This window comes from Pseudosulfitobacter koreensis (assembly GCF_024733015.1).
Lineage (GTDB): Bacteria > Pseudomonadota > Alphaproteobacteria > Rhodobacterales > Rhodobacteraceae > Pseudosulfitobacter > Pseudosulfitobacter koreensis.
The window spans coordinates 108,315-163,667 of the sequence record NZ_JANKJG010000003.1 but is presented as its reverse complement, the minus strand read 5'-3'; the positions used below and the strand labels follow the sequence as shown (position 1 = coordinate 163,667).

The 55,353-nt window shown below is 63.6% G+C and carries 57 protein-coding genes (2 of these 57 running past the window's edge); 20 read left to right on the top strand and 37 right to left on the bottom strand.

The annotated features are described in order from the left end of the window. A protein-coding gene (locus tag NTA49_RS06275) for a threonine aldolase family protein (protein ID WP_258293814.1) crosses the window boundary here: on the top strand, positions 1-514 show its 3' portion. The gene continues 524 nt to the left of window position 1, outside the view; the window shows 514 of its 1,038 coding nt (coding positions 525-1,038); its start codon lies beyond the left edge, outside the window; the stop codon is at positions 512-514. Between the two features lie 4 nt (positions 515-518). Here the strand turns inward: NTA49_RS06275 and NTA49_RS06270 are convergent, their stop codons facing one another. Both NTA49_RS06270 and NTA49_RS06265 read right to left on the bottom strand, forming a co-directional pair. Continuing rightward, positions 519-1,313, bottom strand: a complete 795-nt coding sequence (locus NTA49_RS06270; RefSeq protein WP_258293813.1) for an alpha/beta fold hydrolase — start codon at positions 1,311-1,313, stop codon at positions 519-521. Positions 1,314-1,315: 2 nt separating this feature from the next. Then, a complete protein-coding gene (locus tag NTA49_RS06265) occupies positions 1,316-1,915 on the bottom strand; it encodes a 2-hydroxychromene-2-carboxylate isomerase (RefSeq protein ID WP_258293812.1) in 600 nt (199 codons plus the stop codon). Positions 1,916-2,020: 105 nt separating this feature from the next. On the opposite strand from NTA49_RS06265, the gene NTA49_RS06260 reads away from it, so the two are divergent. After that, positions 2,021-3,040 (top strand): ribose-phosphate pyrophosphokinase, encoded by a 1,020-nt coding sequence (locus tag NTA49_RS06260; RefSeq protein ID WP_258293811.1) that lies wholly within the window; start codon positions 2,021-2,023, stop codon positions 3,038-3,040. 80 nt (positions 3,041-3,120) lie between these two features. Here the strand turns inward: NTA49_RS06260 and NTA49_RS06255 are convergent, their stop codons facing one another. The 8 genes from NTA49_RS06255 to NTA49_RS06220 all read right to left on the bottom strand — a co-directional run bounded on the left by NTA49_RS06255 (position 3,121) and on the right by NTA49_RS06220 (position 10,635). Continuing rightward, a complete protein-coding gene (locus NTA49_RS06255) occupies positions 3,121-3,471 on the bottom strand; it encodes an H-type lectin domain-containing protein (protein ID WP_258293810.1) in 351 nt (116 codons plus the stop codon). Positions 3,472-3,609: 138 nt separating this feature from the next. Continuing rightward, positions 3,610-4,044 carry a F0F1 ATP synthase subunit epsilon gene (locus NTA49_RS06250; RefSeq protein WP_258293809.1) on the bottom strand — a complete coding sequence of 145 codons (435 nt, stop codon included), beginning with the start codon at positions 4,042-4,044 and terminating at the stop codon, positions 3,610-3,612. Positions 4,045-4,113: 69 nt separating this feature from the next. Next, positions 4,114-5,538, bottom strand: a complete 1,425-nt coding sequence (atpD, locus tag NTA49_RS06245) for a F0F1 ATP synthase subunit beta (protein ID WP_258293808.1) — start codon at positions 5,536-5,538, stop codon at positions 4,114-4,116. 22 nt (positions 5,539-5,560) lie between these two features. After that, complete coding sequence (locus tag NTA49_RS06240; protein WP_258293807.1) at positions 5,561-6,442, bottom strand: F0F1 ATP synthase subunit gamma; 882 nt, start codon at positions 6,440-6,442, stop codon at positions 5,561-5,563. Between the two features lie 14 nt (positions 6,443-6,456). Next, the gene (atpA, locus tag NTA49_RS06235; protein ID WP_261368170.1) at positions 6,457-7,995 is read right to left on the bottom strand and encodes a F0F1 ATP synthase subunit alpha; all 1,539 of its coding nucleotides are present in this window, start codon (positions 7,993-7,995) and stop codon (positions 6,457-6,459) included. Beyond that, positions 7,996-8,556, bottom strand: coding sequence for a F0F1 ATP synthase subunit delta (locus tag NTA49_RS06230; RefSeq protein ID WP_258293806.1), 561 nt, complete (start codon positions 8,554-8,556; stop codon positions 7,996-7,998). A gap of 391 nt (positions 8,557-8,947) precedes the next feature. Further along, a complete protein-coding gene (locus NTA49_RS06225) occupies positions 8,948-9,778 on the bottom strand; it encodes a class II aldolase/adducin family protein (RefSeq protein WP_258293805.1) in 831 nt (276 codons plus the stop codon). A gap of 116 nt (positions 9,779-9,894) precedes the next feature. Next, positions 9,895-10,635: a class I SAM-dependent methyltransferase gene (locus NTA49_RS06220; protein ID WP_258293804.1), complete on the bottom strand. Its 741-nt coding sequence runs from the start codon at positions 10,633-10,635 to the stop codon at positions 9,895-9,897. 68 nt (positions 10,636-10,703) lie between these two features. Here NTA49_RS06220 and gloB point away from each other — a divergent pair, with 68 nt between their 5' ends. The 3 genes from gloB to NTA49_RS06205 all read left to right on the top strand — a co-directional run bounded on the left by gloB (position 10,704) and on the right by NTA49_RS06205 (position 14,940). Further along, a complete protein-coding gene (gene gloB / locus NTA49_RS06215) occupies positions 10,704-11,471 on the top strand; it encodes a hydroxyacylglutathione hydrolase (protein ID WP_258293803.1) in 768 nt (255 codons plus the stop codon). Between the two features lie 179 nt (positions 11,472-11,650). Beyond that, positions 11,651-13,972 (top strand): ATP-dependent Clp protease ATP-binding subunit ClpA, encoded by a 2,322-nt coding sequence (gene clpA / locus NTA49_RS06210; RefSeq protein ID WP_258293802.1) that lies wholly within the window; start codon positions 11,651-11,653, stop codon positions 13,970-13,972. Beyond that, entirely contained in the window at positions 13,969-14,940 is a 972-nt protein-coding gene (locus NTA49_RS06205; protein WP_258293801.1) for a M23 family metallopeptidase, read from the top strand. The genes clpA and NTA49_RS06205 overlap by 4 nt, the downstream gene beginning before the upstream one ends. 34 nt (positions 14,941-14,974) lie before the next feature. Here NTA49_RS06205 and NTA49_RS06200 read toward each other — a convergent pair whose 3' ends face one another. The 6 genes from NTA49_RS06200 to hisC form a co-directional block, all read right to left on the bottom strand. Next, positions 14,975-17,038 carry a peptidoglycan -binding protein gene (locus NTA49_RS06200; RefSeq protein ID WP_258293800.1) on the bottom strand — a complete coding sequence of 688 codons (2,064 nt, stop codon included), beginning with the start codon at positions 17,036-17,038 and terminating at the stop codon, positions 14,975-14,977. After that, on the bottom strand, positions 17,038-18,252 hold the full coding sequence (locus tag NTA49_RS06195) for a hypothetical protein (RefSeq protein ID WP_258293799.1): 1,215 nt from the start codon (positions 18,250-18,252) through the stop codon (positions 17,038-17,040). Before NTA49_RS06195 ends, NTA49_RS06200 begins: the two co-directional genes overlap by 1 nt. Before the next feature lie 72 nt (positions 18,253-18,324). Further along, entirely contained in the window at positions 18,325-18,855 is a 531-nt protein-coding gene (locus NTA49_RS06190; protein ID WP_258293798.1) for a gamma-glutamylcyclotransferase, read from the bottom strand. Positions 18,856-18,936: 81 nt separating this feature from the next. Continuing rightward, entirely contained in the window at positions 18,937-19,596 is a 660-nt protein-coding gene (locus tag NTA49_RS06185) for an extensin-like domain-containing protein (RefSeq protein ID WP_258293797.1), read from the bottom strand. A 131-nt stretch (positions 19,597-19,727) separates the two neighbouring features. Further along, entirely contained in the window at positions 19,728-20,663 is a 936-nt protein-coding gene (locus NTA49_RS06180) for a prephenate/arogenate dehydrogenase family protein (RefSeq protein WP_258293796.1), read from the bottom strand. Next, entirely contained in the window at positions 20,660-21,751 is a 1,092-nt protein-coding gene (gene hisC / locus NTA49_RS06175) for a histidinol-phosphate transaminase (protein WP_258293795.1), read from the bottom strand. Before hisC ends, NTA49_RS06180 begins: the two co-directional genes overlap by 4 nt. Positions 21,752-21,893: 142 nt before the next feature. On the opposite strand from hisC, the gene NTA49_RS06170 reads away from it, so the two are divergent. Then, on the top strand, positions 21,894-23,126 hold the full coding sequence (locus tag NTA49_RS06170; RefSeq protein WP_258293794.1) for a putative DNA modification/repair radical SAM protein: 1,233 nt from the start codon (positions 21,894-21,896) through the stop codon (positions 23,124-23,126). Continuing rightward, entirely contained in the window at positions 23,126-24,559 is a 1,434-nt protein-coding gene (locus NTA49_RS06165) for a UdgX family uracil-DNA binding protein (RefSeq protein ID WP_258293793.1), read from the top strand. The genes NTA49_RS06170 and NTA49_RS06165 overlap by 1 nt, the downstream gene beginning before the upstream one ends. 71 nt (positions 24,560-24,630) lie before the next feature. On the opposite strand, the gene rpsD is transcribed toward NTA49_RS06165, so the two are convergent. Then, a complete protein-coding gene (gene rpsD, locus NTA49_RS06160; RefSeq protein ID WP_258293792.1) occupies positions 24,631-25,251 on the bottom strand; it encodes a 30S ribosomal protein S4 in 621 nt (206 codons plus the stop codon). A 124-nt stretch (positions 25,252-25,375) separates the two neighbouring features. Next, positions 25,376-25,996 carry a DNA-3-methyladenine glycosylase I gene (locus NTA49_RS06155; protein ID WP_258293791.1) on the bottom strand — a complete coding sequence of 207 codons (621 nt, stop codon included), beginning with the start codon at positions 25,994-25,996 and terminating at the stop codon, positions 25,376-25,378. A 143-nt stretch (positions 25,997-26,139) separates the two neighbouring features. Here NTA49_RS06155 and NTA49_RS06150 point away from each other — a divergent pair, with 143 nt between their 5' ends. The 5 genes from NTA49_RS06150 (at position 26,140) to yddG (ending at position 31,479) form a co-directional block, all read left to right on the top strand. Further along, a complete protein-coding gene (locus tag NTA49_RS06150) occupies positions 26,140-26,937 on the top strand; it encodes an EAL domain-containing protein (protein WP_261368180.1) in 798 nt (265 codons plus the stop codon). 174 nt (positions 26,938-27,111) lie between these two features. Beyond that, a complete protein-coding gene (locus NTA49_RS06145; RefSeq protein WP_258293788.1) occupies positions 27,112-28,287 on the top strand; it encodes an acetyl-CoA C-acetyltransferase in 1,176 nt (391 codons plus the stop codon). A 330-nt stretch (positions 28,288-28,617) separates the two neighbouring features. Continuing rightward, on the top strand, positions 28,618-29,340 hold the full coding sequence (phbB, locus tag NTA49_RS06140; RefSeq protein WP_258293787.1) for an acetoacetyl-CoA reductase: 723 nt from the start codon (positions 28,618-28,620) through the stop codon (positions 29,338-29,340). A gap of 322 nt (positions 29,341-29,662) precedes the next feature. After that, positions 29,663-30,607: a transcriptional regulator GcvA gene (locus tag NTA49_RS06135; RefSeq protein ID WP_258293786.1), complete on the top strand. Its 945-nt coding sequence runs from the start codon at positions 29,663-29,665 to the stop codon at positions 30,605-30,607. Continuing rightward, the gene (gene yddG / locus NTA49_RS06130; RefSeq protein ID WP_258293785.1) at positions 30,604-31,479 is read left to right on the top strand and encodes an aromatic amino acid exporter YddG; all 876 of its coding nucleotides are present in this window, start codon (positions 30,604-30,606) and stop codon (positions 31,477-31,479) included. The genes NTA49_RS06135 and yddG overlap by 4 nt, the downstream gene beginning before the upstream one ends. On the opposite strand, the gene NTA49_RS06125 is transcribed toward yddG, so the two are convergent. The 3 genes from NTA49_RS06125 to NTA49_RS06115 form a co-directional block, all read right to left on the bottom strand. Continuing rightward, positions 31,471-31,635, bottom strand: coding sequence for a YdcH family protein (locus NTA49_RS06125; RefSeq protein WP_258293784.1), 165 nt, complete (start codon positions 31,633-31,635; stop codon positions 31,471-31,473). The two genes, yddG and NTA49_RS06125, sit on opposite strands and share 9 nt — an antisense overlap. Before the next feature lie 100 nt (positions 31,636-31,735). Beyond that, positions 31,736-32,422 (bottom strand): tRNA1(Val) (adenine(37)-N6)-methyltransferase, encoded by a 687-nt coding sequence (locus NTA49_RS06120; protein ID WP_261368179.1) that lies wholly within the window; start codon positions 32,420-32,422, stop codon positions 31,736-31,738. A gap of 47 nt (positions 32,423-32,469) precedes the next feature. Beyond that, positions 32,470-32,685, bottom strand: coding sequence for a putative signal transducing protein (locus NTA49_RS06115; RefSeq protein WP_258293782.1), 216 nt, complete (start codon positions 32,683-32,685; stop codon positions 32,470-32,472). Positions 32,686-32,742: 57 nt separating this feature from the next. On the opposite strand from NTA49_RS06115, the gene NTA49_RS06110 reads away from it, so the two are divergent. Continuing rightward, positions 32,743-33,744, top strand: a complete 1,002-nt coding sequence (locus NTA49_RS06110; protein WP_258293781.1) for a polyprenyl synthetase family protein — start codon at positions 32,743-32,745, stop codon at positions 33,742-33,744. On the opposite strand, the gene NTA49_RS06105 is transcribed toward NTA49_RS06110, so the two are convergent. The 4 genes from NTA49_RS06105 to soxR all read right to left on the bottom strand — a co-directional run bounded on the left by NTA49_RS06105 (position 33,741) and on the right by soxR (position 38,844). Beyond that, positions 33,741-34,607 (bottom strand): 4-(cytidine 5'-diphospho)-2-C-methyl-D-erythritol kinase, encoded by an 867-nt coding sequence (locus tag NTA49_RS06105; protein ID WP_258293780.1) that lies wholly within the window; start codon positions 34,605-34,607, stop codon positions 33,741-33,743. The two genes, NTA49_RS06110 and NTA49_RS06105, sit on opposite strands and share 4 nt — an antisense overlap. A gap of 37 nt (positions 34,608-34,644) precedes the next feature. Further along, positions 34,645-36,330, bottom strand: coding sequence for a tetratricopeptide repeat protein (locus NTA49_RS06100; protein WP_258293779.1), 1,686 nt, complete (start codon positions 36,328-36,330; stop codon positions 34,645-34,647). Between the two features lie 250 nt (positions 36,331-36,580). Beyond that, positions 36,581-38,230 carry an electron transfer flavoprotein-ubiquinone oxidoreductase gene (locus NTA49_RS06095; protein WP_258293778.1) on the bottom strand — a complete coding sequence of 550 codons (1,650 nt, stop codon included), beginning with the start codon at positions 38,228-38,230 and terminating at the stop codon, positions 36,581-36,583. Positions 38,231-38,391: 161 nt separating this feature from the next. Continuing rightward, complete coding sequence (gene soxR / locus NTA49_RS06090; RefSeq protein ID WP_258293777.1) at positions 38,392-38,844, bottom strand: redox-sensitive transcriptional activator SoxR; 453 nt, start codon at positions 38,842-38,844, stop codon at positions 38,392-38,394. Positions 38,845-38,923: 79 nt separating this feature from the next. Between soxR and NTA49_RS06085 the strand changes: the two genes are divergently transcribed. The 3 genes from NTA49_RS06085 to NTA49_RS06075 all read left to right on the top strand — a co-directional run bounded on the left by NTA49_RS06085 (position 38,924) and on the right by NTA49_RS06075 (position 41,058). Further along, positions 38,924-39,304, top strand: a complete 381-nt coding sequence (locus tag NTA49_RS06085; RefSeq protein ID WP_258293776.1) for a VOC family protein — start codon at positions 38,924-38,926, stop codon at positions 39,302-39,304. Positions 39,305-39,505: 201 nt separating this feature from the next. Next, complete coding sequence (gene greA, locus NTA49_RS06080) at positions 39,506-39,976, top strand: transcription elongation factor GreA (RefSeq protein ID WP_258293775.1); 471 nt, start codon at positions 39,506-39,508, stop codon at positions 39,974-39,976. 14 nt (positions 39,977-39,990) lie between these two features. Beyond that, entirely contained in the window at positions 39,991-41,058 is a 1,068-nt protein-coding gene (locus tag NTA49_RS06075; protein ID WP_258293774.1) for a hypothetical protein, read from the top strand. A gap of 26 nt (positions 41,059-41,084) precedes the next feature. Here NTA49_RS06075 and NTA49_RS06070 read toward each other — a convergent pair whose 3' ends face one another. From NTA49_RS06070 to NTA49_RS06055, 4 genes are read right to left on the bottom strand one after another with little or no spacing between them, the layout of a single operon-like run. Continuing rightward, the gene (locus NTA49_RS06070; RefSeq protein WP_258293773.1) at positions 41,085-43,190 is read right to left on the bottom strand and encodes a molybdopterin-binding protein; all 2,106 of its coding nucleotides are present in this window, start codon (positions 43,188-43,190) and stop codon (positions 41,085-41,087) included. After that, on the bottom strand, positions 43,190-43,681 hold the full coding sequence (gene mobB / locus NTA49_RS06065) for a molybdopterin-guanine dinucleotide biosynthesis protein B (RefSeq protein ID WP_258293772.1): 492 nt from the start codon (positions 43,679-43,681) through the stop codon (positions 43,190-43,192). The genes NTA49_RS06070 and mobB overlap by 1 nt, the downstream gene beginning before the upstream one ends. Then, the gene (mobA, locus tag NTA49_RS06060; RefSeq protein WP_258293771.1) at positions 43,678-44,304 is read right to left on the bottom strand and encodes a molybdenum cofactor guanylyltransferase MobA; all 627 of its coding nucleotides are present in this window, start codon (positions 44,302-44,304) and stop codon (positions 43,678-43,680) included. Before mobA ends, mobB begins: the two co-directional genes overlap by 4 nt. Then, positions 44,301-45,191, bottom strand: coding sequence for a formate dehydrogenase accessory sulfurtransferase FdhD (locus NTA49_RS06055; RefSeq protein ID WP_261368167.1), 891 nt, complete (start codon positions 45,189-45,191; stop codon positions 44,301-44,303). Before NTA49_RS06055 ends, mobA begins: the two co-directional genes overlap by 4 nt. A 47-nt stretch (positions 45,192-45,238) precedes the next feature. Here NTA49_RS06055 and NTA49_RS06050 point away from each other — a divergent pair, with 47 nt between their 5' ends. Together NTA49_RS06050 and NTA49_RS06045 are read left to right on the top strand one after the other, a co-directional pair. Then, positions 45,239-45,946, top strand: coding sequence for an AzlC family ABC transporter permease (locus tag NTA49_RS06050; RefSeq protein WP_258293769.1), 708 nt, complete (start codon positions 45,239-45,241; stop codon positions 45,944-45,946). After that, entirely contained in the window at positions 45,943-46,266 is a 324-nt protein-coding gene (locus tag NTA49_RS06045) for an AzlD domain-containing protein (protein WP_258293768.1), read from the top strand. The genes NTA49_RS06050 and NTA49_RS06045 overlap by 4 nt, the downstream gene beginning before the upstream one ends. Before the next feature lie 22 nt (positions 46,267-46,288). Here the strand turns inward: NTA49_RS06045 and NTA49_RS06040 are convergent, their stop codons facing one another. The 5 genes from NTA49_RS06040 to NTA49_RS06020 form a co-directional block, all read right to left on the bottom strand. Continuing rightward, positions 46,289-46,888, bottom strand: a complete 600-nt coding sequence (locus NTA49_RS06040; protein WP_258293767.1) for a hypothetical protein — start codon at positions 46,886-46,888, stop codon at positions 46,289-46,291. A 45-nt stretch (positions 46,889-46,933) separates the two neighbouring features. Next, complete coding sequence (locus NTA49_RS06035) at positions 46,934-47,068, bottom strand: aa3-type cytochrome c oxidase subunit IV (RefSeq protein WP_258293766.1); 135 nt, start codon at positions 47,066-47,068, stop codon at positions 46,934-46,936. Positions 47,069-47,171: 103 nt separating this feature from the next. After that, a complete protein-coding gene (locus tag NTA49_RS06030; protein ID WP_258293765.1) occupies positions 47,172-47,642 on the bottom strand; it encodes a DUF6173 family protein in 471 nt (156 codons plus the stop codon). Between the two features lie 9 nt (positions 47,643-47,651). Beyond that, the gene (locus NTA49_RS06025) at positions 47,652-48,695 is read right to left on the bottom strand and encodes an MBL fold metallo-hydrolase (RefSeq protein ID WP_258293764.1); all 1,044 of its coding nucleotides are present in this window, start codon (positions 48,693-48,695) and stop codon (positions 47,652-47,654) included. Further along, the gene (locus NTA49_RS06020; protein ID WP_258293763.1) at positions 48,695-50,407 is read right to left on the bottom strand and encodes an acyl-CoA dehydrogenase; all 1,713 of its coding nucleotides are present in this window, start codon (positions 50,405-50,407) and stop codon (positions 48,695-48,697) included. Before NTA49_RS06020 ends, NTA49_RS06025 begins: the two co-directional genes overlap by 1 nt. 141 nt (positions 50,408-50,548) lie before the next feature. Between NTA49_RS06020 and NTA49_RS06015 the strand changes: the two genes are divergently transcribed. Beyond that, complete coding sequence (locus NTA49_RS06015) at positions 50,549-51,490, top strand: L-threonylcarbamoyladenylate synthase (RefSeq protein ID WP_258293762.1); 942 nt, start codon at positions 50,549-50,551, stop codon at positions 51,488-51,490. A 5-nt stretch (positions 51,491-51,495) separates the two neighbouring features. Here the strand turns inward: NTA49_RS06015 and NTA49_RS06010 are convergent, their stop codons facing one another. After that, positions 51,496-52,464: a DUF3137 domain-containing protein gene (locus NTA49_RS06010; protein WP_258293761.1), complete on the bottom strand. Its 969-nt coding sequence runs from the start codon at positions 52,462-52,464 to the stop codon at positions 51,496-51,498. 88 nt (positions 52,465-52,552) lie between these two features. Continuing rightward, positions 52,553-53,119, bottom strand: coding sequence for a YqgE/AlgH family protein (locus NTA49_RS06005; protein ID WP_258293760.1), 567 nt, complete (start codon positions 53,117-53,119; stop codon positions 52,553-52,555). Positions 53,120-53,264: 145 nt separating this feature from the next. Here NTA49_RS06005 and NTA49_RS06000 point away from each other — a divergent pair, with 145 nt between their 5' ends. Continuing rightward, complete coding sequence (locus NTA49_RS06000; protein ID WP_258293759.1) at positions 53,265-54,074, top strand: protein-disulfide reductase DsbD domain-containing protein; 810 nt, start codon at positions 53,265-53,267, stop codon at positions 54,072-54,074. A 7-nt stretch (positions 54,075-54,081) separates the two neighbouring features. Here NTA49_RS06000 and NTA49_RS05995 read toward each other — a convergent pair whose 3' ends face one another. After that, on the bottom strand, positions 54,082-55,353 hold the end of the coding sequence (locus NTA49_RS05995; RefSeq protein WP_258293758.1) for an efflux RND transporter permease subunit. Its footprint extends 2,352 nt past the window's final position; the window shows 1,272 of its 3,624 coding nt (coding positions 2,353-3,624); its start codon lies beyond the right edge, outside the window; the stop codon is at positions 54,082-54,084.

The following is a 55,353-nucleotide window of genomic DNA, read 5'->3' as shown; positions in this document are numbered from 1 at the left end:
TGCCAACGCCGTCGCGGCGCTGGACTGCACCGCCGCCGAGATGACATGGAAATCAGGCGTCGACATCGTCAGCTTCGGCGGCACCAAGAACGGATGCATGGGCGTCGAAGCGGTCGTCATGTTCGACCCCGACAAGGCGTGGGAGTTCGAATTGCGCCGCAAGCGCGGGGCGCATCTGTTCTCGAAACACCGTTATCTGTCGTCACAGATGGCCGCCTATCTGGACGGCGAATTATGGATGGAAACCGCAGCCGCCGCCAATGCCAACGCGCAGCGTCTGGCCGCCGGCCTGCGCGACAAGGGCGCGGAATTCCTGCACCAGCCCGACGCCAACATGATCTTTGCCGCCTTCCCCCGCGCCGCGCACAAGCGGCTGCACGCTGCGGGTGCGAAATACTATGTCTGGGAGGGAGAGGTGGAAGGCGACGACCCCGACGAGATGCTGGCCGCGCGTCTGGTCTGCGACTGGTCGATCTCGGACGCGCAGATCGACCAGTTTCTCGGCTATCTCTGACGCTTCAGACGGCGTCCAGAAACTGCTGGATGTGGCTTGCCACCCGTTCGGGATGGGTGATCGGGGCCATGTGCCCCGCCCCCTCCAGCACCACGCGCTGCGCCTGCGGGATACGCCGCGCGATGGCCGCATTGGCTGCCGCGATGGTGCCATCGGATGCGTCCCCCTCCATCAGAAGCACCGGGCATTTGATCACGTCCAGCACACCGGGTTTCAGCAACCCGATGCTGTCGCGCTGCACGGCGGGGGCTGATCCCGCGACAAAATGAATGCGGTCCGCCATGTATTGCCGCGTTTGCTCGGGGATCTCGTCCCAGGGTGTACCGTTCCCCCAGCCCCGGTTGAAGGCCCGCGCCGCCTCCATCCGGTCGCCTGCCTGCATCGCCGCATCGAAATCCAGATTGCGCAGGCGGTATTCCTCGACCTTGCCGGGATCATCCGCCGCGACGAAGGCAAAGGCCACAGGCTCGATCAGCGTCAGGCTGCGCACCCGCTCGGGCGCCTCTGCCGCCAGCCGCAAGGCGACCGTCGCGCCAAAGCTGTGGCCGATCACGTCCATCGGTTCCGACAGCATGTCATGGCCCCACGCCGTCACCAGATCGTGCAGATCGCCCTCGCCATTCCAGTCAGGGGATTTGCCGTGGCTTGGCATATCGTAGGCGTTGATCGTCAGCCCGTCGTCCATCATGGTACCCATGGCATCAGCCATGCCGCGCCAGGCACCGGAATGCGCCAGCGTGCAATGGATCGCCAGCACCTGCCGCCCACCGCTGCCGTATTGCCGCGAATGATAGTCCATCCTCAGAGCTTGCCCGCAAGATGCAGGTCCAGATCGTCCAGACGGTCCTGCCCCCAAAAGCGGTTGTCGCCCTCGGCAATGTAGAAGGGCGCGCCGAAGACGCCCCGGTTCGCAGCCTCTTCGAGGTTGGCACCATAGGTCTCTGCCCCTTGCAACAGCCCGCTGTCGGCCAGCGACGGGGAAAAGCCCGCCTCTTCCAGGCAGGCGCGCACGACCGCGTCATCGGCGATGTCCTTGTCCTCGGCCCAGACCGCACGCAGAAAGGCATGCACCAGCTTGCCCAGATCGCCGCCCCCCGCATGGATCGCCGCGATGATCGCATAGGACGCAGGCGCGCCGTTGGTGGGCCAATGCGCAGGCTTCAGGTTGAACGGCATGTCCAGCTTCTTGGCCTGACGCACCAGCTCCTGCGCGCGGTATTCCTGGCGGCTGGGATGCCGGTCCTTGGGCGGCGTGCCCCCGGTGCGACCGAACAGGGCCACAACGTCCGTGGGCTTGTAGTTGATGGTGGCGCCGTGCCGCGCCGCGATCTCTTCCAGCCGCGTGCCTGCCAAATAAGTGTATGGCGACAGGACGGAAAAAAAATAATCGATCTGGTGCATGTTATTCTCCGGTTGGGGGGGTGTCCCGCTTTGCCGGACGTTAAGGCCATGCTAAGCGGTGTCAACGTCACGATTCTGTCACAAGCGCCTTGGGGGGCCACAGACATGCCACACGTTCAGGAACCCAAGCTGATCGCAGGAAACGCCAACCAGCCGCTTGCACAGGCCATCGCCCGCCGGATGTCGATGCACCGCGGCAAGAAAATGGGGCTGGTCGATGCCCGCGTCGAGCGGTTCAACGATGGCGAGATTTTCGTCGAGGTCTTCGAGAACGTCCGTGGCGAAGACATGTATATCATCCAGCCCACTTCGAACCCGGCCAACGACAACCTGATGGAATTGCTGATCATGTGCGACGCGCTGCGCCGCTCGTCGGCGGCCCGCATCACTGCCGTGATTCCCTATTTCGGCTATGCCCGCCAGGACCGCCGGACCAAGGCGCGCACGCCAATCAGCTCGAAACTGGTGGCAAACATGCTGGTCAGCGCTGGTGTGGAACGGGTTCTGACGATGGACCTGCACGCGGCGCAGATCCAGGGGTTCTTCGACATTCCCGTCGACAACCTCTACGCCTCGCCGATCTTCGCGCTGGACATCGCCAACCAGTTTCGCGGCCGCACGGACGAGCTGATGATCGTCTCGCCCGACGTGGGCGGCGTGGCCCGCGCCCGCGAACTGGCCAAGCGTCTGAACGCGCCCCTGTCCATCGTGGACAAACGCCGCGAAAAACCCGGCGAGATTGCGGAAATGACAGTGATCGGCAGCGTCGAGGGCAAGATCGCCCTGATCGTCGATGACATGTGCGACACTGCCGGCACCCTGTGCAAGGCCGCCGAGGTGCTGCTGGAAAACGGTGCCAAAGAGGTCCACAGCTATATCACCCACGGCGTGATGAGCGGCCCCGCAGTCGAGCGTGTGACCAACTCGGTGATGAAATCGCTGGTGATCACCGACACAATCGCGCCCACGAAGGCGATCCTCGATGCGCCGAACATTCGCGTGGTGCCCACCGCGCCGATCTTTGCGCAGGCGATCCTGAACATCTGGAACGGCACCTCGGTCAGCTCGCTGTTCGAGCAGGACACGCTGGGCCCGATCTACGACGGCATGTACGCCGCCGAATAAACGCGCCTCCCGATGCTTCATCTTGCCGAATAAACTCCGGGGACGCGCCAAAGGCGCGGGGGCAGAGCCCCTGCCCGGTTTCAGTACAGCTCCCAGTCTTCGGCGTCCGCCATCTCTCCGATCGCGGTCCAGCTGACCCGCACACGCGCCACGCGGGTGTCGCCCCAGGTGCGAAACACCAGATCAAAGCCGTCCGGGGTCACTGTTTCGGTCGAGATGTCTGCCCGGATCACGGTGGTCGCGTCCATGTCCCACAGGCTGATTGACGCCTGAACCGAAGGCGGGCTGCGAAACGGTTCCTGAAACGAAATCCGCCGCCGCCTCTCGCGCTGGCCGCGCCCGGTCCACATCTCGCCGCCGTCCTCGAAGTCCGAGAACAGCACAGGGTCGCCCTGTTCGATGCCGATCATGTAATTTCGCAGTTTTTTCATCAGCTTGCCTTGTCCGCCCGGATCATGCCCGGATTATGACCGAAACATGACAGGTGCGCAGAATGCACAACAATAGGGCAAAAAAGCAATAAGGCCCCGCAAGATTTTGCGAGGCCTTTTCAATGATTTGGAGGTATCTTACAGGTTCGGCTGTTTGGTGCTCAGACCGATTTCGCTGCCCATGGCGACCATATCGCCCAAAAGTTTGGCGGCGTCATCGACCGGGCCCGGCTCGTTTTGCCAGTTTTCCTTGGCCGTCTTGTACATATTTTCGGCTTCTGTGTACATCTCGTCGAGCCGCTCTTGCGTCATGTCGCCCCGCGCCAGCGCGCGTTCGGCCAGAACGGTGACACTGTCGCCGTTGATCTCGACAAAGCCGCCGGTAACCACGTAATCAGCCGACTTTCCGTCCGCCTCGACCCGAACCAGTCCGGGACGCAGCGTCGTGATGGTCGGCGTGTGGCCAGCCATGACGGTCAGATCCCCATCTGCGCCGGGGATCGAAACCGAGGTCGCGGCGTGCGAAGCAAGGCTGCGCTCGGGCGAAACCAGATCGAATTGCATATCTGCCATTGTGTTCCCCTAAGGTCAGGCACGTCACCCGGACGGCAGCATGTGCCATCCGGGATCGGTGATTGGGATTTAGGCCGCGTCAGCTGCCATTTTTTCGGCTTTGGCGATCACGTCGTTGATGCCGCCGACCATGTAGAAGGCACCTTCGGGCAGGTGATCGTATTCACCGGCCACAACCGCCTTGAACGACGAGATGGTGTCTTCCAGAGGAACCTGCACACCGTCGGAGCCGGTGAACACTTTCGCCACGTCGAATGGCTGCGACAGGAACCGTTCGATCTTGCGGGCGCGTGCGACCGAAAGTTTGTCTTCTTCCGACAGCTCGTCCATGCCGAGGATCGCGATGATGTCCTGCAGCGACTTGTAGCGTTGCAGAACCTGCTGCACGTCGGTCGCGACCTTGTAGTGCTCGTCGCCGATGATCAGCGGGTCGAGCAGACGCGAGGTCGATCCCAGCGGGTCAACCGCAGGATAGATGCCTTTTTCCGAGATCGACCGGTCCAGAACGGTTGTCGCGTCGAGGTGGGCAAAGGATGTCGCAGGCGCGGGGTCGGTCAAGTCGTCCGCGGGCACGTACACGGCCTGAACGGAGGTGATCGAACCGTTCTTGGTCGACGAGATGCGTTCCTGCATGGTGCCCATGTCGGTCGCCAGCGTCGGCTGATAGCCCACAGCCGACGGGATGCGGCCCAGCAGAGCCGACACTTCGGAACCGGCCTGGGTAAAGCGGAAGATGTTGTCGACGAAGAACAGAACGTCCGAGCCCGTGTCGTCACGGAACTGTTCCGCCAGCGACAGACCGGTCAGAGCGATCCGCATCCGCGCACCGGGAGGCTCGTTCATCTGACCGTAGACCAGTGCGATTTTCGATTCCGACAGGTTGTCGGGCACGATAACGCCGGATTCGATCATTTCGTGGTAAAGGTCGTTGCCCTCACGGGTCCGCTCGCCAACACCCGCGAACACGGACACGCCCGAGTGCACTTTTGCGATGTTGTTGATCAGTTCCATGATCAGAACCGTCTTGCCCACGCCGGCACCGCCGAAGAGGCCGATCTTGCCGCCCTTGGTGTAGGGGGCCAGCAGGTCGATCACCTTGATGCCCGTGGTCAGGATCTCGGTCGCTGTCGACTGCTGGTCGAACGCGGGCGCTTCGCCGTGGATCGAGCGTGTTTCGGTCGCGTCGACGGGGCCCTTTTCGTCAATCGGCTCGCCGGTGACGTTCAGGATGCGGCCCAACGTGCCCGCGCCGACCGGCACCTGGATGGGGGCGCCGGTGTCGGTGACGGGCGAACCGCGCACCAGACCTTCGGTCGCGTCCATCGCGATGGCGCGGACTGTGTTTTCGCCAAGGTGCTGGGCCACTTCCAGAACCAGCGGACGGCCGTTGTTTTCGGTTGTCAGAGCGTTCAGGATCTCTGGCAGGTTGTCTTCGAAGTGCACGTCGACGACGGCCCCGATGACTTGGGTGATTTTTCCGACTGCGTTTGCCATGTCGTATAACTCCGGTTTTGTCTTAGAGCGCCTCGGCGCCCGAAATGATTTCAATCAGCTCGTTGGTGATCACGGCCTGACGCGAACGGTTGTACTCGATGGTCAGCTTGTCGATCATGTCACCTGCGTTGCGGGTGGCGTTGTCCATCGCGGACATCCGTGCGCCCTGTTCGGACGCCCCGTTTTCCAGCAGGGCCGAAAAGATCGCAGTCGCAATCGCCCGCGGCAGCAGATCGGCCAGAACGGCTTCTTCGCTGGGCTCGTAATCATACAAGGGTGCGCTGTCCAAATCGGCGGCAGCGTCCGCAGGCACCTCGAACGGGATGATCTGCTGGGCTGTCGGCGTCTGGCTGACGACGTTCACGAACTTCGCATAGAAGATCGTGGCGACATCGAACTCACCTTCGTCAAAGCGGCCAAGGATATCCTTGGCGATACCCTGCGCGTCGGCGTAGCTGACACGTTTGACTTCGGTCAGATCGACGTGACCGACAAAGCGCGATCCAAGATCGCGTTTCATCGCATCGCGGCCTTTCTTGCCGACGGTCAGGATCTTGACGGTCTTGCCCGCCGCTTCCAGTTCCGCAGCACGCGCCTTGGCCTTCTTCGAGATGTTGGCGTTGAAACCACCGCACAGGCCCCGCTCCGCGGTCATGACGACCAGCAGATGTGTCTGATCGTCGCCCGTACCGCTCAGCAGTTTGGGCGCCGTGTCAGATCCACTCGCAGAGGAGGCGAGCCCCGCCATCACGGCATTGAACCGCTCCGTGTAGGGCCGCGACTGTTCGGCAGCTTCCTGGGCGCGGCGAAGTTTCGCCGCGGCCACCATTTGCATGGCTTTCGTGATCTTCCGAGTGTTCTTCACACTCTGGATCCGGTTTTTAAGGTCCTTGAGACTTGGCATTGCCTTATCTCTCCTTAAGCGAAGTCAGTTGCGAAGGTGTCCAGAGCTGCACGCAGCTTGTCTGCGGCATCGCCCTTGATCTTGGGATCTTCGTTGGTGATCCAATCCAGGACATCTTTCTGGTTGGTGCGCATGTGCTTGAGCATGCCCGTTTCCCAGCGGCCAACGTCCTTGATCGCGACCTTGTCGAGGTAGCCGTTGGTGCCTGCAAAGATGACGCAGACGATTTCGGCGTTGGTCAGGGGCGAATACTGCGGCTGTTTCATCAGCTCGGTCAGACGCGCACCACGGTTCAGCAAACGCTGGGTCGAGGCGTCGAGGTCGGAGCCGAACTGGGCAAAGGCCGCCATCTCGCGGTACTGGGCGAGCGACAGTTTCACGGGGCCCGCAACGCTGGACATCGCGCTGGTTTGCGCCGACGAGCCAACCCGCGAGACCGACAGACCGGTGTTCACGGCGGGGCGGATGCCCTGGTAGAACAGTTCGGTTTCCAGGAAGATCTGGCCGTCGGTGATCGAGATCACGTTGGTCGGGATGAACGCGGACACGTCACCGCCTTGGGTTTCGATGATCGGCAGCGCCGTCAGCGAGCCCGAGCCGTTGTCTTCGTTCAGCTTGGCCGAACGCTCCAGCAGGCGCGAGTGCAGATAGAAAACGTCGCCGGGATAGGCTTCGCGGCCGGGCGGGCGGCGCAGCAGCAGCGACATCTGGCGATAGGAAACCGCCTGTTTGGAAAGGTCATCGTAGATGATCAGCGCGTGACGGCCGTTGTCGCGGTAGAATTCCGCCATGGCTGTCGCGGTGTAGGGCGCCAGGTACTGCATCGGCGCGGGGTCCGACGCGGTGGCTGCAACCACGGTGGTGTATTCGATGGCGCCGCTCTCTTCGAGCTTTTTCACCAGCTGGGCAACGGTCGAACGCTTCTGGCCGATGGCGACATAGATGCAATAGAGCTTCTTGCCTTCATCGTCGCCCGCGGCGTCGTTGTAGGATTTCTGGTTCAGGATCGCGTCCAGGGCCACGGCGGTCTTGCCGGTCTGACGGTCACCGATGATCAGCTCGCGCTGGCCACGGCCGATCGGGATCATCGCGTCGACCGATTTCAGGCCGGTTGCCATCGGCTCGTGCACCGATTTACGCGGGATGATGCCCGGTGCCTTGACGTCGGCCACGCGACGCTCTGTGGCGTTCAGCGGGCCCTTGCCGTCGATCGGGTTGCCCAGACCGTCCAGAACGCGGCCCAGCAGTTCGTCGCCCACGGGCACGTCCACGATCGAGTTGGTGCGTTTGACGACGTCACCTTCCTTGATGTCGCGGTCGGAGCCGAAGATCACGACGCCGACGTTGTCGCTTTCGAGGTTCAGGGCCATGCCCTGGATGCCGCCGGGGAATTCGACCATCTCGCCGGCCTGAACATTGTCCAGACCGTAGACGCGGGCGATACCGTCACCGACGCTCAGAACGCGGCCGACTTCGGCGACTTCTGCTTCTTGACCAAAATTCTTGATCTGGTCTTTCAGGATCGCAGAAATTTCTGCTGCTTGGATACCCATTTATCCGACCTCTTTCATTACGTTCTGGAGGGAATTGAGCTTGGAGCGGATCGACGTGTCGATCATCTTCGAGCCCACTTTGACGACAAGACCGCCGATGAGGCTTTCATCCACGGTCGCATTAATAGTCACGGTATTGCCCATCGACGCGGTCAGCGTCTTGGCCAGCTTGTCGGTCTGCGCCTTGGTCAGCGTCTTGGCAGAGGTGACATCGGCGGTCATTTCGCCCTTGTCGGCGGCGATCACCTCGCGCAGGGTCTGTACCAGCTGCGGCAGCACGAACAGACGGCGCTTTTGCGCCATCAGGGCCAGCGTGTTGGACATCACGTCCGACAGGTTCATCTTCTTGGCCAATGCCTGCACCGCGGCAGCTTGCTGGTCGCGGGTGTAGATCGGCGAATGGATCATCGCATTGAAGTCGTCCGACTGTGCCATCGCGTCTTGCAGGGCGGTGATGTCGGTCTCAATGGCTTGCACGGAATTGGCTTCTTTTGCCAAATCGTAAACGGCAGTCGCATAGCGTTTGGCGATGCCTGTGGAGATCGAAGCTGGTTCGGACACGTCCACCCTTCCAATGTCTGGCCCCGACCTTCGACGCAGACACGCCGATAGAACGAGGGAGTTGGCGCGGGCTGATGGGCATCAATCCGCTGAAATCAGGGGGGATGTATCAGACCCCCGCGTACCCCGCAACTGTGGACAGCACCGGAGCCAAAAGGCTGTTATTGTTCAATTTCAGCACCTTACCCCAACTGCGACGCTTTGCGCCGCCGAAAATGTTAAAATCTGCACGCGCCCGAAGCCCTCATCTGAGCGATTCCGAGGCAATCACACCGAATTTACCCAAGCTCAACGCAGCATGGATCCGGCCTTCATCTTGCCCGGAAAACTCCGGGGGACGGCCGCAGGCCGGGGGGCTGGCCCCCTGCCCGCCTGCCGTCTGCCACACGGCCTAGTGGTCATACCCCGGATTGGTCCGCTTGAGCTTGCGCATCAGCCCCGGCCAGATCAGGTTGTCGCCATAGCCCGGCGTAAACGCGCGACCGGCCTGCGCCTGAACGGTGTCGGCCATCGCCTGATCTTCCTCGTGCAGGTTCTCGGTCCCTGCTGCCTGCGCAAAGATCTGCGTCTTGCAGGCGTTTTCCAGAAAATACATCCGCAGGAAAGCAATCGCGCAGTTCGGCCCCAAGGTCAGGGTGCCGTGGTTGCGCAGCATCAGCAGCGACTTGTCCCCAAGGTCATTGACGATGCGCTCCCGCTCATCCAGTTCCAGCGCGATGCCCTCATAGTCGTGATAGGCCAGATCGTTGTTCACGATCATCGAGAACTGGGTATAGCGGCGCAGTCCGCCGCTCTGCACCGACACCGCGACGCCGTATGGCGTATGCACGTGGATCACGCAGCCCGCATCGTGCCGTGCCGCGTGGATCGCCGAATGGATGGTGAAGCCCGCCGGATTGATATTGTAGGGCGTGTCCTGACAGATGTTGCCATCGAGGTCGATCTTGACCAGCGCCGAGGCGGTCATCTCGTCGAACATCACGCCGTAGGGGTTGATCAGAAACCGCTCGGCCCCGTCCTCGTCCGGCAGCCGGGCGGAGATATGGGTGAACACAAGATCGGTCCAGCCGTGCATCGCGCAGAGCCGGTAGGTGGCGGCAAGCTGGCAGCGCAGGGCCCATTCCTCGTCCGAGACCTTGCCCTTGAGCGAGGGCATCTCTGTGGGGTCGGGCATGTCCTTGATGTCCATGGCGGCGGGCATGGCGGTGGCGGCGTCTTTCATCGGTCTCTCCTCCCAGACGAGCATTCGGTTCGGGCGCAGCCTAGACCATTGCGCGCCTCAGTGGGAATGACGCCGCGTCGAATGGGAGCGGTTGCAGGCGGTTTTTCGCGAGGCTGCTAGACCGGCTTGGCGCTGGGTTCGGTCAATCCGTCCAGAACGCCCACGCGCTTGCGCACGCGGCTGGTCGTGCCCTTTGGCGGATAGACCAGCTTGGACGCTTCGACCATGAACGCCCCACCGGCGAACATGCCGGGCATCGAGCGGCCAACTCCCTCGAACATGCCTGCGGATTTCATCCACACCCGCTTGCCCGATGGAAACTGGTAGAGCGCGCCGACATGGCGTTCGGGCAGGAACTGGTGTTTGCGCAACTGCGTCTCAAGCTGGGACGCAGAATAGGGACGCCCGTACCCGAACGGCGTGCGGTCGCGCCGCGACCACATGCCGGCGCGGTTGGGCACGATGAACAGCGCCTTGCCCCCCGGCCCCAGCACTCGCCAGCATTCCTCCAGCAGGTCTTGCGGCCGGTCCGAGGTTTCCAGCCCGTGCAGCACCACCAGCTTGTCCACGTGGCCTGTCTCAATCGGCCAATGCGTTTCTTCGATCAGCGCAGAGACGTTTGGCTGCCCCGCAGGCCAGGGCATCACGCCTTGCGGCCCCGGCATCAGCGCCATGACCCGGCGCGCGTCGCGCAGATAGGGGCGCAGCAGCGGCACGGCGAACCCATAGCCTGCCACGGTCTGCCCCTTGGCCTCGGGCCACAGTTGCAGCATCCGCCCGCGCAGGGATTTCTGCGCGGCACGCCCCAGCGCGCTGCGATAATAGAAATTGCGCAAGTCCTGTACGTCGAGGTGCATTGCAGCCCTTCAAAGGATCGGCCAAGCTGGCGTTTGATCCGATCCTATCAACCGTGAAGGAAATGACCATGCCTCTTGAACTCGTCACCGTGCCCTGCCTGGAAGACAACTATGCTTTTCTGGTCCACGATGCGCCGAGCGGCGAGACGGCGGTGGTCGACGTGCCCGAGGCGGGACCGATCAAGGCGGCGCTGGAATCGCGGGGCTGGACGCTGTCCCATGTGCTGCTGACACACCACCATTGGGACCATGTCGATGGTCTGGACGATCTGCTGGCCGATCATCCGGCCAAGGTCATAGGTGCCGCGGCGGACGCGGGGCGGTTGCCGCCGCTGGATCTGGAGGTGACTGAGGGCGACAGCTTTACCGTGGGCGGCGAGCCGTTCGAGGTAATCGACGTCAGCGGCCACACCGTCGGGCACATCGCCTTTCACGCGCCCGCATCGAAACTGCTGTTCACCGCAGACAGCCTGATGGCATTGGGGTGTGGTCGTCTGTTCGAGGGCACGCCCGCGCAGATGTTCGAAAGCCTGACCCAGCTGGCCGCCCTGCCCGGCGACACCACCGTGTGTTCGGGCCACGAGTACACCGCGACCAACGCAAAATTCGCGCTGACGGTTGATCCCGACAATCCCGCACTTATATCCCGTAGCAAGGACATTTCGGACAAACGCGCCTCTGGAATGCCCACCGTGCCCTCCATGCTTCAGGTGGAAATGGACACGAACCCCTTTCTGCGCGCCTCTGACCCTGCCATTGCCCGCACGCTGGACATGACAGACGCAACGCCACTGGACGTCTTTACCGAAATCCGCGCCCGCCGCGACAGGTTCTGACGCATCCCATCCGCAACAATCGCCAGCATTTCTTTACGAATTGTCACTTTTGTGACTGGTTTGCGAAAGAAAACCCTTGAAGCCTGCTGCCGATCAACCAAACTCTAACAGTATGAGGCCATGGTCGGCAGCGGGACGCGAATATGTCCGCACTGACCCAGATCAGAAGGAGCACGAGCGTGCCTTCATTCTCGACGACATTGGAAAAAGCAATCCATTCCGCGCTGGCGCTGGCGAACGAGCGTCGCCACGAATTTGCAACGCTGGAGCATCTGCTGCTGGCACTGGTTGAAGAACCGGACGCCAAGCGCGTGATGCAGGCGTGCAGCGTCGATGTGGACGAATTGCGCACCACGCTGAACGAATTCGTCGACGAAGATCTGTCGAACCTGGTGACGGACATCGACGGCAGCGAGGCTGTGCCCACGGCGGCCTTCCAGCGCGTGATTCAACGCGCGGCGATTCATGTGCAATCTTCGGGCCGCACCGAAGTGACCGGTGCCAACGTGCTGGTCGCCATCTTTGCCGAACGCGAAAGCAATGCGGCCTATTTCCTGCAGGAGCAGGACATGACCCGCTATGACGCGGTCAACTTCATCGCACACGGCGTCGCGAAAGACCCCGCATTCGGTGATCCGCGCCCCGTATCCGGCGCGCCGGAGCACGAGGACGAGCCGCAAGGCGTCACCGATGGCGAGAAAAAAGATTCGGCACTGGAGAAATACTGCGTCGATCTGAACGCCAAGTCGCGCGAGGGTGATATCGACCCGCTGATCGGTCGCGATTCGGAAGTGGAACGCTGCATTCAGGTTCTGTGCCGTCGGCGCAAGAACAACCCACTGCTGGTGGGCGACCCCGGCGTGGGCAAGACCGCCATCGCCGAAGGGCTGGCGCGCAAGATCGTGTCTGGCGAAACCCCCGAGGTTCTGTCGAAGACCACGATCTATTCGCTGGACATGGGCGCGCTGCTGGCAGGCACCCGCTATCGTGGCGACTTCGAGGAACGCCTGAAAGCCGTCGTGACCGAATTGGAAGCGCACAAGGATGCGGTGCTGTTCATCGACGAGATCCACACCGTGATCGGTGCCGGTGCCACGTCGGGCGGTGCGATGGACGCGTCTAACCTGCTGAAGCCTGCGCTTCAGGGGGGCAAGTTGCGCACCATGGGTTCGACCACCTACAAGGAATTCCGCCAGCACTTCGAAAAGGACCGCGCGCTGTCGCGCCGGTTCCAGAAGATCGACGTCAGCGAACCCTCGGTCGAGGACGCGGTGAAGATCCTGCGCGGCTTGAAGCCGTATTTCGAAGAGCACCACTCGGTGCGCTACACCTCGGACGCGATCAAGACTTCGGTGGAACTGGCCAGCCGGTACATCAACGACCGCAAGCTGCCCGACAGCGCCATCGACGTCATCGACGAGGCGGGTGCCGCGCAGCATCTGGTGGTCGCCAACAAGCGACGCAAGACCATCGGGACCAAGGAAATCGAGGCCGTCGTGGCCAAGATTGCCCGCATTCCGCCAAAGAACGTGTCGAAGGACGACGCCGAGGTTCTGAAAGACCTCGAAAACTCGCTGAAGCGCGTGGTGTTCGGGCAAGACAATGCAATCGAGGCCCTGTCGTCAGCGATCAAACTGTCGCGCGCAGGTCTGCGCGAGCCGGAAAAACCCATCGGCAACTACCTGTTCGCGGGTCCGACCGGCGTAGGCAAGACCGAGGTGGCCAAGCAGCTGGCGGATACGCTGGGCGTGGAACTCTTGCGCTTCGACATGTCGGAATACATGGAGAAACACGCGGTCAGCCGTCTGATCGGGGCCCCTCCCGGCTATGTCGGGTTCGACCAGGGCGGTCTGCTGACCGATGGCATCGACCAGCATCCGCACTGCGTTCTGCTGCTGGACGAGATGGAAAAGGCGCACCCGGATGTCTACAACATCCTGTTGCAGGTCATGGATCATGGCCGCCTGACCGACCACAACGGGCGCACGGTGGATTTCCGCAACGTGGTGCTGATCATGACCTCGAACGCCGGTGCGGCGGAACAGGCCAAAGAGGCAATCGGCTTCGGCCGTGACCGCCGCGAGGGCGAGGACACAGCCGCAATCGAGCGGACGTTCACGCCGGAGTTCCGCAACCGTCTGGACGCGGTGATCAGCTTTGCGCCGCTGCCGAAAACGGTGATCATGCAGGTCGTCGAAAAGTTCGTGCTGCAACTGGAAGCACAGCTGATGGACCGTGGCGTGACCATCGAACTGACCCGACCTGCCGCCGAATGGCTGGCCGACAAGGGCTATGACAGCAAGATGGGCGCGCGTCCGCTGGGCCGCGTGATCCAGGAATACATCAAGAAACCGCTGGCCGAAGAACTGCTCTTTGGCAAGCTGGCAAAAGGTGGCGTGGTCAAGGTCGGCATGAAGAACGGTGTGCTCGACCTCAAGGTCGAGGGACCGGACAACCGTCGGATTTCGGGCAACAAGCCGCCGCTTCTGACGGCAGAATGATCCGCGCGGCCTGTGCCGCACTGACACTTACGCTCGTCGCAGGGATGCCTGCGGCGGGCGAACCTGTTTTAGCGCCCCCGATTGACTGCGATCTGGGGCGCGACTGCTTTATCCAGCAATACGTCGATCATGACCCCGGCGCAGAGGCGTATGACTACCGCTGCGCCCCGCTCAGCTACGATGGGCACAAAGGCACCGATTTCGCCCTGCGCACCCTGCAACAGATGCAGGTCGGCGTGAATGTGCTGGCCAGCGCCCCCGGCACCGTCAAAGGCGTGCGCGACGGAATGGCCGACCGCATCTATTCCGACGCCAATGCGCAAGACCTCGAAGGACGCGATTGCGGCAACGGCGTGGTCATCGACCATGGCGATGGCTGGGAAACACAGTACTGCCATCTAAGACAGGGCAGCGTCCGCGTGCAATCGGGCGACGTCGTGGACCGTGGGCATGTGCTGGGTCAGGTTGGCATCAGCGGGCGCGCGCAATTTCCCCATGTGCACCTTAGCCTGCGCCATAAAGGGGCGGTAATCGACCCATTCGATCCGGACGGGCAGCTTCAATGCGGCACGCCCGACCCTGACACCATGTGGCAAGATCCGCCAACCTACCGGGCAGGCGGCATTCTCGATGTCGGGTTTTCGGACGGTATTCCCGCCTATGCAGATGTGAAATCGGGGCGCGCGGCGGAACCATCTCTGCCTTTGGATGCGCCTGCGCTGGTGGTGTACGGCTATGCGTTCGGTGGCCAGACAGACGACGAGATGCGGCTGGTCCTAACCGGGCCGGACGGCGTGGTTGTCGATCAGACAGAAATACTGGAGAAGCAGCAGGCGCAGTTTTTCCGCGCTGTCGGCAAACGTCTGCGGGCGACGGCATGGCCTGCGGGTGCCTATTCCGGCACCGTCATCCTGATGCGCGAAGGCCACGAGATTGATCGCCGCGCGGCCAGTATCACGCTGGAATAGGCAATCACCGGGCGGCGCTGCGACGCAATGCCGACTACTTCTCGGTAAACTTCAACTCGATCCGCCGGTTCTGCGCGCGCGCCTCTTCGGTGTCGGCTGTGTCCACGGGCTGATACTGACCGAACCCGTTGGCCGACAGACGGTCGGGCGGAATGCCCAGAAAATTCACCATATATTTGACCACGGACAGAGCGCGGGCCTGGCTGAGTTCCCAGTTGTCGGCAAACTCGCCCAGGCCCGACAACGGCACATCGTCGGTGTGCCCGTCCACGCGGATCACCCAATCGATCTCGGGGGGGATGTCGCTGACCACGCTGCGCAGGATGGTGGCAATCTTGGCAATCTCGCGCTGGCCGTCAGCCGAAATTTCGGCAGCGCCGGGCGGGAACAGCACTTCGGACGAGAATACAAAACGGTCACCCTCGATCCGCACGCCTTCCTGATTGCCGAGCACGTCGCGCAGACGGCCAAAGAACTCCGAGCGATATTTTTCCAGATCCTGCGCTGCCGCTTCCAGCCGCTTGCGTTCCTGTTCCTCCAGCACGCGGCGGCGGCGTTCCTCTGCCGCGACACGGGCCAGGGCGGTGTTCAGGTCCTGACCCAGCGACAGCAGTTCGACCTGCGCCGCCTCGTCGCGCGACTTGGCGTCGTCCAGCAGCGCCTGCAATTGCGACAATTGCGAGCGCAGCGCCGCGACCTGCTGGTTCAGAACCTCGGTCTGACGCTGGGCGGCAGCGGTCTTTTCCTGCTCTTCCGACAGCTTTTCGCGGGCGGTCTGAAGCAAGGCTGCGCGGCGTTCCGCATCGGTCATGGTCTCGTCGATGGCCTCTTCGGCGGCCAGTTTCGCCGCCAGTGCTGCGGCCAATTGCGCACGCACCTGCGCTGCGTCCGCGTTCAGGTTCTCGGCGTCGGCTTCGGCGGCCAGCCTGGCCGCAAGGGCCGCCTGCAACTGGGTGCGCAGGTCGGCGGTCTGCGTCTGCGCCTCGGCTGCGGCTGCCGTCTGCGTCTTGACCTCCGCCAAAGCCGCGGCCAGTCGGGCGCGCAGATCCTCGGTTTCGGCGCTGCCTGCGTCGATGGTCGCCTCGGCCACGTCCAGTTCACCCTGAAGCGCTGAAAGCTGATCCTCGAGTGTTTGTTTTTCGGCGGCCAGGGCCAGCCGCTCGCTGGCCAGCTCCTCGACCGTGCTGTCGGCATTCGCAGCCTGTCCCTGCAGCGATTCGATCTGCAACAAGGCCGCGACCAGTTGCGTGTCGAGATCCGCCTCGGCGGCCCGTGCGGCGGCCAGCAGGGTCAGCGTTTCCTCCGCCTCCTTGCGCTGCGCCTCAAGCGCGAGGGTCATCGAGGTCAGTTCCGCATCGGCGTTTTCAAGCCTTTCGCGCAGCAATCTGGCGGCCTCAGCCTCGGCGAGGCGTGCGGCCTCTTCTTCGCTCAGGGCTGATTGCGCTTCGTCCAGTTGCGTATCAAGGGCGGCCAATTGCCCCTCGGCGTCGGCGTTTCTGGCGCGCAGATCGGCCACCAGCGCATCCAGCGCCTCGCGGCGCGACGCGGCCAGACGCGCGGCCTCGGCCCCCGCATCAATCTCGTCACGCGCCTGAGCCAAGGCAAGGTTCAGCGCCTCCTGCTCGGACAAGAGCCGCGTTTGTTCGGCCTGCAAATCGGCCACTTGGGCCTGCGCCTGATCGCGGTCGGACAACAATGCGGCAACCTGCGCCTCGAAGCTGGTGATGCGGGTCTGCGCCGCGGCCAGCTCACCGGCCTGTGCGTCACGTTGTTGGGTCAGAGACGCGATCCGCGCCGCCTGCTCCGACACCACCTGCTGCGCATCGCTGAGCGTGGCCGACAGGGCAGACAGCCGCGCATCCAGCTGGGTGCTGCGCTGTTCCTCAAGCCCCAGTGCCTGCGCGAGGGCTGCAACCTCGCCTGCCAGTTGATCAAGCTCACTTTCCTGACCGGAAATGGTTTCGCGCAGCACGAATTGCACCACCATGAAGATGGTCAGCACGAACATCAGAACCAGCAGCAGCCCGGTCATCGCGTCGACGAAACCGGGCCAGATCGACCCTTGAAATCGCGAACCGGTGCGCCGCGACAGGGCCATCAGCCGTCCCCTTTGATGTCACTTGTGCCCAGTTGCGACCCTCGCCCGCGATTGCCGCGCCCTGCGCCGCGCGATTGCAGCAATGCATCGGTCAGACCGGCGATATCGGTGCGCAATTCGGCCAGGCTTTCCTGTCGGCCCGCGGAAATCTCTTCGAGGATACGCAGCATCTGCACGTCGATCGACCGCAGGCGCATCCGGCTTTCGGCGTCGATCCCGTCGCCGCCGCCTTGCGCCTCGAAATGGGCGATCAGCCGTTCCTGCCCCGCCGCGACACGTTCCAGCGCCGAATGCTCGGGGTCGCCGCGCTGCATCTGCCGGGTCATGTCCGAAATCGCATCGGCCAGCGTGCCCAGTTTTTCATCCACAACGCTTCGCGAGATGTCGGACTGCGTGAACATCTGCTGCAGCGATTCCATCTGTTCCGCCAGATGGTCGATCACGCCCGCCATCACCGGCGCATCGCCGCCCGCCTCGTCGCCCGAGGCGAAGCTGACGCGGGTGATCGAGCTGAGCCATTCCTCAAGCTCGCGGTAGAACCGGTTTTGCCCGTGCCCAGCGAAGAGTTCCAGCAAACCGACGATCAGCGATCCCGCCAGCCCCAGCAGCGAGGAGCCGAAGGCCACGCCCATGCCGCTCAGTTGCGAGTCCAGACCGTCCATCAAACGGCCGAACACGTCCACGCCCGCATCGCCATCCTGTGGTGCGAGACTGCGGATCGTGTCGACCAATGCGGGAACGGTGGTCGCCAGACCGTAGAACGTGCCTAGAAGGCCAAGGAAAATCAGCAGGTTGACGATATAGCGCGTGATTTCGCGCGCCTCGTCGATGCGGGTGGCCACCGAGTCGAGAATAGAGCGCGTCGAGGTGGCCGACACCTGCATCCGCGCGCCGCGCGTGCGCAGCAGGGACGCCAGCGGCGCCAGAAGCTGCGGCGCCTTGGTGTCGCCTTCCAGCGTTTCGGCGGCAAAGCTTTCGATCCAGCGCACCGACCCGATCAGTTGCGAGACCTGCCAAAAACAGGCCACCACGCCGATCACGAAGACAAAGAAGATGAACCCGTTCAGATAGGGGTTCGCCTCGAACACAGGCAGCACGCTGGGCGCCGCGACGACCACCAGCGCAGCGCTCAGCGCGATCACCATCAGCATCAGCGCGATCTGCCGCACCGGTTGGGAAAATTGTGGCCGCGCTTCGCGGTCCAGTTGCGACATGCGCCCGGGTCCTTGCCCTATCATTCTGCTCTGCGGCGACAATAACGAACTATTGCGATCAAGGCCAAGGGATTATGCACAGATTGCCCGCACACGCGCCGCAAGCCAGTCCAGATCGGCGTCCTGTAGCCCAATCTCGTTCAAATGGTCGGTGGTGTTGAACAGATATTCCGTGTTCGGGCCGCGTCCGCCCACGGCCCTGGCGATGATCTGCGCCTGTTCTTCCAGCGGCAGACCGCCGCAATACTGGTCGTGTTCGGCGTCGATGATGTAGGCGACCGCATCCACGACGCGCCCGTCCACCAGTTGCAGGGGCACGGTCGCCTCGTAATAGGCGGACGAGATCAGCTCGCGGGCACGCAGGTAGTCCAGCGTGGTCTCTTCCGCGCCCTCGGCCACGGCCATCGCGATCCCCTCGCACGAAGCGGGCGGCACCGCGTCCAGCGCCAGCACCAGCCCCGGCTCCTCAACCGAGCCACGGTGATGGATCGAGCGCATGCAGAACGACCGCTGATAACCCTTGAGCCGCGCGACGACGCGGTCGGCGACCGGAAACCCCGGATTCCACAGCAAGCTGCCGTATCCGAACACCCACATCGTCATTCTGCGCCGCTCCTTCTCTTGCCGCTTCGGAAAAGGGGTAAATCTGATTTGCGCTGATTTTGAAAGGGGCGAAGCGGGGGGCTACCGGCAGTAGGACCCGCTGCGATAGCGCGCGGTGTCGAAATGAAAGTGGTCGCGGTGATGCCTGTCTGCATCCGGGCCAAGCACCGTCCCGAACGGCCCACAGGCACCCGCGTGCATCTTGCGCAGCGCGTCACCGTGGCGGGGGGCGTTCCACCCTTCCAGAACGCTGATCACCTGACCGTTCTTCAACTGGAACCCCGAAATGTCGATGGCGCGCCCCTTGCCGTGTTCGGACACCCGCGCGCCGGGCTGATTGTTGCGGGTGCGACAGGTGTAATGCGCAGCCACGCGAAAGGCAGCCAGCCCGCCCAAACGCTTCATCGCGGGTTTTGCGCTGCGGTCTGTCCATGTTTTCAGCGCTTTGGCCGTGGTGCAATCCATCACCGCCTGCTGGCTGAGGACAATGCCCGACACCGATCGCAGCCGGACAGCATCGTCGATGCCGCAGGCTCCGTGCGGGCCGGGGACCGGGCCGACATAAGTGCCCTGAAGTGCGACATCACCGCAAACCGAGCCTTGGGCACGCTTGCGTTTTCGGGCCATCGCCTTTTGTTCAAGCGCCTTTGGCCGGACGAAGGGGCGCAGCACCGCCATTTGGCCGGTGGATGTCGCCGATGCCAGTTGAGCGGCGTTTTGCGAGGCTTCAGGAACGGACAAACTTGGCAGCGCAATTGCAGCCTGTGAGACTACGGCATTTTCGCGCGTGACAGGACGCAGGGATTTTTGCGGCGCGGTCGCTGCCGCAGCGGTGGCTAGGCAAACTGCGGCGACAAGGGCGCATGCCGCCCTCATGTCGTCTCCTTGCGGGCGGAACGGCCAAAATCCGGTGCGTCGGTGTCTTGCCCTGCGTCGATGATACCGCGCCGGATCGCGCGGGTACGGGTGAAATAGTCGAACAGATGATCGCCGTCGCCAGTGCGGATGGCGCGTTGCAGGGCGAAAAGCTCTTCGGTGAAACGGCCCAGAATTTCCAACGTCGCGTCCTTGTTGGTCAGGAACACGTCGCGCCACATGGTCGGATCGGAGGCCGCAATACGGGTGAAATCGCGGAAACCGGCGGCAGAATACTTGATGACCTCGCCATCGGTGACGCGGCCCAGATCGTCGGCCACACCGACCATCGTATAGGCGATCAGGTGCGGCGTATGGGATGTGACGGCCAGCACCAGATCGTGGTGGTCGGCGTCCATTTCCTCGACGTTTGCGCCCATCCCCTCCCACAGCGCGCGCAATTGCGCGGTGGCTGCGGGGTCGGTGCCCTCGACAGGGACCAGCAGGCACCAGCGGTTGTCGAAGAGCGTCGCAAAGCCCGATTCCGGCCCCGAATGTTCGGTGCCCGCCAGCGGGTGACCGGGGATGAACTGCACGCCCTCGGGGAGCAAGGGGCCGACGTTGTTGATCACGTCGCGCTTGACCGAACCGACATCGGTGACGGTTGTCCCTTTGGCCAGATGCGGCGCGATCTCGGCGGTGACAGAGGCCATCGCGCCCACGGGCACGGCCAGCACCACCAGATCGGCACCTTCCACCGCCTCGGCGGCACTCTCGCAGACGCGGTCGGTCAGGCCGATGCGCCGCGCGGTGTCTCGCGTCTCCTCGCTGCGCGCATAGCCGGTGACTTCGCCCGCCAGACCGCCACGTCGTATCGCCCAATACATCGACGAGGCGATCAGCCCCAGACCGATCAGCGCGATGCGGTTGTAGACGGGAGCAGGCGCGGTCATGCGCTTTTGCCTTCCTTGAACTGGCGGACGGCATGGACGACCCGGCGGCACGCGCTTTCGTCGCCCACGGTGACACGCAGGGCTGCGGGCAGCTTGTAACCTGCGACCTTGCGCACGATCAGCCCCTGCGATTGCAGCCATGCGTCGCAAGCGTTCGCCTCGTCAGCGCTGCCGAAACGGGCCAGCACGAAGTTGGCGTGGCTGACGTCCGACGGCACGCCCAATGCGGCCAACCCTTCGGCCAGAATGGTGCGGCAGCGGGCGTTTTCGCTGCGGCAATGATCGGCATAGGCCACGTCGCGCACTGCGGCCTCGGCCGTGTCGAGCGCCGCCTGGCTCACGTTGAACGGTCCGCGGACGCGGTTCAGCACGTCGATCACGTGCTCGGGCCCGTATCCCCAACCAATGCGCAGACCGCCAAGGCCGTAAAGCTTGGAGAACGTGCGCGTCATCACGACGTTCTGGCGGCTGTCGACCAGTGCGGCACCGCCATCGTACCCTTCGACATAGTCGGCATAGGCCCCGTCCAGCACCAGCAGCGCCTGTTTGGGCAGACCTTCTGCCAGACGTGCAATCTCGGCGTCTGATATCATCGTGCCGGTCGGGTTGTTGGGGTTGGCGATGAACACCAGCCGCGTCTTCTTGTTGCAGGCTGCCAGCAGCGCGTCGATGTCGGTCACGCGGTCGGCTTCCAGCACTTCAACCGGCGTCGCACCCACCGCCCTGGCGCAGATCGAATACATGCCGAAACCGTGGACAGTGTGCACCACCTCGGTGCCCGGTCCGGCATAGGCCTGACAGAGGAATGCGATGATCTCGTCCGAGCCGTTCCCGCAGATGATCCGCTCCGCATCCACCCCATGCACCTGCGCCAAGGCCGCGCGCAGCGACGCGTGATCGGTGGAGGGATAGCGGTGCAGCTGGTGGGATGCACGGCGAAACGCCTCCATCGCCTTGTCGGACGGACCCAGCGGGTTTTCGTTCGATGACAGCTTTACCGCGTTTTCGATGCCCACAACGTGGCTGGTGCCCCCGACATATGGGTCGATCGACATGATGCCGGGCTGTGGTGCGATGGCTTGGGTCATGGGTTGGCTCCTTCGCCGCATGTTCTAACGGGGCAATCGCGCCTGCGCCATGCCCTTTTGTCCATGCGGAATATTGCCGCCCCGACTGTTGCTTCGTCTCCTTTCTGTTGCGCCCTCAGCATAGGGAACATAAAGTGAACATATGGTTAAAACACTTTCGGAAAAACTTGCGATTCTCTCGGATGCGGCCCGATACGATGCCTCTTGCGCGTCGTCCGGAGGCACCAAGCGCGGCAGCCGCGATGGCTCGGGCCTCGGTTCGAACGAAGGCTCGGGCATTTGCCACGCCTATACGCCTGACGGGCGCTGCATCAGCCTGCTCAAGATTTTGATGACAAATTTCTGCATCTATGACTGCGCTTATTGCGTCAACCGGGTGTCCTCGAACACCACCCGCGCGCGTTTCACGCCCGAAGAGGTCGTGTCGCTGACCATCGAATTCTACCGTCGTAACTATATCGAAGGACTTTTCCTGTCTTCTGGCATCATTCAATCGCCCGACAAGACAATGGAGGACATGGTACAGATCGCGCGCCTGCTGCGCACCCGCGAGAATTTTCGCGGCTATATTCACCTCAAGACGATCCCCGATGCCGCACCTGAACTGATCGCTCAGGCGGGGCTTTATGCCGATCGTCTGTCGATCAATGTGGAGCTTCCGACCGAGGCCGCCGTGGCCGCCTATGCACCCGAAAAGAACCCTGCGACGATCCGCGCGGCGATGAACGACGTCAAGGCGGGGCGCGCTGCATCGAAAGACCGATCGCACACCGGCAAGCGCCCGCCAAAGTTCGCGCCTGCAGGGCAATCCACCCAGATGATCGTGGGCGCGGACGGGTCGAACGACGCGACCATTCTGGGGCAGGCCAACAGCCTTTATGGCAGTTTCGGGCTGAAGCGGGTGTATTATTCCGCCTTTTCGCCGATCCCCGACAGCAGCGCCAAATTGCCGCTGGTGCAGCCGCCGCTGGTGCGCGAACATCGGCTCTATCAGGCGGACTGGCTGCTGCGCTTCTACGGCTTTTCCGTGGACGAGATCACGAGCGTGACGAACGCGGGCAATCTCGATCTTGAGATGGACCCGAAACTGGCATGGGCCATCGCGCACCGGGGTCTGTTTCCGGTCGACGTGCAAAGCGCGCCGCGCGAGATGCTGCTGCGCGTGCCCGGTTTCGGGGTCAAGACGGTGAACCGCATTCTGGGCACCCGGCGGCAGCGCGGGCTGCGCTATGCCGACCTGCAACGCATGGGGGCGCTGTTGAAAAAAGCGCGGCCTTTCATCAGCTTGCGTGACTGGTCGCCGGGGAAGCTGGTCGATACCGCCGATCTGCGGGCGCGGTTCGCGCCACCGCCCGAGCAGTTGAGCCTGTTTTGATGCGCACCGTTGCCCTGCCCCGCATCAACACGGCGCAGGCCTGGCGCGAGGCCGCGCGCGGGCTGCTGGCCGGAGGCACCCGGCCCGAGGATGTGCTGTGGTCCTTCGACGATCCGGCACAGGTCGATCTGTTTGCCGCGCCGCCGCCTGAAATCAGCGCACCCGCGACGGCGAGAGTGCCGAAATCCTTTGTGGACATGGCCAATCGGGTCGCCTGGCACAGTGGTGATGACCGTTTTGCGCGGCTTTATGCGTTTTTGTGGCGGCTGCGCGACCGGCCCGCGCTGATGCAGGATCGGGGCGATGCGCAGCTGGCGCACTTGCGCGCGATGGAGAAAAACGTGAACCGCTGCGCGCACAAGATGAAGGCATTCGTGCGGTTTCGCGATCTGGCCGCTGATGGACCGCGCCGCCGCTTTGCCGCCTGGTTCGAGCCGACACACCACACGGTCGAGCCCACCGCGCAATTCTTTGCCCGCAGGTTCGGCGACATGGACTGGGTGATCGTCACGCCGGACGTGACCGCGCATTTCCGCGATGGAAACCTTAGCTTTGCGCCCGGTAACGCGCGCCCCGACCTGCCCGAGGATGCGACGGAGGAGCTGTGGGGAACCTATTTCTGTAATATTTTCAACCCCGCGCGGGTGAAGGTGCAGGCAATGACCTCGGAGATGCCGAAGAAATACTGGAAGAACATGCCCGAAACTCGGCATATCCCCCAACTGCTGGCCAATGCCGAAGCACGCGCGCGCGAGATGCAAGCGGCGGCCCCGACCCTGCCGCCCCTGCGCGCCGAACGGATCAGCGCGGGCCTTGCCGATATGCGCGCCGTGGCAACCCGCGACAGTCTGGACAGCGTGCATACGCAGATCAGGGCGTGCACCCGCTGCGCGCTGTGTGGTCCTGCCACGCAAGCGGTCCCCGGCGAGGGGCCGCGCGATGCGGCGCTGATGGTGGTCGGTGAACAGCCCGGCGACACCGAGGATCGGGTGGGCCGTCCCTTTGTCGGACCGGCGGGGCAGATGTTCGACCGGATAGCAGCGCAGGCGGGGCTGGCGCGTGATCAAGCCTATGTCACCAATGCGGTCAAACATTTCAAATTCCAGCAGCGCGGCAAGCGGCGGATGCACGAGCCTGCGCATAAGTCCGAAGTGATGCATTGCAAATGGTGGCTGGAGGCCGAGGTGGCGCTGGTCAAGCCCAAGCTGATCGTGGCGATGGGCGGCACGGCGTTGCTGGCGCTGACCGGCACGAAGGAAGGCATCTTGAAGCGGCGCGGACAGATCGAAGAAACGGCGCACGGGCCGGTATTGGCGACCGTACACCCGTCGTATCTGTTGCGCCTGCCGGACGAGGACGCGCGAGAGACGTACACCGCGCTGTTCCGGCAGGATCTGGAGAAGGCCGCAGAATATGTATCCCAAGTCGCATAAGGCAGCTTGAAACGCAAAAAGGCCGCGCAGATGGCGCGGCCTTTCGGAATTTGCAGAACGGATCGAAGCGATCAGTTCTTGGCGTAGAATTCGACCACGAGGTTCGGTTCCATCATCACCGGGTACGGCACGTCGCCAAAGGCGGGCGTGCGCACGAATGTGGCGGACAGTTTCGAGTGGTCGACGTCCATGTAGTCGGGCACGTCACGCTCGGGCAGCTGTGTGGCTTCCAGGATGGCGGCCATCTGCTTGGAGCGGTCACGCACTTCGATCACGTCGCCTTCTTTGACGCGATACGAAGGAATGTTCACTTTCTTGCCGTTCACACGGACGTGGCCGTGGTTAACGAACTGACGGGCCGCGAACACGGTCGCCACGAATTTCGCGCGGTAGACGACGGCATCGAGGCGACGCTCGAGCAGGCCGATCAAGTTTTCACCGGTGTCGCCTTTGACACGCTCGGCTTCGGCATAGATGCGGCGGAATTGCTTCTCGGTCAGGTCGCCGTAGTAGCCTTTCAGCTTCTGCTTGGCGCGCAGCTGCAGACCGAAGTCCGACAGTTTGCCCTTGCGTCGCTGGCCGTGCTGACCGGGGCCATATTCACGACGGTTGACCGGCGATTTCGCGCGGCCCCAGATGTTTTCGCCCATGCGGCGGTCGATTTTGTACTTGGCAGACGTGCGTTTGGTCACGGCTGGTCTCCTTTATATAGGTTCATAAAGGGCGTTGTCCTCTGGTCCACGACCCGACAGGCCTCCCCTTGCAGGGCCCACCAACACCAATGAAGGGGCGCTTATACGCCCAGGTGGGGCAGTGTCAACGGCCATTCCACGGGGTGTGCGTGCCCATCTGCGCCACTGCCGCGTGACGGTGGCAGGTGGTCAGGTGGTCGTTGACCAACCCGCAAGCCTCCATCCATGCATAGACGATGGTGGGGCCGCAGAACTTGAAGCCGTCCTTCTTCATGTCCTTGGAGATTCGGGTGCTGAGGTCGGTGCTGGGCGGCACCAGCGTCTGAGATGCATATGCGGGCTGCAAGGGGGCGAAATCGACATAGCGCCACATGTAGATGTCAAAGCCTTCACGGTCCTCGATCCGGCACCACGCGCGGGCGTTGGAAATGGCCGCCTCGATCTTGCCGCGGTGGCGGATGATACCCGTGTCCTGCACCAGCCGATCAACCTCATCCGAGCCCCATCCGGCGATGGTGCGCGGGTCGAACCCGTCGAAGGCCGCGCGGAAGTTTTCGCGCTTTTTCAGAATGGTAAGCCAGGACAGACCGGCCTGAAATCCATCCAGGATCAGCTTTTCCCACAGGGCCCGGCTGTTGTATTCCGGCACGCCCCATTCAGTGTCGTGATAGGCGCGATAGATCGGTTCGGGCCCGGCCCAATCGCAGCGGCAAAGGCCGTCTTCTTCCGCAATCTGACCGCTCATCGGGCGTATCCGCAAATAAGACTAAAATAGGAACATTAATCCATTCTTAGAGAATAAGACGGCAAAGTGTAACCCGATCCCTCAAGGTACGGAGATGTCTTGTGAACCTCAAGAAACGGCGCATCGCGGACATACCACCCGGCATGGAAAACCCGCTGAACTTCGCTCTGAACAGCCGGGACAAGGGGGTTCTGGACATGGTGGCCAAGGCGATCCGGCACAAGCAGACCCTGCTGGCGTTTCAGCCCATCGTGCTGTCGCGCGACCCCGGCCGCGTCGGCTTTTACGAGGGGCTGATGCGGGTCACCGACGAGACGGGTCGCGTGATCCCGGCCCGCGAATTCATGGATGTGGTCGAAGCGACCGAATTGGGGCGCGAGATCGACGTTCTTGCCCTGCAGATGGGGATGCGCGCCTTGTACGAGGTCCCGACCCTGCGGCTGTCCATCAACATGTCCGCACGGTCCATCGGGTTCAGCAAGTGGACCCAGACCTTGCAACGCTGGCTGAGCCGCGACCCGACGCTGGCCGAACGGCTGATTCTCGAAATCACCGAAGGGTCGGCGATGACGGTGCCCGAACTGGTTGTCGATTTCATGGACCGCTGGCAGATGCGGGGCATCTGCTTTGCACTGGATGACTTTGGTTCGGGCCAGACCGCGCTGCGCTATTTCAAGGACTTCTTCTTTGACGTGCTGAAGATCGACGGCCAGTTCGTCTCGGGGATCGCGGTCGACCGCGACAATCAGGCGCTGGTGCGCTCGATGGTGTCGATCGCGCAGCATTTCGACATGATGACAGTGGCCGAATTCGTCGAGACCAAGGCCGATTCCGATATGCTGGCCAGCCTGGGCGTGGATTGCCAGCAGGGGTATCTGCACGGCGCGCCAACCACCCGCCCCGCGTGGAGAACACCTGCCGCGGCAATTGCGGCAGGATGATGGGGCCGGACCCTGCAAGTCATGTCTGGGCTGCGGCGGGTCCATACATCGTGACGACACATTGTGACGACGGATCGAATGGTCTATCCATTTCCCTGAGCCGAAGGGCCCGGACGCGGCATGTCGCCCGGTCTGACCACGCGTCCTTTGGCAAACAACAAGAGGATGTATTCCATGACCAACGTCGTCATCGCCTCTGCCGCGCGTACCGCTGTCGGCAGCTTTACCGGCTCTTTTGCCAGCACCCCCGCGCATGATCTGGGCGCCGCTGTACTCGAGGCGATCGTCGAACGCGCGGGCATCGATAAATTCGAGGTCAGCGAGACCATTCTGGGTCAGGTCCTGACCGCCGCCCAAGGGCAGAACCCCGCCCGTCAGGCCCACATCAACGCAGGCCTGCCGATTGAAAGCGCCGCGTGGAGCATCAACCAGGTGTGCGGCTCGGGCCTGCGCGCCATCGCGCTGGCCGCTCAGCATATCCAACTGGGCGATGCCAGCATCGTCGCCGCCGGCGGACAAGAAAACATGTCGATGAGCCCCCATGCCGCCAACCTGCGCATGGGTCACAAGATGGGCGACATGCAATATATCGACACCATGATCCGCGACGGTCTGTGGGATGCCTTCAACGGCTATCACATGGGACAAACCGCCGAGAACGTCGCCGAAAAATGGCAGATCAACCGCGACCAGCAGGATGAATTCGCCGTCGCTTCGCAAAACAAGGCCGAAGCTGCGCAAAAGGCGGGCAAGTTCCAGGACGAAATCATCTCCTTCATCGTCAAGGGCCGGCGCGGCGACACCGTGGTCGACAGCGATGAATACATCCGTCACGGCGCAACAATGGAAGCGATGCAAAAGCTGCGCCCCGCCTTCACCAAGGACGGATCGGTCACCGCCGCGAACGCATCGGGACTGAACGACGGGGCCGCCGGCGCGCTGCTGATGACCGCCGACAACGCCGAAAAGCGCGGGATCGAGCCGCTGGCGCGAATCGTCTCTTACGCCACCGTCGGCCTTGACCCGAAAATCATGGGCGCGGGTCCGATCTTTGCCTCGCGCAAGGCGCTGGAAAAAGCTGGCTGGAAGCCCGAAGACCTGGATCTGGTCGAAGCCAACGAAGCCTTTGCTGCGCAGGCCTGTGCCGTGAACAAGGACATGGGCTGGGACCCGTCGATCGTGAACGTCAACGGCGGCGCGATTGCCATCGGTCACCCCATTGGAGCATCCGGCGCGCGAATTCTGAACACGCTGGTTTTCGAGATGAAGCGCCGCGGCGCCAAGAAAGGCCTTGCCACACTGTGCATCGGCGGCGGCATGGGCGTTGCCATGTGTGTCGAGCGTCCGTAAATCCAAAAAGGCCACGCAATATAGTTGCGGAGGCTCTTCGGAATGGGTAACAAGATTTCGCGGCGCATATTGCGCCGCGGAGTTTGAAGGTCACCCGCATGTCAAGAACAGCGCCCACCGATCAGATCGCCAAGCGCACCGTTCACGGCGTGACCCCGATGCGTCTTTCGAGGGACAGCATCCGCACATCACGCAAAATTCCCCTTGTACCGTCACGATCCATGCAATGCTGCGTTTGACAGAACTCTGTCACAGACGCGCCAAACGCATGGACGTTTCAGGCTGACACACGCAATAATAGAATAAAGACCACCAGGAGGAGAAAGAACCATGGCCAGAGTTGCACTTGTTACCGGAGGATCGCGCGGCATCGGAGCCGCAATTTCGCAGGCGCTGAAAGACGCAGGTTACAGCGTCGCTGCAACCTACGCAGGCAACGACGAAGCCGCCGCGAAATTCACCGATGAGACCGGCATCAAGACCTACAAATGGAACGTCGCCGACTATGACGAAAGCAAGTTGGGCATCGCGCAGGTCGAGGCCGACCTGGGCCCAGTCGACGTGGTGGTCGCCAATGCCGGCATCACGCGCGACGCGCCGTTCCACAAGATGACGCCCGAGCAATGGCATCAGGTCGTCGACACCAACCTGACCGGCGTTTTCAACACTGTGCACCCCGTCTGGCCGGGCATGCGCGAACGCAAGTTTGGCCGCGTGATCGTCATCAGCTCGATCAACGGGCAAAAAGGTCAGTTCGCACAAGTGAACTATGCCGCGACCAAGGCGGGCGATCTGGGCATCGTCAAATCGCTGGCGCAAGAGGGCGCGCGCGCGGGCATCACCGCCAACGCGATCTGCCCCGGCTATATCGGCACCGACATGGTCATGGCCGTGCCGGAGAAAGTGCGCGATTCGATCATTGCGCAGATCCCCACGGGTCGACTGGGCGAACCCGAAGAGATTGCGCGCTGCGTGGTGTTCCTGGCCTCGGATGATTCAGGGTTTATCAACGGGTCGACCATCTCGGCCAACGGCGCACAATTTTTCGTCTGACAGAACAACCTCTTACGAAAAAGCGGCGCGCCCGGAAAGGCGCGCCGTTTTCATGTCTGCAGACGTTTAGCTGCCTTCGCCTCAGCGGCGCGACTTTGTTCCGAAAATCCACGCCAGGGCATCGTGGATGAACTGCCCCCGCGCGGCATGGGCCGATCCATAGGCGGTGCGGGCGGCGGGGTTTGTGGTGGCTTCGAACATCTGAGGGCTCCTGCAATGTGATACGTGAGTGGGGCGTTTTTCTTGCACTCAACATGAACTTGTGCGCACCTTCCTGCAAACGAGAGTTTTGACCACTTCAGTTAAGAATAATTGATCCGATATGCCAGACCGCCTGCCACCTCTGACCGCTTTGCGCGCCTTTGATGCGGCGGCGCGTCATATGTCCTTCGCCAAAGCGGCAGAGGAATTGCACGTCACCCCGGCCGCGCTGAGCTTTCAGATCAAATCGCTTGAGACGCATCTGGGCGCGCCGCTGTTTCGCCGTCTGAACCGCGCGGTCGAGCTGACAGAGGCAGGGCGCGCACTGGCACCCGGTGCGCAGGATGGGTTTCAGACGCTGGCCGCCGCATGGCGCGCGGCCGCGCGCTTGCAAGACAATGTGACGCTGACTGTGACGGCGGGCCCTGCATTCACCGCCAAATGGCTGGCACCGCGTCTTTATGAGTTTGCCCAATCGCACCCCGAAGTCGAATTGCGATTTTCCGCCTCGCTCAAGATGATGGACTTTGCCCGCGATGCGATAGATGTGGCGATCCGGTTCGGATACGGGCCTGATCCGGGCCTTTATGCGCTGCCGCTGGCTGGTGAATGGATGTGCCCGGTGATGACGCCAGCGCTTGCCGCGCAATATCCGACGCCCGAAAGCCTGACGCGGGCCAGTCTGATTTCAGACGAAAGCGTCGATTTTCTGGACCCGCCCTGCGACTGGGCCGCGTGGTTTCGCGCGATGGGCATCGACCATGTCCCCAATCACGGGCCACGCTTTTCCCAAGCCGACCATGCGGTTGATGCGGCACTGGCGGGCGTCGGCGTGGCATTGGGCCGCCGCGCGCTGGTGCTCAAGGACCTGGCCGACGGACGGCTGGTCGCGCCGTTCAAGATCGCGCTGGGGACACAGGCACGGTTCCGGTTTCTGTGTCCGCTGGGGTCCGAGAACCGGCCGCAGGTCGTGGCCTTCAGGGACTGGGTTCTTGCCGAGATCGAAAAGACGGCCCACATCACCGCCGCCATGCGCATCCTGTCGGTGTCGGAGTATGCGCAATGACGACGTTGCGGGCCACTGTCATCGGCTTTGTCGCGGTGCTGCTTTGGGCGCTGCTGGCGCTGTTCACGGTCGGGTCGGCCCCCGTGCCGCCCTTGCAGTTGAACGCGATCTGCTTTGGCATCGGCGGCGGTCTTGGGCTGGTCTGGAGCGCATCGACCGGCGGACTGCACCGCCTGCGCGGCGTGCCGCTGCGGGTCTATGTCTTCGGCACCGCAGGACTGCTTGGCTATCACGCGCTGTATTTTTCGGCGCTGCGTCTGGCCCCCGCCGCCGAAGCGGGGCTGATCGCCTATCTCTGGCCGCTGCTGATCGTGGTCTTTTCGGGCTTGCTGCCCGGAGAGCGGCTGCGCGCCGGGCATATCGTCGGGGCGATCACCGGGTTTCTGGGCGCTGCGCTGATCATTTCGGGCGGCAGCACCGGGTTTCAGGCTGCGCACCTGCCCGGATACGGGCTGGCGCTGATCTGCGCGCTGTTCTGGTCGGGGTATTCCGTCGGCTCGCGCGGGTTCGGCGCCGTGCCGACCGACAGCGTTGCGGTGTTCTGCATTGCCAGCGCGGTTTTGTCCGTGCCGTTGCATCTGGCATTTGAAACGACGCAGTGGCCTGTGGACACAACGGGCTGGGCCAGCACGATCGCGCTTGGCCTCGGCCCGGTGGGGCTGGCGTTCTACGTCTGGGACATCGGCGTGAAACGCGGCGACATTCAGTTGCTTGGCACCGCGTCCTATGCGGCACCGTTGCTGTCCACGTTGGTTCTGGTGCTCGCCGGAGTGACGGAGGCCAGCTGGTCGCTGGCTGCCGCCGCACTTTTGGTCACCGGCGGCGCCGTCATCGCGGCGCGCGCCAGCTTTGGCCAAGGCCTGTCAGGATGACAAGCGTGTAATTTGTTCTTTAAGACGGAGTTTCTGTCGTTTCAGCTCGGCCACCTTCAAGGTGTCCGCCCCCGGTGCGCGAAGTTCCTTTTCCACCGTGTCACTCAGGGTTTCGTGCTTTTTCTTCAACTCGTTGAGATGTGCGCTCAGGCTCATGCAGTCCTCCATTCGTTCAAGTACACTTACAGCAGACCACGATTTTACAATTCTGTCACGCTGCAGACGCATCATAAGCGTGGCAACTTTTAATCAACGGTTAAAATTCCAGCGCTGCACCATCCCGCAGAACCGCTTTTATTTCAGGTGTGTAGCTTTCAGCATCCCGCAAATGGGCTTCGCCGCGGTGCAGAAGGCGTGGAAAATGCAGGCGAAATTCCGCACGTCCGCCCTTTCTTGCGCGGATTATGCACAATTCCGGGGCACGTCCGGGCCGCGCCGAGAAGGGCTGCACCTCGACGCTGCCCAGGACGGGGCGAATCCCTGCCAACAGATCGGGCAATCGCGCCATTCGGTGCACGAAATGGGCCAGGCCGCGATACCGCAGCCGCTTGGCCGCGATCTGCACCCAGGCCTCCAGCGCGGTGTCTTCGCCCAATGCCCCCTCGCGGCCCGAATAGGGCGAGGGGCGACCAGCGGCGCGATCAAAAAACGGCGGGTTGGCGATCACGTGATCAAAGCTGCGCTCTTTCAGCGGCATCGGCAGCGCGGTGATATCGGCGCAGGTCACATCCAGCCCGTTGCGCGCGGCAAGATCGGCGTAATAGGGCTGGCGTTCGACCCCGTGCAGGATCAGCCCCGGCACCCGCGCACCCAGGCACAATGCCGCAGCGCCCGCCCCGCAGCCAAGATCCAGCACCGATTGTCCGGCCTTTGCGGGCACGCTGGCGGCCAGCAAGACGGGGTCAAGACCCGAGCGATAGCCCACACGCGGCTGCCACAACATCACCTTGCCGCCTAAAAAAGCGTCGTGGCTCAGCTCGGGGCCGTCGCTCACTGTCCCAGCGGGATTTCGTTGTCACGCATCACCCGTGTCGCGGCGTCGTGATCGTCAAGCCGCACCATGAGGCGGCGCGGAAAGATACCGATGCCCCCTTCGAGCACGCTCATGTTTACGTCCAATTCAAAGCAGTCTATATCCTCGCCCGACAGTAGGGCCGAGGCAAACGCGATGATCGTCGGGTCGTTGCTGCGCAAAAGTTCCTTCATGCGCACGGATGTAAGAGCAGGCGGGCCTCGTTGTCGAGAGGTCATCGGGGGCAACAGATGGACAGCAGCGAAAACACGGTGAAACCACATGACAGGCTGGCCGCGCGGCTGGCCGATGACATGGACGCGGTCAACACGCTGATCCGCACCAAGATGGCATCGGAACACGCCCCGCGCATTCCCGAAGTGACGGCGCACCTGGTCGGCGCGGGTGGCAAGCGACTGCGCCCGATGCTGACCCTCGCCTCAGCGCATTTGTGTGGATATACAGGGCCTTACCACGTGCATCTGGCCGCCACGGTCGAGTTCATTCACACCGCCACGCTACTGCACGACGATGTGGTGGACGAAAGCGCACAACGGCGCGGACGCCCCACGGCGAACCTGTTGTGGGACAATACGTCGAGCGTTCTGGTGGGCGATTACCTGTTTGCGCGCTCGTTCCAATTGATGACCGAATGCGGCTCGATGGAGGTGATGCGCATCCTGTCCAACGCGGCCGCGACAATTGCCGAGGGCGAGGTGCTGCAACTGACCGCGGCACAGGATCTGGCCACGGACGAGGCCGTCTATCTGCAGGTCGTGCGCGGCAAGACCGCGGCGCTGTTTTCGGCGGCGATGGAAGTCGGCGGCGTGATCGCGGGGGCAGATAACGCAAAAGTGCGCGCGCTTTATGATTATGGCGATGCGTTGGGCGTGGCCTTCCAGATCGTCGATGATCTGCTGGACTATCAGGGACAGCCCGAGGCCACCGGCAAGAACATCGGTGACGATTTCCGCGAGCGCAAGCTGACCCTGCCGGTGATCAAGGCGGTGGCCAAGGCATCGGCGGACGAGCGGGCTTTCTGGGAGCGGACCATCGAAAAGGGCAAGCAGGACGAGGGCGATCTGGAGCATGCGCTGGCGCTGCTGAACACGCATGACGCGCTGGCGCAGACCCGTGCCGATGCGATTGGCTGGGCTGACCGCGCCAAGGTAGCGCTGGCCCCCCTGCCCGATCACGACATCAAGGATATGCTGGTCGATCTGGCCGACTATGTGGTGGACCGGATCAGCTAGAGCGCTTGCGGTCTGGCTGCATCCTGCATCGAGCCCAGGCGGCCTGCGCGCACCCACCAACCGGGCTGTGCATGTGCCAGCCGTTGCGCGGCCTGCGTCGCTGCCGTGGCGCTTTTGAACACGCCGAAACACGTGGCCCCCGACCCCGACATGCGCGCCAGCATGCAACCCGGCAATGCCGCCATCGCCTGACGTGTCAGGGCGATCTGCGGGGCGATGCTCTCAGCTGCGGCTTGCAGGTCATTGCGCTGCGTCGCCAGCCATGCGCACAGGTCGGCGGCATCGGTGAAGGTGGGCAAGATGGCAGGCATCGGCGCGTTGTCCTTGTGCGCAAGGGTCCTGAATATGTGCGGCGTCGAAACCGCGACGCGCGGGTTGGCCAGCACTACATGCAGATCCGGCAGGCCCCCTACGGGGGTTATGACATCACCAACGCCCTGCATCCGCGCCGCTTGCGAAGAAACGCAGACCGGAATATCCGCCCCCAGCGCCAGCAGATCCACGCCATCACGACCCTGCCCCGTCATCACACCCAAGCCCCGCCAGACCGCTGCGGCATCGGCCGATCCGCCGCCAATGCCAGAAGCGACTGGCAATTCCTTGGTCAAGGTCAGCGCGGCGCCCGGCGCAAACAGGCGCGCCACCCGCAGCACAAGGTTGTCGTCGCCCGCAGGCACGCTTGCCGCCTCTGGGCCATCCACCTGCAACGACCATGCGTCGGCGGCGCGCAGATGCACCACGTCGCCCACGTCGGCAAACACCACCAGCGAGTCGAGCAGATGATAGCCATCATCCCGCTGCCCCGTCACATTCAGGGTCAGGTTGATCTTGGCAGGCGCAAAGACCCGCAGGCCAGTCACCATAGGGTCAGTCACCCTCGGGTCAGGCATCGGCGCAGGCTCAGCGGTCGACCGTGACCGTCAGGGGTTCGGCACCCTCTTCGGCCAGAACCTTGTCCAGTCCCACCTCAAGCTTGCGGCGGATGCGGGCCGGATCGGCCTCGCCTTCGGTGTCCTTGGGATCGACGAAGGACAGCGCGCGCGACCATTGGAACTGCGCCTCGCGCTTGCGGCCCACGGCCCAGAGCACGTCGCCCAGATGGTCGTTCACCACAGGATCGACGGCCTCCAGCTGCACGGCGCGTTCCATGTGAACAACCGCCTCTTCATAGCGGCCAAGGCGGTAGAGCACCCAGCCCAGGCTGTCGATGATATAGCCGCTTTCGGGATTTGCGGCGGCGGCCTGCTGGATCATGTCCAGCGCCTCATCCAGATTGACCTGCTGTTCGACCATGGAATAGCCCAAATAGTTCAGCACCTGCGGCTGTCCGGGGTTCAGCGCCAGCGCCTGGCGGAAATCGGCCTCGGCCTGTTCCCACTGATCCAGACGTTCATGGGCGATGGCGCGGGCATAGAGCAGGAACCACTGCGCGCGCGCGCCCTCGGGCGTCAGTTCCAGCGCGCGGTCATAGGCGGCGATTGCGGACGCGTACTGGTCCTGCTGGCGCAGAAGATCGCCGAGCGTCGAATGCACGACGGGCAGGTCGGGGTACTTGCGCGCCAGTTGCTCCAGCACCTCGATGGCGGCGTCGGGCTTGTCCGCGCGGCGCAGTGCCGCAGCGCGGCCCAGTTCGGCTGCGTGAAAGGCCGGATCGTCGGCGGGCACTTCCTTGTAGACCGCGATGGCCAGATCGTATTGCTCAAGCTCTTCCAGAAGCTCTGCGTTCAGCAGCAGGGCGTCCACGTGGCCGGGGCGCAGATAGCGCGCCAGACGGCCATAGAGCAGCGTGTAATCTGCCGACGCCTCGCTGCGCAGCGCGCCCGCGATGGAATAGAATACCTCGGCGATGCCGTCACGGGCCGATGTCACATGGGTGAACGGCAATGTCTCGCCCGCCTCAAGCGCTGTGATGACACGCTCAAGCTCGGGGTCGGTCCCGGCGCCGAATGCGTCTTGCAGGCTGGTGACCGCTTCGGCGTTGCGGCCCAGCTGGCTGAGGACTTCCGCCCGCGCCAGCGCGCCGCGCCGGGTGCGCACCATGGTGCCGCTGTCGGCCCCCGCAAAGATCGCCTCGGCGGCGGCATATTCCCCCTGCAACGCCAGCGCCATCGCCTTGTGATAGAGCGCAAAGCCCTTCATGCCCTGTTCACTGGCCACTGTATCAAAGCCTGCAAGAGCCGCATCCATGTCGCCCTCGCCCAGATGCGCCCAAGCCGTCAGCAGGCCATCGACCAGCGGGCCAACGCCCTGATCCGTCATGTCGCGTTCAAGCAGTGCGGCAAAGTCTTCGCGTTGCGCCATGTCGGCGATCACCGCCATATGCGCCGCCTGGCTGCGCAGCCCCTGATCGGTCATCCGGTTCGCGATGGGCAATGCCTGCGCCACGTCGCCCAGCATCAGATGCGCCAGCACCGCATCCTCCATCAGGATGGCGTTCTGGGCGTCCTGCCGCAGCGCAATATCGTAATAGCGCGCCGCCGTGCCGAAATCGTTCATGTAAGACGCCTGGCGCGCCGCCAGATAGGGCCCCGCCACGTCCCTTGCCGCAAGCGGGCTAGCCAGGGACCAGATCAGGGCCGTAGCCACCGTACTTTTCAAAACCGTAGTTTTCAAAACTGTGCTTTTCAAAATGGAGCGGATCACGCGGCTGCCTCTCTTAAAAATAGACTTCGACAAAGGCTAACAGGTCTGCAGGCGGGCGCAATGGCCCTGCCGAACTCATGGTGAACAATGCTGTGAGCTTCGCAGCATCTTGCCGGTTTCACACGGCACGCTTGCCCTCATATGCAAAAAGGCGGGCCCAAAGCCCGCCTTTTCCAAACCGCTGTCAGCGATCTTACATGTTGGGGTAATTCGGCCCGTCACCACCCTGCGGCGTCGTCCACTTGATGTTCTGCGGCGGGTCCTTGATGTCGCAGGTCTTGCAGTGCACGCAGTTCTGGAAGTTGATTACAAAGCGCGGGTCCTTGCCCTCTTCCGTCACGAATTCATAGACACCCGCAGGGCAATAGCGCGCCGACGGACCCGCATAGATCGGCAGGTTGTGGTTGACCGGAATGTCGGGGTCCACCAGCTTGAGGTGCGCAGGCTGGCTTTCCTCGTGGTTGGTAAAGCTGAACGCCACGTTGGTCAGCCGGTCGAACGACAGCTTGCCGTCGGGCTTGGGATAGGCGATTTCCTTGTGCTTGTCCGCAGGCTCCGTCGCCTCGGCGTCGGATTTGCCGTGCTTGAGCGTGCCCAGCAGCGAAAAGCCCAATGTGTTGCACCACATGTCGAAACCACCAATGGCCATCGACGCTGTCAGCCCGTATTTCGACCACAACGGCTTGACGTTGCGAACTTTTTTCAGGTCGGTGCCGATCGGGCCGTTGCGCACGTCATGTTCGTATGCGGTCAGCTCGTCGCCCGAACGGTCGGCCTTGATCGCGTCGTACGCGGCCTCGGCCGCCGCCTTGCCCGACAGCATCGCGTTGTGGTTGCCCTTGATGCGCGGCACGTTGACCATGCCCACGGTACAGCCCAGCAGCGCCACGCCCGGCGCCACCATCTTGGGCATCGACTGATAGCCGCCCTCGGTGATCGCACGCGCACCATAAGCGACGCGCTTGCCACCTTTCAGCAGCTCGGCGACCATCGGGTGATGCTTGAATCGCTGGAATTCCATGTAGGGGAACACATGCGGGTTCTTGTAGCCCAGGTGGACCACGAAGCCCACGTAAACCTGATTGTTGTCAAGGTGATAGATGAACGAACCGCCACCCGCATTGCTGCCAAGGGGCCAGCCCATCGTGTGGGTCACGGTGCCTTCCTTGTGCTTGGCGGGGTCGATTTCCCAGATCTCTTTCATGCCGAGACCGAATTTCTGCGGCTCCTTGTCGGCCTGCAGATCGTATTTCGCGATGACCTCTTTCGACAGCGATCCGCGCACGCCTTCGCCCAGGAACACGTATTTGCCGTGCAATTCCATGCCCGGCTCATAGCTGTCTCCCTTGGTGCCGTCGGCGGAAATGCCGAACTCACCGGCGACGACGCCTTTGACTTCGCCGTTCTCGCCATAGACCAGCTCGGAACACGCCATGCCGGGGAACACCTCGACACCCAGCGCTTCGGCCTGTTCGGCCATCCAGCGGCAGACGTTGCCCATCGACACGATGTAGTTGCCGTGGTTGTTCATCAGCGGCGGCATGGGGAAGTTGGGTATCCGAATTTGGCCCGCCTCGCCCAACATCAGGAAATTGTCTTCCTTGACCTCGACAGTGACAGGCGCGCCCTTTTCCTTCCAATCGGGGATCAGCGCGTCCAGCCCGCAGGGGTCCAGAACCGCACCCGACAGGATGTGCGCACCGACTTCCGAGCCCTTTTCCAGAAGAACGACGCTCAGATCGGGGTCCAACTGCTTGAGACGGATCGCCGCCGACAGACCCGCAGGGCCGGCCCCGACGATGACCACATCATATTCCATCGCTTCGCGTTCAATCTCGGCCATGCTCGGCGGCTCCTTTTACAAAAGCGCGTGCAGACATCGCACTGCGCAATAATAGTTCGCGCTTGGCTAAACCACGCTGCTCGTCAATGCAATCGAAACACCGCGTCAGGGCAGCCGGGCTGCGACGGTTTTTCGCACTGCATATCAGGGCCGCAGATGGGTCAGGCACCAGGGCGATCCCCCATCAGATAGCGCGGTCCAACACCTTTCAAACCCGCACGATCACCGGGATTATAAAGCGCACAACTTTCCAGGCTCAGGCACCCGCAGCCGATGCAACTGTCCAGCGTGTCGCGCATCCGGGTCAGCGTGTCGATCCGCGCGTCCAGTGCGGCGCGAAATCCGGTGCTGATGCGCGCCCAATCCGCCTTGGTTGGCACCCGCCCCTTGGGCAGCCGGTCCAACTCGGCGCGGATCTGCGGCAGGGTGAACCCGAACTGCTGCGCGATCATCACGAACGACAGCCGCCGGATATCCGCCCGCGAGAACCGCCGCTGCCCGCCCGCATTGCGCCAGGGATCAATCAGCCCCTGTGCCTCGTAATAGCGGATCGCCGACACCGCGAGCCCGGTGCGCGCCGCCAGATCGCCGATGCTCAAGCCGTCTTTTGCCATGGCAAATATTCCTTGACCTAAAGTTAGGTTTAGCAATTACGCTAGAGAAGCAGCATCCGTATTGAAAGGAAAATCTCCCATGACCGCTCACCTCGAACACGCCAACTTTACCGTCTCCGATCCCGCCGCCACCGCTGCGTGGATGTGCGATCTCTTCGGCTGGCACATCCGTTGGCAAGGTGCCGCCAAGGACGAAGGGCACACCGTCCACGTCGGCACCGATGCGCAGTACCTCGCTCTTTACGCGCCCAAGGCTTCGCAAAAACCGCAACGCTCAAGCTACACCACGATCGGCGGGCTCAACCATCTGGCCGTCACCACTGACGATCTCGACGCGTTGGAAACCCGCATCAAGGCGCATGGCTTCATGACCGGCAACCACGCCGATTATGAACCGGGCCGGCGCTTCTACTTCCACGATCACGACAATATCGAATACGAGGTCGTCCAATACGGCTGACGCCCTTCATCTTGCCGGGTAAACTCCGGGGGAAGCGCCGCAAGGCGCTGGGGGCAGCGCCCCCCAAACCCCGGCCCGTCGGCGGGAATAAACCCAAAGCCCAAGCGCGCGGCCCTTGCAATCCCCCGCCGCAATAGGTCAGGTAGCATGCAACATTGACCGGCGGCCATCTTGGCCGCCCTAATCTGCTGGACGTGACCTATGGAAAAGATCCCGATGACCCGCAAGGGTCACCTCGCCCTCGAGACCGAACTCAAGCACCTGAAGTCCGTCGAGCGCCCCGCCATCATCAAGGCTATCGCCGAGGCCCGCGAGCATGGCGATCTGTCGGAAAACGCCGAATATCACTCCGCCAAGGAAAAGCAGTCCTTCATCGAGGGCCGCATCAAGGAGCTGGAAGGTGCGATTTCGCTGGCCGACGTCATCGATCCCGCCAAGATGAAGGGCAGCATCAAGTTCGGTGCGACCGTCACGCTGGTCGACGAGGACACGGACGAGGAAAAGACCTATCAGATCGTCGGTGAATACGAAGCCAACATCGAAGCAGGCCTGTTGAACATCAAGTCGCCCATTGCCCGCGCCCTGATCGGCAAGGAAGAGGGCGACAGCGTCGAAGTGCGCACGCCCGGCGGCGACAAATCCTATGAAGTGCTGAAAATCGCCTTCGTCTGATCGGAATCCAAGACATGGCCGACACGTCGCCAGCCCAGAGCAAATCGAACCAGGCGCGGCCTGCGTCCCCGGCGCAGGCACGTCCCACGCCGCTGGGTATCTATGACCGCCCCCGCGCAGGCGGCATCTCGGGAATCGAGATCGCGGCCATCGCACTGTCGGTGGTTTGGCTTCTGGGGGCGACGGTGTTCTTTGTCAGCATGCCCGCCGCCCCGGAGGGGCAAGAGACCGGCACCGAAGGGTTGATGTTTCTGATGTCCATACTGGCCGTCTTCATGCCCGTGGGCATGATCTGGGTGGCGGCGACAGCGGCCAGGGCCAGCCGCGTCATGCGCGAGGAAAGCCAGCGTTTGCAGGCCGCCATCGACGCCATCCGCCAGGCTTATATCGCGCAGCAACACGCCCGCGATCTGTCAGGCGAACCTTCGGTTGCGCGCAAGCTGGATGAGATCGCCGCCGCCGCGCGCAAGACCGAAACCACGCTGGCCACCTTCCACACCCGCCGCGACGCACCGCACAGCGCGCGCCATGCGCCGCCGCCGATGGCGCCGCAGCCCGCCGACGACCAGCCCAAGCTGGCGCTTGGCACCACATCCGAAGAGACAGCACCGCCACTGGCCCGCGAAGATTTCATCCGCGCCCTGAACTTCCCCGAAACCGCCGAGGATGCCGAAGGCTTCTCTGCGCTGCGCCGCGCACTCAAGGATCGGCCCACCGCACAGATCATCCAGGCCGCGCAGGATATCCTGACCCTGCTCAGCCAGGACGGCATCTACATGGACGACCTGACCCCGGACCGCGCCCGCCCCGAGATATGGCGCAGCTTTGCCCATGGCGCGCGGGGCCGCAGTGTCGCAGCTTTGGGTGGGGTGCGCGACCGCTCGTCGCTGGCGCTGACCGCCGGGCGGATGAAACAGGACCCGATCTTTCGCGACGCCGCGCATCACTTTTTGCGCCGTTTCGACCGCAGCTTTGCCGCGTTCGAGGCCGAAGCCGACGACGCCGACATTTCCGCGCTGGCCGACACCCGCACGGCGCGCGCCTTCATGCTGCTGGGCCGCGTGGCGGGGACGTTCGACTAGGTTTCAACTTTCCGCGGCGTCGGACTTCACAGCCCTAAACCGCCCCAGGGGATGAAGCGCACCGGATCGCCCGGTTTGACCACGGCTGCACCATCGGGCAATTCGACCAGCCCTTCGGCCCAACTCAGCCCGCTGATCCGGCCCGACCCTTCCGACCGGAACACCTCGACCACGCCGCCGCGCATCCGCGCGCGCAGGTATTCGCGGCGTCCGGGTTTCTTGGATTTCTCAAAGCCTGCGGGCACCTCGAAACCTTGGGGTGCCTGCCAGCCTGCCCCTGCCAGCAGACCCAGCGCGGGGGCGGCGAACACCAGCGTGCAGACCATCGCCGCGACCGGATTGCCCGGCAGGCCAAAGACCGGTGTGCCGTTCCACATGCCCAATGCCAATGGTCGCCCCGGTTTCACCGCGATCCGCCACAGCGCCATCGCGCCCGCATCGCGCAACAGGGCAGACACGTGGTCCTCGTCGCCCGCAGATGCACCGCCGCTGGTCAGGATCGCGTCCACGCCCGCCCCGTCCAGCGCCCCATCCAGTGCAGCGGCCAGTGCGCTTCGGTCATCGGCCACCCGGCCCAGATCAACCGCTTCGTGCCCCAGCCGGGTCAGCAGACCCAGCAGCATCGGGCGGTTGGCGTCGTAGATCTGGGTCGCGCCTGCGTCGCTGCCCGCTTCGGACAACTCGTCGCCCGTGGACAACACGCCCACGCGCAGCGGCGCAAAGACCTGCACCGTGCCCACGCCCACCGCTGCCAGCAGCGCCAGATCGGCAGGTGTCAGTCGGCGCCCTTGCGGCAGGATCTCATCGCCTGCGGCCACGTCTTCGCCCGCGCGGCGGCTGTTTGCACCGGCCTTGACCGGCCCGTTGAACGCGATGCGACCGCCATCGACGGTCACGTCCTCTTGCAGCACCACGGTGTCGACGCCCGCAGGCAGCGCGGCGCCGGTCAGCACGCGCACCGCGTGGCCCGCAGGCACCGTGCCGTCAAAATCGCCGCCCGCCGCCGCGCGCCCATCAGTCAATGGCAGCACGTGTACTCCCGCGTCACGCCCGCCCGCGAAGCCGTAGCCGTCCACCGCCGTATTGGGCCTTGGAGGATTGGACCGCAGCGCGGTGACAGGGGCGGCCAGCACCCGGCCCAGAGCCTGCTGTACGGTGCAGGTTTCAACCCGTGCAACCGGGGTCAGGCGCTCTTGCAACAGCGCCAACGCTTCATCCACCGGAGTCCAGGCCACACCCGGCGGCAGGGCAAAGCAATCGTTGGACAGGGGCGGCGGCACCGGATCACCCGGTGTCAGCGCCGCGCGCAAGGCATTCTCGTGGCCCAGCCCCAATATCCAACCCTCTTGCGCATCGCCATCCGCCAGCATTGCTTCCATCTCCGCAGGCGGCAGCGCCGACAGCGCCTGCGCCAGAACCCGCACCTGAGCGGCGTCCTTGATCTCGTCCGGCATGGTCTGCGCCGCAATCTCGGGTGCGATCAGCGAGGGCCAGACCTCGACCAGTGCAATGCCTGCGTCCAGCGGCTGAAACGGCCAGACGGTCAGGTCATCTGCAAAACGCTGCCGCAACCGCGCCAACACCGGCAGCCCCATCAGCGCCTGCGACCCGACCGAGCCTGCACCGCTCAGCTGCCAGACGGCAAAGGCCCCCTTGGCAAGTTTTTCCGCCCTGCGCCGTTCGGCAAAAGGGTTCTGATAGCCCACCTTGGTACGCGGCAAGCCGTCCACATCACGCTTTAAACCATTGCCCCAGAAGGGCCCGTTGGTCCCAAGCGACCGATTAATTGCCCCAGCCACATCGAAACGGTTGTTGGCCTTGGGCGCATCCTCGATCCGCGCGGCGAACCAGTCCCACAAGGCGAGCGGATCATCCGAGCCTGCCATGGCCCGCGCAAAGCCACGCGGATAGCCGAAGGGGAAATCGAACCCTGCCAGCACCCGCCGACCCGCAGTGCGTTCGGCTTGCAACATATCACCGATCCACGCCTCGGCCACCTGTCGGTTGCGCAGGTAGACGGGGGCTTCGGGTGTGCCTGAGCGGGCGACACAGGCCCAGATCGCGTCGGCCTTGGGCGTCGGGCCGCGATCATTACCACCCGACCAGTCCACCACGATGACTGTGTCGAACATCACAGCCCCACCTGCGAGAGGATAAAATCGGCAATCGCGCGCGTGTCATCCAGATCGAAAACCGGCACCGTTACGTCCACCGCGCTGTCGCTGGCCACCGCCCGCACCGTCGGATCACCGGGCGCGATCAGCGGGTTGCCTGTCACAGCCCGGTGCGCCTCGACCTTCGGGTGGGCGTCGCGTTTGTAGCCCTCGACCAGCACCAGATCGACCGGCGACAGCTTTTCCAGCAGCGCCGACAACGGCAATTCGTCCGCGCCGCGCATTTCGTGCATCAGGGCAAAGCGGTTGCGCGAGGCCAGCAGGACCTCGGTCGCGCCTGCAACGCGGTGGCGGTGGCTGTCTTTGCCTGGGTGGTCCACGTCGAAGGAATGGTGCGCGTGTTTTACCGTACTGACGCTAAAGCCGTGCCCAGTGATTTCGGTGACCAGCCGTTCCATCAGGCCGGTCTTGCCTGCGTTCTTCCAGCCGACGACGCCGAAGATCCTCATAGCATCGCCTGTGCCGCCGCCAGATCCTCGGGCGTGTTCACGTTAAAGAACGGATCGCCCACGTCGGAAAACTCTGCCAGCTGGCCGCCGTGCTTGTCGGTCCAGATCACCACCTTGCGCAGTCCGTCGTTCAAGGAGGCGCGCAAATCGTCACGCAACGCAACGGGCCAGAGGCCAAATGTGGGATGCCGGATCAGCCCGGCGGTCATGGATTTCGTATCCGCATCGCCGCGCGGCGTCGCGGCCAGTGCCAGCGGGTTGGTCATCCCTTCGGACGCCAGCAACAGGCGCGGCACCAGATCGCAGGGAAAGAACGGCGTGTCGGCGGCGACGGTCACGATTGCGTCGGCGCCTTGGCCCGCGGCCCAGTCCAGTCCCGCCAGCACGCCCGCCAATGGCCCCGCGAAACCGTCCACGCTGTCGGCCACCACAGGCAGGTCAAAGCCCGAAAACCGCGCCGCATCGCCATTGGCGTTCAGCGCCAGCCCCGCCACCTGCGGTTTCAGCCGCGCGATGACGCGCGCCAGCAGGCTTTGACCGCCCAAATCCAGCAGCGCCTTGTCGCCACCGCCCATCCGCGTGGCCAGTCCACCGGCCAGGATCACGCCCAAGGGTTGCTTCATCCCGTGCCCCCCTTGCGGCCTGATTTGCGCGGCTCGTCCTGCACGGCGGCGGGGTCGGCGTCGCGGATCAGGCGGTCTTCTCCGGCAAGGCAGACAAACCGCTGGCCGCGCATGCGTCCGATCAGCGTCAACCCCACCTGCTGCGCGATCTCGACGCCCCACGCAGTGAACCCCGAGCGGGAGGCCAGCACCGGAATGCCCATCATCGCGGTCTTGATCACCATTTCGGACGTCAAACGGCCCGTTGTGTACAGAATCTTGTCGTCGGGCCCCACGCCTTCGTCCAGCATCCAGCCCGCGATCTTGTCGACGGCATTATGGCGGCCGACGTCTTCCATATAAACCAGCGGGCGGTCCTGGTGGCAGAGCACCGTGCCGTGAATCGCTCCTGCCTCCAGATACAGCGAGGGCGTGCGATTGATCGCGGCACTCAAAGCATAGAGCCACGACGTGCGCACGGGCGTGGCGGGCAGAACGACGCCATCCAGCCCCTCCATCATGTCACCAAAGACGGTGCCCACGGCGCAACCGCTGGTGCGGGTCTTCTTCTTCAGTTTGTCCTCGTGGTTGGTCTGGCGCGCGGTGCGCACCACCACCACCTGCAGTTCATCATCGTAATCGACGCCGGTCACCACGTCATCGTCGCCCAGCATCCGCTGGTTGCGCAAAAAGCCCAGCGCCAGATATTCGGGGTAATCGCCGATGGTCATCGCCGTGACGATTTCCTGCGCATTGAGGTAGATCGTCAGGGGCCGCTCCTCGACCACCGACAGGTCGATCTGCGCGCCGGTCTGGTCAAAGCCGGTCACGCTGCGCGTCAGTCCCACGCGCGCGGGCATGGGCGCTATCAGATAGCTGCCTGCGTTGTCTTGCGTCGCCAATTGCATCCCCTGAGATTGCCCGTTACGCCTTAGACCAACACTAAGGTTTCACAATGTCCACCACCACCACCAAAACCGCGTTCTGGCGCGGCATCCGCGACAGCGCCCCGTTTACGCTGGTCGCAGGCCCCTTTGCGCTGCTCTTTGGCGTACTGGCCACCGAAGCGGGGCTGAACCTCTTCGAGGTCATGACCTTTTCGCTGGCGGTCATCGCGGGGGCGGCGCAGTTCACGGCGCTGCAATTGATGCAGGAAAATGCACCCACGGTGGTGGTCATCATCTCGGCGCTGGCGGTGAACCTGCGGGTTGCGATGTATTCCGCCGCCCTGACCCCCTATCTGGGGCGCGCGCCGATGTGGCAGCGGGTCTTTGCAGCCTATCTGCTGGTCGATCAAAGCTATGCGCTGAGCCATCAGAAGTTCGAGGCGGAACCGGCGATGACGGTGCCCGAGCGGATGGCCTATTACATGGGCACCTGCATGCTGGTGATGACGGTCTGGTACGGAGCCAGTCTGGCCGGCGCGCTGATCGGCAGTGCGCTGCCGCCGCAGATCCCGATTGATTTTGCGCTGCCGATTGCCTTTCTGGCGATGGTGGCCCCTGCAATGCGGACCCTGCCCCACGTGATCGCCGCCTTCACTGCCGTCGTGGTCAGCCTGTTCGCCGCCGCCGTGCCGTGGTCGCTGGGGCTGATCATCGCGGGCGGGGCCGGCATGATCGCGGGCGCGCAAGCGGAATTGTGGATGGAGCGGCGCGCATGAGCGACCTGACCCTGTGGACCGTTATCATCTCGCTGGGCGTGGGCAGCTTTTTCCTGCGCTTCTCGTTCCTGGGGCTGGTCGGTGACCGCCCGCTGCCGCCATGGCTGCTGCGGCATCTGCGCTATACCGCCGTGGCGATCCTGCCTGCGATGGTGACACCGCTGGTGGCCTTTTCAAACGAGGCGGGCACCGGCCCCGAACCGGGGCGGCTGCTGGCGGCGCTGGTGGCCGTGGGTGTTGGGATGAAGACCAAGAATGTCCTGGCCTCCATAGGGTCGGGGGCTGTGGTGCTGACGCTTTATATTCTGGTGATGGGATAGCGCGGAGCGTTCGCCCTCGCGCCTAAAGCTGAACCTTCGCGATGCCGTCCACGATGTCGCCTTCGTCGTTTTCATAGTACTTGTCGGTGACCACATTCGGGAAGGTGCCGAACTGTTCCATCAGATTGGTGGGAAACCAGGTTGAGGTCACCGTTTCAAACCCCGGCACCTGCGCCAGCACCGCAGTGGTGGCCTGCGCGCATTGCGCATCGCCGACATTGCCATAGTTGCGCACCAGCCGCAGCGCCTGTTCCGCCTGGCTGGCGGTCACCGGCACGGTCTGGCTGACCACGTGAAAGGTGCTGCGGGCGTGGGCGCTTTTGTAACCCTGAAGCACCGCGGGCGACACGCCGTATAGCACATCGCCCTGTTCCGGCACGCGCGCGTGCTTGAACGATCCGGCGGGGTCGAAGATCACCCGCTGCGATCCGTTGATCATCAGCGAGGTATGCGCACCCTTGCCCGAGCGGTTGTTGACCATGGTGAACAGGGTCAGCGAGGGGGCCGAGCCGTCACTGTAGGCACTGGCCGCTATGACCTCGGGTGGCGAATCGTTCACCGCTTTGGTGGAACAGCCTGCCAGAGCCGTCAGCGTGGACAGCACAATCATGATCGAACGCATGTGATCCGTCTCCGGTGATCTGGGAAGGGCAAGCCGTGGCGGGGCTCAGGAAATGAAGATGGCCATGCCGATCAGCACTGCAATAATCACGATCACGCTCCATTTGGTCCATGCCATGAAGCCGTTGAACGTGTCCTGTTGCACCTTCGTGTCCATCTCACCGTGTTTGTGGTCTGCCATCTGTCAGGCTCCTGTCTGTCTGAAAAGATCAACTTTGGCCGTCTCGGTACTGCATTTGTACGGCCCTGTCACGGTGTCAATGCCGCGCAGGGGCGGCTTTGCGTCATGCTTCTTCGGGGGTGTCGTCCAGCGCCTCGGCCAGCCGAAATCCGATGCGGTTGGGGGCTGCCTGCTCGACCGCCTTGGGCACGGCGCGCAGCATCACGTTCAGCTGCGTCACGTGCTGGATCAGTTGGGTGCGCGCGCCGGTCGGGTCGGAGCCGTAAAAGGTGATCACATCGGGGTCGAAATACCCCATCCCCTCGATCCGCAGCACGCCCGCATCGCCACCGGCAAAACCCATGGCAACCTCGTGCTCATTGTCGAGCTTTTCCTCGAAGTTCTTGATGTAAAGCGCAAGCCGCTCGTAGGCCCATTGCGCGGGGCTTTTCTTGCCTTGGGGCTTGGCCTGCATGCCCTTGGGCAGCGGCTGGTCGTTGGCATTGGTGGCCTTCGGGTCGCAGTGCACCTCGTAGAGGCGGGGCATCACGTCGGCCTCGATCGCCTCTGCCGTTGTCCTGATGTCGTCGTCCATGATCGCCCCTTACGCCTGTTGAAACACCCATGCCCCGTCATCGCGCCGGGTGCGCGTGGCAAGGCCCGTCTGGTGAAGGTGCGACAGATGGGCGAAGGCTTCAACCATCGCGAGGCCATATTCCGCCTCGCCGATCTTGCGTTTGAACAGCGGTGCATAGCATTCGGTGGCAGATTTGGGCGTGTCGATATAGGCCAGCAGACGTTTCAGCGCACCGTGGTGGTTGTCGATCAGTTGCCGCATACGCGTGGGCAGGCCGGTAAAGGGCAGCTTGTGCCCCCCCAGCACCAAGTGGTCGGGTCGCGCAAGCGGTTCCAGCCGTTCGCAGGCTTCCAGCCATTCGCCGATCGGGTCGGCCATCGGTTCGGTCGCGTGCACACCGACATTGGGACTGATCGACGACAGGATCTGGTCGCCCGCCAGCACCAGGTTGTCGTCCCGGCTCCAGAACGTGGCATGTTCCGGCGCGTGGCCGTTGCCCATGTGAATGTCCCAGGTTCGCCCGCCGATGCGGATGGTCTGGTCCTGCTGGATGCGGGTGTATCCCAGCGGCAAGGGGGCCACGACATCGGCAAAGTTGAACGGGCGCTCGGCGGCGCGTTTTTCGTAGATTTCCGGCCCCATGCCGAGGCTGCGGTAGAACGCCAGCGTTTCGGGCAGTGGGGTGGCCTGCTCGTCCAGCGTCAGCATCCGCGCCGTCAGCCAGGCCGCGCGCGTGGTGACCAGTTCGGCCCCGTGCTCAGTCTGGAACCAGCCCGCAAGCCCGATGTGGTCGGGGTGGTGGTGCGTGACGATGACGCGGCCCACGGGTTTGCCACCCAAGGGGCCATCCAGCATCTGCTGCCACAGCTTGCGCGTTTTGCCGGTGTCAAACCCGGTGTCGATCACCGTCCAGCTGTCGCCATCATCGAGCGCATAGATGTTGACGTGATCCAGCTTCATCGGCAGCGGCAGGCGAAACCACAGCACGCCGTCCGCCACTTCGATTGCAGTGCCGAATTCGGGGGGCTCGGGCCAGGGGTATCGCAGACCCTGCGGTGCGCCGTCCGCCATCAGGCTGCCAACTCGTCGGCACTGAGGTCCATCAGCGCCTTGGCACCGGATTGCGCGTGGACAAGAAGCCCCTCATGCTCGGGCAACAGACGCTGGATGTAGAAGCGCGCCAGTTTCTCGCGCGGCCCACCGACCGTGTCGGCCAGTGCCGCCTTGAGATGCAGGTGCCCGCCCAGAACCCGCGCGAAGGCGCGCAGATAGGGCACGGCACCGGCGAAACGGTCCTGCATGTCGTCCTGCGAGACCAGCCATTCGGTCGCCTCGCGCAGGTTCTCGGAAGCCTGCCAGACCGCTTCGCCCATGCGGGGGAATCGCGCGCGCGCGGCCTCGGCCTGTTCCTCGATCTCGTCGATCAGCGCATTCGCGGCCTCGCCGCCGTCCATCATCTTGCGGGCGACCAGATCCATCGCCTGGATGCCGTTGGTGCCCTCGTAGATCGAGGTGACCCGCACGTCCCGGTAATATTGCGCAGCGCCGGTTTCCTCGACAAAGCCCATGCCGCCGTGCACCTGCACGCCCTGTTGGGCGACGTCGATGCCGACATCGGTGCAGAACGCCTTGGCGATGGGGGTCAGGAACGCCGCGCGCGCCTTCCATTCGGGTGCTGCGGTGGCGTTGTTCATGTCGATGGCCACCGCGCAGGACAGCGCGATGGCGCGGGCTGCGAACACATCCGCCTTCATCGACGCCAGCATCCGGCGCACGTCGGCGTGGTCGACGATGCTGCCTGTGGGCCCTTGGGTCTGGCCCTGCTTGCGGTCCAGCGCATAGGCCAGCGCGTGCTGGAACGCGCCCTCGGCGATGCCGACGCCTTGGGTCCCGACACCAAGCCGCGCGTTGTTCATCATCGTGAACATCGCGGCCATGCCGCCCTGTTCCGGCCCCACCAGCCAGCCGTGCGCGCCGTCATATTGCATCACGCAAGTGGGCGATCCGTGCAGCCCCAGCTTGTGCTCGAGGCTGACGACCTTGAGGCCATTGGCCTTGCCGGGGTTGCCATCGGCATCGGGGATGTACTTGGGCACCAGAAACAGGCTGATCCCCTTGGTGCCCTTGGGTGCGCCGGGCAGACGCGCCAGCACCAGATGGCAGACGTTCTCGGCAAAGTCGTTGTCGCCCCAGGTGATATAGATCTTCTGCCCCGAGACACTGTAGGAGCCATCGCCGTTGTCCTCGGCCTTGGCCACCAATGCGCCCACGTCCGATCCGGCCTGCGGCTCGGTCAGGTTCATGGTGCCGGTCCATTCGCCGCTGATCAGCTTGGGCAGGTAGACCGATTTGATCATGTCGCTGCCGTGGTGTTCCAACGCCTCGATCTGGCCCTGGCCCATCAGCGGGGCCAGTTGCAGCGACAGACAGGCGGCGCTCATCATCTCGTTCACGGCAGTGTTCAGCGCCATCGGCAGGCCCATGCCGCCATATTCGGGGTCGGCGGCGATGCCGATCCAGCCGCCTTCGGCAATCGCCTTGAAGCCATCCGCGAACCCCGGCGGCGTGCGGACCACACCGTTTTCCAGATGCGACGGATGCAGATCGCCCGCGCGTTGCAACGGAGCCATCACCTCTTCGCACATCCTGCCCGCTTCGGTCAGGATCGCCGAGGTGACATCGCTGCTTGCCTCCTCGAAGCGATCGGTGGCGCGCACCTGGTCCAGTCCGACCACATGATCAAACAAAAAGGCATAATCATCAACAGGGGCGCGGTAGGCCATCGGAAACTCCTCAGAATGACGCTGCACCCTTGGCAATGCCCTAAGCGGTCTTTATGCGGGCGACGGGGGCAGCTTTGCACGGTAACATGGGCTTTCCGCCCCCCCTATGGCAACCCCAACGCGGCGTCACGCAACGATCATATGACACTGACCGAAACCCTTCATTTGCACCCCGATGCGCAAGGTATTGAAACTGCAGCCGCGCTGCTGGTTGACGGTGCACTGGTCGCCTTTCCCACGGAAACGGTCTATGGCCTTGGGGCTGACGCGCGCAACGGGCAGGCGGTGGCGGGCATCTATGCGGCCAAGGGACGTCCCAGCTTCAACCCGCTGATCGTGCACGTGCCAGACGTGGCGGCTGCGCGCGCGCTGACGCAGTGGAGCGACACTGCCGACCGGCTGGCCGCAGCCTTCTGGCCCGGTGCGCTGACGCTGGTGCTGCCGCTGGCTACGGGGCACGGGCTGTCGTCGCTGGTAACGGCGGGTCTGGATACCGTCGCGATCCGCGTGCCGCACCACCCAACTGCACAAGCGCTGCTGCGTGCGGCAAAGGTGCCGGTGGCGGCCCCGTCGGCCAATATCTCAGGGCGGATCAGCCCCACGACTGCGCAACACGTGCTTGACGGTTTGTCAGGTCGCATCGCCGCCGTGCTCGACGATGGCCCCTGCCCCGTCGGCGTCGAAAGCACGATCCTGTCGCTGGCCGGGGCGCCGACCCTGCTGCGCCCCGGCGGGCTTCCGTCCGAGGCGATCGAGGCGGCACTCGGCACGCCCTTGTCACAGCACAGCGGCGACGCGATCACCGCACCGGGCCAGCTGGCCTCGCATTACGCCCCCGGTGCCGCGGTGCGCCTGAACGCGACCGAGGCTGCCCCAGGCGAGGTCTTGCTGGGCTTCGGCGCAATCGCGGGCGACATCACCCTGAGTGCAGCGGGCGATCTGGCCGAGGCGGCAGCGACGCTGTTTGATGCGCTGCACCGGCTGGACCGCATGGGCAAATCCATCGCCGTCGCGCCGATCCCGCACAAGGGGCTGGGCGTGGCCATCAACGACCGTCTTGCGCGGGCCGCAGCGCCGCGTTGATGCGGTCAGCCCAGCAGGATGTCGATGATGCGGCGCGGGATCATCAGATCGTCCAACGCCTTGTGTATCTTGGCGTTGCAAGCGTCCAGGGGGCGGCTGGCCACGTCGAAATTCATGAAGTCATGGGGCAGATCAATTGCCAGATAAAACGCGCGCCCCTGAAAGGCCGCCGCGATAAAGGTCTTTGACGCCTGATAGTCGCGCGCAAAGCCAAGCAACCTTTCGCCAAAGCCTTGATGCAACCGCTTGCGGGCCAGATCTGGATCATCGGTATAGACCTCGAACACCTCTTCGACCCTCGCATCGGGAAATTCGAACCTGAAGGGGGGCAGATCGGGCGTCGCCCATTTCATCACCGCATTCATCGCACCACCAAGGTCGGGGCAAAAAACGATGGTCGGCATGTCCTCCAGACAGTCAATCTTGAGGACAATGCCACCAAAGAGATGGGTGCGCCGCGTCCTGTTGTCGCTGGCGCTGTCGCGGTAGGCATCGCGAAAGGATGCCTTGGTCACTGTGTAGCCGATGCCCCGCCACACCCCCCTGATAGAGGGGCCAATGGTACTTTCGTCGGCGCGCGGAACGATGCCCAATGCCTCAAGCCTGCGTTTGGGAAAGCCGCCCTCGGCTTCGGTCTCCGAAAAGGTCATGTCGTCGAAAAAGCTGCATATCACCGGGCGGATGAAATGCGTCACCTCGGCACTGATCTTTTCGCCGCGCGTCAGATAAAGGAACAAGGCCGCGGCGCCGCCAAAGACCAGCGGAAAGAGCGGCAGCATGGGATGCACCCTGAACGCCAGCAGGGCCAGCACCACCGAGATGCCGAACACCGCCCCTGTCCAAAGCTGGCTGCGCCGCACCGCTGCCGCGCGCACCTCTTCTTTTTCGCGCAGGAACGGAGCGATCTCGCGGTCATAGACTGCGGCAAAGCCACGCTCGTGGTCACCATGTTCGATGAAGGTAAACCCTGCCATCCTGTCAATCCCCAAGGTGCGCGCACAATAGGAGTGCAACCGCGCCGCCAGAAACGCAACGATTTTAGATTGTCCCCAAGGGGCGCGCTCAGGCGCGTCCGGCAGTACCTGACAGGCCCAGCGGATCGACGCCCAGCGATTTCAGCGCGCTCTGCCATTTTCCGGAACTGTCGCCAAAGACCAGATCAGCGCGCGCGTCGCAGGTCAGCCAGCCGTTGGCCAATATCTCCTGCTCCAGCTGCCCAGGCCCCCAGCCGGCATAGCCCAGCATCATCAGCGCATGCTCGGGGCCCTCACCGCGCCCGATGTCTTCCAGAATGTCCTGCGTCGCGGTCATGCCGAAGCCTTCGCCGATCTCCAGCGTTTGCAGTTGCGACCTGTAGTCGCCCGAATGCAGCACAAAGCCGCGCGAGGTCTCGACCGGGCCGCCGAAATGCACCGGCATCTGGCGCACGTCCGGTGTGACCTCGATATCAAGCTGTTCCAGCACCTCGCCCAGCGCCAGATCCTGCGCAGGCTTGTTGACGATCAGCCCCATCGCACCCTTGTCGGAGTGTTCGCAGACAAACACCACCGAATGATCGAACCGCATGTCGTCCATACCCGGCATCGCCAACAAAAGCTTGCCCGTCATTTCCATGCCTTGATCCGTCATTGCCGTCCCGCTGCTGTGAATGTCATCCGCTTCAGAATGGGGATAGCTCCGCCTGCGCGCAAGGGGCAGTCTGAGCCGCTGAGCGAAACAAAGCCTGATGAAAAAGTGACTTGGCTTTGCGCGAGCCCCACGCCACAAAACGATCATGAAGCGCACCCGTTCCCTGATTGCCGCCCTGATGCTGGCCGCCCTTGGCGGTCTGTCGCCTGCCATGGCGCAGGACGATCCCATTTCCGGTCAGGTGATCCAGGGCTGGACGTTGCCCGACGGGCGGCTGGTTGCGGGACTTGACCTGCAGCTCAAGCCGGGTTGGAAAACCTACTGGCGCAGTCCCGGTGACGCAGGCATCCCGCCGCAGTTCGACTGGAGCCGCGCGCGCAATGTCGGCAGCGTGGCGATCACATGGCCCACGCCGCACGTGTTCCACCAGAACGGCATGCGCTCGATCGGGTACAAGGACCGCGTGGTGATCCCGCTGCACATCCAGCCCAGATCGCCGGGCCAGCCGGTGCGGATGCGCATGCAGATGGATCTGGGGGTCTGTTCGGAGATCTGCGTGCCCTATCAGCTCGACTTTGACACCACTTTGGACGCCGCAGCCGTCAAGCCGGTGCCGACGCTTGCCGCCGCACTTGCGCAATCGCCGTTCTCGCGCCGCGAGGCGGGCGTCGTCGCCGCCACCTGTGCGCTGCGGCCCGTGGCAGGCGGCATGGAAGTGACGGTGCGGGTGCAGATGCCCTCTTCGGGCGGTGCCGAAGTCGCGGTGATCGAGCCGAACATCCCCGATGTCTGGACATCAGAGGCCGAGACCACCCGCAGCGGCGGCTGGATCACCGCCACCGCACAGATGCTGCACACCGCCGGACACCCCTTTGCGGTGAACCGCAGCGCCATGCGCATCACCGTTCTGGGCAGCCAGCACGCGGTCGACATCCAGGGCTGCACCGCAGACTAAGCGTGGCTCAGGCCGCGCGTCGCGCACGCAGCAGCTGAAAGGCGGCTGCCGCCAGCGCATAGACCAGTATCGCAGCCCCCAAGAGACCCGCCGCGAACAGCGCCAGTGCTGCTGCCCAGGGCGACAGCACTGACGCCGAAGGCCACAACAATGCCAGCGGGGGCCATACCGTGCCCGCTACTGCCACGTGCCCCACCGTTGCCGCGCCCCACGCCAGCACGGCGGCCCACAAGGGCACCAGCACCAGCCGCAGACCGCGCGCGCGCAGGCCCCGCCGCATCGCGCGCACCTGCCGCGACATGTCGTGCTGTGCCGCGATCAGCGCAGGCACCACCAGCAGGACCAGCACCATGCCAAAGCCCAGGCCATAGACCAGCGTGATCACCGTGGGTTTCAGAAACTGCGCCTGCTGCGATTGCTCGTATAGCAGCGGCGCCATGCCCAGCACCGTCGTCAGCGTCGTCAGCATCACCGGGCGCAGCCGGTCCGCCGCACCGTCGATGATCGACGGGATCAGCCCGCGCTCGGCGGCATATTCGTCGATGGTGGTCACCAACACGATGGAATCGTTGATGATGATCCCGGTCATCCCCAGCAGCCCTACCACGGTGAACATGCTCAGCGGCACCTCCCACAGGGCATGGCCATAGATCGTGCCGACCAGTCCGAAGGGAATGACCGCCATCACCACCGTGGGCCTTGTCCAGCTGGCAAAGACCCAGGCCAGCACAAGGTAGATGCCGGTCAGGCACATGATGAGGCCGCTCAGCGCATCGCTCAGGAAGGTGTCCTCCTGCTCGCTCAGGCCCGCCAGTCGGAATTCCACCTGCCGCTCGGAGGCGATGCGCGGCAAGATGTCGGTCACGAGCGCGCGGTTGATCTCGGCGGCGCGGGCGGGGTCGTCTTCGGAAATGTCACCGGTGACCGAAATCAGCCTAATGCCGTTCTCGCGGCGCACGGTGGAAAACCCGGTGCGCCGGGTGACGCTGACGATATCGGCCAGCGGAACATAGCTGCCCGCCGTGGTGCGCAATTGAGTACGCTCCAGAAAATCCGCCGTCAGCTCGTCCTCGGGCAGTTCGACCCGGATCGTGGCACTGCGCGGCCCGTCGGGATAGGTCGCGGCCTCGATCCCGTTCAGACGGCTGCGCAGGGCACTGCCCAGCGTGTCGATGGTAAAGCCCAGCGCCTGGCCTTGCGCGGTCAGGTCCAGGATCAGCTCTTCCTTGTCATAGGCCAGATTGTCTTCGACAGCACTGACCTCGGGGTATTGCAGCAT

Excerpts from the sequence above, each read along its gene's own strand:
- NTA49_RS06270 (WP_258293813.1), bottom strand. The coding sequence starts at position 1,313 with ATGGACTATCATTCGCGGCAATACGGCAGCGGTGGGCGGCAGGTGCTG.
- NTA49_RS06265 (WP_258293812.1), bottom strand. The coding sequence starts at position 1,915 with ATGCACCAGATCGATTATTTTTTTTCCGTCCTGTCGCCATACACTTAT.
- NTA49_RS06260 (WP_258293811.1), top strand. The coding sequence starts at position 2,021 with ATGCCACACGTTCAGGAACCCAAGCTGATCGCAGGAAACGCCAACCAG.
- NTA49_RS06255 (WP_258293810.1), bottom strand. The coding sequence starts at position 3,471 with ATGAAAAAACTGCGAAATTACATGATCGGCATCGAACAGGGCGACCCT.
- NTA49_RS06250 (WP_258293809.1), bottom strand. The coding sequence starts at position 4,044 with ATGGCAGATATGCAATTCGATCTGGTTTCGCCCGAGCGCAGCCTTGCT.
- atpD (WP_258293808.1), bottom strand. The coding sequence starts at position 5,538 with ATGGCAAACGCAGTCGGAAAAATCACCCAAGTCATCGGGGCCGTCGTC.
- NTA49_RS06240 (WP_258293807.1), bottom strand. The coding sequence starts at position 6,442 with ATGCCAAGTCTCAAGGACCTTAAAAACCGGATCCAGAGTGTGAAGAAC.
- atpA (WP_261368170.1), bottom strand. The coding sequence starts at position 7,995 with ATGGGTATCCAAGCAGCAGAAATTTCTGCGATCCTGAAAGACCAGATC.
- NTA49_RS06225 (WP_258293805.1), bottom strand. The coding sequence starts at position 9,778 with ATGAAAGACGCCGCCACCGCCATGCCCGCCGCCATGGACATCAAGGAC.
- NTA49_RS06220 (WP_258293804.1), bottom strand. The coding sequence starts at position 10,635 with ATGCACCTCGACGTACAGGACTTGCGCAATTTCTATTATCGCAGCGCG.
- gloB (WP_258293803.1), top strand. The coding sequence starts at position 10,704 with ATGCCTCTTGAACTCGTCACCGTGCCCTGCCTGGAAGACAACTATGCT.
- NTA49_RS06205 (WP_258293801.1), top strand. The coding sequence starts at position 13,969 with ATGATCCGCGCGGCCTGTGCCGCACTGACACTTACGCTCGTCGCAGGG.
- NTA49_RS06200 (WP_258293800.1), bottom strand. The coding sequence starts at position 17,038 with ATGGCCCTGTCGCGGCGCACCGGTTCGCGATTTCAAGGGTCGATCTGG.
- NTA49_RS06195 (WP_258293799.1), bottom strand. The coding sequence starts at position 18,252 with ATGTCGCAACTGGACCGCGAAGCGCGGCCACAATTTTCCCAACCGGTG.
- NTA49_RS06190 (WP_258293798.1), bottom strand. The coding sequence starts at position 18,855 with ATGACGATGTGGGTGTTCGGATACGGCAGCTTGCTGTGGAATCCGGGG.
- NTA49_RS06180 (WP_258293796.1), bottom strand. The coding sequence starts at position 20,663 with ATGACCGCGCCTGCTCCCGTCTACAACCGCATCGCGCTGATCGGTCTG.
- hisC (WP_258293795.1), bottom strand. The coding sequence starts at position 21,751 with ATGACCCAAGCCATCGCACCACAGCCCGGCATCATGTCGATCGACCCA.
- NTA49_RS06170 (WP_258293794.1), top strand. The coding sequence starts at position 21,894 with ATGGTTAAAACACTTTCGGAAAAACTTGCGATTCTCTCGGATGCGGCC.
- NTA49_RS06165 (WP_258293793.1), top strand. The coding sequence starts at position 23,126 with ATGCGCACCGTTGCCCTGCCCCGCATCAACACGGCGCAGGCCTGGCGC.
- NTA49_RS06155 (WP_258293791.1), bottom strand. The coding sequence starts at position 25,996 with ATGAGCGGTCAGATTGCGGAAGAAGACGGCCTTTGCCGCTGCGATTGG.
- NTA49_RS06150 (WP_261368180.1), top strand. The coding sequence starts at position 26,140 with ATGGAAAACCCGCTGAACTTCGCTCTGAACAGCCGGGACAAGGGGGTT.
- NTA49_RS06145 (WP_258293788.1), top strand. The coding sequence starts at position 27,112 with ATGACCAACGTCGTCATCGCCTCTGCCGCGCGTACCGCTGTCGGCAGC.
- phbB (WP_258293787.1), top strand. The coding sequence starts at position 28,618 with ATGGCCAGAGTTGCACTTGTTACCGGAGGATCGCGCGGCATCGGAGCC.
- NTA49_RS06135 (WP_258293786.1), top strand. The coding sequence starts at position 29,663 with ATGCCAGACCGCCTGCCACCTCTGACCGCTTTGCGCGCCTTTGATGCG.
- yddG (WP_258293785.1), top strand. The coding sequence starts at position 30,604 with ATGACGACGTTGCGGGCCACTGTCATCGGCTTTGTCGCGGTGCTGCTT.
- NTA49_RS06125 (WP_258293784.1), bottom strand. The coding sequence starts at position 31,635 with ATGAGCCTGAGCGCACATCTCAACGAGTTGAAGAAAAAGCACGAAACC.
- NTA49_RS06120 (WP_261368179.1), bottom strand. The coding sequence starts at position 32,422 with ATGTTGTGGCAGCCGCGTGTGGGCTATCGCTCGGGTCTTGACCCCGTC.
- NTA49_RS06115 (WP_258293782.1), bottom strand. The coding sequence starts at position 32,685 with ATGAAGGAACTTTTGCGCAGCAACGACCCGACGATCATCGCGTTTGCC.
- NTA49_RS06110 (WP_258293781.1), top strand. The coding sequence starts at position 32,743 with ATGGACAGCAGCGAAAACACGGTGAAACCACATGACAGGCTGGCCGCG.
- NTA49_RS06105 (WP_258293780.1), bottom strand. The coding sequence starts at position 34,607 with ATGGTGACTGGCCTGCGGGTCTTTGCGCCTGCCAAGATCAACCTGACC.
- NTA49_RS06095 (WP_258293778.1), bottom strand. The coding sequence starts at position 38,230 with ATGGCCGAGATTGAACGCGAAGCGATGGAATATGATGTGGTCATCGTC.
- soxR (WP_258293777.1), bottom strand. The coding sequence starts at position 38,844 with ATGGCAAAAGACGGCTTGAGCATCGGCGATCTGGCGGCGCGCACCGGG.
- NTA49_RS06085 (WP_258293776.1), top strand. The coding sequence starts at position 38,924 with ATGACCGCTCACCTCGAACACGCCAACTTTACCGTCTCCGATCCCGCC.
- greA (WP_258293775.1), top strand. The coding sequence starts at position 39,506 with ATGGAAAAGATCCCGATGACCCGCAAGGGTCACCTCGCCCTCGAGACC.
- NTA49_RS06075 (WP_258293774.1), top strand. The coding sequence starts at position 39,991 with ATGGCCGACACGTCGCCAGCCCAGAGCAAATCGAACCAGGCGCGGCCT.
- NTA49_RS06070 (WP_258293773.1), bottom strand. The coding sequence starts at position 43,190 with ATGTTCGACACAGTCATCGTGGTGGACTGGTCGGGTGGTAATGATCGC.
- mobB (WP_258293772.1), bottom strand. The coding sequence starts at position 43,681 with ATGAGGATCTTCGGCGTCGTCGGCTGGAAGAACGCAGGCAAGACCGGC.
- mobA (WP_258293771.1), bottom strand. The coding sequence starts at position 44,304 with ATGAAGCAACCCTTGGGCGTGATCCTGGCCGGTGGACTGGCCACGCGG.
- NTA49_RS06055 (WP_261368167.1), bottom strand. The coding sequence starts at position 45,191 with ATGCAATTGGCGACGCAAGACAACGCAGGCAGCTATCTGATAGCGCCC.
- NTA49_RS06050 (WP_258293769.1), top strand. The coding sequence starts at position 45,239 with ATGTCCACCACCACCACCAAAACCGCGTTCTGGCGCGGCATCCGCGAC.
- NTA49_RS06045 (WP_258293768.1), top strand. The coding sequence starts at position 45,943 with ATGAGCGACCTGACCCTGTGGACCGTTATCATCTCGCTGGGCGTGGGC.
- NTA49_RS06040 (WP_258293767.1), bottom strand. The coding sequence starts at position 46,888 with ATGCGTTCGATCATGATTGTGCTGTCCACGCTGACGGCTCTGGCAGGC.
- NTA49_RS06035 (WP_258293766.1), bottom strand. The coding sequence starts at position 47,068 with ATGGCAGACCACAAACACGGTGAGATGGACACGAAGGTGCAACAGGAC.
- NTA49_RS06030 (WP_258293765.1), bottom strand. The coding sequence starts at position 47,642 with ATGGACGACGACATCAGGACAACGGCAGAGGCGATCGAGGCCGACGTG.
- NTA49_RS06025 (WP_258293764.1), bottom strand. The coding sequence starts at position 48,695 with ATGGCGGACGGCGCACCGCAGGGTCTGCGATACCCCTGGCCCGAGCCC.
- NTA49_RS06020 (WP_258293763.1), bottom strand. The coding sequence starts at position 50,407 with ATGGCCTACCGCGCCCCTGTTGATGATTATGCCTTTTTGTTTGATCAT.
- NTA49_RS06015 (WP_258293762.1), top strand. The coding sequence starts at position 50,549 with ATGACACTGACCGAAACCCTTCATTTGCACCCCGATGCGCAAGGTATT.
- NTA49_RS06010 (WP_258293761.1), bottom strand. The coding sequence starts at position 52,464 with ATGGCAGGGTTTACCTTCATCGAACATGGTGACCACGAGCGTGGCTTT.
- NTA49_RS06005 (WP_258293760.1), bottom strand. The coding sequence starts at position 53,119 with ATGACGGATCAAGGCATGGAAATGACGGGCAAGCTTTTGTTGGCGATG.
- NTA49_RS06000 (WP_258293759.1), top strand. The coding sequence starts at position 53,265 with ATGAAGCGCACCCGTTCCCTGATTGCCGCCCTGATGCTGGCCGCCCTT.